The organism is Streptomyces sp. NPDC048255, from assembly GCF_040652415.1.
Lineage (GTDB): Bacteria > Actinomycetota > Actinomycetes > Streptomycetales > Streptomycetaceae > Streptomyces.
Map to the genome: position 1 here is coordinate 166,795 of NZ_JBEZMA010000002.1, position 57,203 is coordinate 223,997.

50 protein-coding genes and 3 pseudogenes (2 of these 53 only partly in view) are annotated in these 57,203 nt (G+C 71.4%); 33 read left to right on the top strand and 20 right to left on the bottom strand.

The window, feature by feature from the left end:
• The 4 genes from AB0D94_RS03215 to AB0D94_RS03230 form a co-directional block, all read right to left on the bottom strand.
• Window positions 1–1,289 carry the 5' portion of a molybdopterin-dependent oxidoreductase gene (locus AB0D94_RS03215; RefSeq protein ID WP_362044777.1) on the bottom strand. The gene continues 376 nt to the left of window position 1, outside the view, so 1,289 of the gene's 1,665 nt are visible here — the first part of the coding sequence; its start codon is at window positions 1,287–1,289; the stop codon falls past the left edge of the window.
• A 144-nt stretch (window positions 1,290–1,433) separates the two neighbouring features.
• Window positions 1,434–1,724: a hypothetical protein gene (locus tag AB0D94_RS03220; protein ID WP_362044779.1), complete on the bottom strand. Its 291-nt coding sequence runs from the start codon at window positions 1,722–1,724 to the stop codon at window positions 1,434–1,436.
• Window positions 1,725–1,856: 132 nt separating this feature from the next.
• Complete coding sequence (locus tag AB0D94_RS03225) at window positions 1,857–4,214, bottom strand: alpha-N-acetylglucosaminidase (protein ID WP_362044781.1); 2,358 nt, start codon at window positions 4,212–4,214, stop codon at window positions 1,857–1,859.
• Window positions 4,215–4,304: 90 nt separating this feature from the next.
• On the bottom strand, window positions 4,305–5,996 hold the full coding sequence (locus tag AB0D94_RS03230; protein ID WP_362044783.1) for a ricin-type beta-trefoil lectin domain protein: 1,692 nt from the start codon (window positions 5,994–5,996) through the stop codon (window positions 4,305–4,307).
• Window positions 5,997–6,201: 205 nt separating this feature from the next.
• On the opposite strand from AB0D94_RS03230, the gene AB0D94_RS03235 reads away from it, so the two are divergent.
• Complete coding sequence (locus tag AB0D94_RS03235; RefSeq protein ID WP_362044785.1) at window positions 6,202–6,843, top strand: TetR/AcrR family transcriptional regulator C-terminal domain-containing protein; 642 nt, start codon at window positions 6,202–6,204, stop codon at window positions 6,841–6,843.
• A gap of 14 nt (window positions 6,844–6,857) precedes the next feature.
• Window positions 6,858–7,793, top strand: coding sequence for a serine/threonine dehydratase (locus AB0D94_RS03240; RefSeq protein ID WP_362044787.1), 936 nt, complete (start codon window positions 6,858–6,860; stop codon window positions 7,791–7,793).
• A 14-nt stretch (window positions 7,794–7,807) separates the two neighbouring features.
• Here AB0D94_RS03240 and AB0D94_RS03245 read toward each other — a convergent pair whose 3' ends face one another.
• Window positions 7,808–8,278, bottom strand: a complete 471-nt coding sequence (locus tag AB0D94_RS03245) for a universal stress protein (protein WP_362044789.1) — start codon at window positions 8,276–8,278, stop codon at window positions 7,808–7,810.
• A 189-nt stretch (window positions 8,279–8,467) separates the two neighbouring features.
• Here AB0D94_RS03245 and AB0D94_RS03250 point away from each other — a divergent pair, with 189 nt between their 5' ends.
• On the top strand, window positions 8,468–8,833 hold the full coding sequence (locus tag AB0D94_RS03250) for a hypothetical protein (RefSeq protein ID WP_362044791.1): 366 nt from the start codon (window positions 8,468–8,470) through the stop codon (window positions 8,831–8,833).
• Between the two features lie 249 nt (window positions 8,834–9,082).
• Here AB0D94_RS03250 and AB0D94_RS03255 read toward each other — a convergent pair whose 3' ends face one another.
• Window positions 9,083–9,478: an SRPBCC domain-containing protein gene (locus tag AB0D94_RS03255; protein ID WP_362044793.1), complete on the bottom strand. Its 396-nt coding sequence runs from the start codon at window positions 9,476–9,478 to the stop codon at window positions 9,083–9,085.
• A 5-nt stretch (window positions 9,479–9,483) separates the two neighbouring features.
• On the bottom strand, window positions 9,484–10,086 hold the full coding sequence (locus AB0D94_RS03260; RefSeq protein WP_362044795.1) for a CGNR zinc finger domain-containing protein: 603 nt from the start codon (window positions 10,084–10,086) through the stop codon (window positions 9,484–9,486).
• Window positions 10,087–10,107: 21 nt separating this feature from the next.
• Here AB0D94_RS03260 and AB0D94_RS03265 point away from each other — a divergent pair, with 21 nt between their 5' ends.
• The 6 genes and pseudogenes from AB0D94_RS03265 to AB0D94_RS03290 form a co-directional block, all read left to right on the top strand.
• Window positions 10,108–10,560, top strand: coding sequence for a VOC family protein (locus tag AB0D94_RS03265; protein WP_362044797.1), 453 nt, complete (start codon window positions 10,108–10,110; stop codon window positions 10,558–10,560).
• Window positions 10,561–10,794: 234 nt separating this feature from the next.
• Entirely contained in the window at window positions 10,795–12,486 is a 1,692-nt protein-coding gene (locus tag AB0D94_RS03270; RefSeq protein ID WP_362044799.1) for an ISL3 family transposase, read from the top strand.
• 353 nt (window positions 12,487–12,839) lie between these two features.
• Window positions 12,840–15,599 carry an IPT/TIG domain-containing protein gene (locus tag AB0D94_RS03275; protein WP_362044801.1) on the top strand — a complete coding sequence of 920 codons (2,760 nt, stop codon included), beginning with the start codon at window positions 12,840–12,842 and terminating at the stop codon, window positions 15,597–15,599.
• A gap of 1,166 nt (window positions 15,600–16,765) precedes the next feature.
• Window positions 16,766–17,668, top strand: a complete 903-nt coding sequence (locus AB0D94_RS03280; protein WP_362045041.1) for a hypothetical protein — start codon at window positions 16,766–16,768, stop codon at window positions 17,666–17,668.
• A gap of 268 nt (window positions 17,669–17,936) precedes the next feature.
• Window positions 17,937–18,302: a hypothetical protein gene (locus tag AB0D94_RS03285; RefSeq protein WP_362044803.1), complete on the top strand. Its 366-nt coding sequence runs from the start codon at window positions 17,937–17,939 to the stop codon at window positions 18,300–18,302.
• A pseudogene (locus tag AB0D94_RS03290) lies at window positions 18,299–18,604 on the top strand (hypothetical protein); the annotation flags it as partial. The gene AB0D94_RS03285 and the pseudogene AB0D94_RS03290, both read left to right, overlap by 4 nt.
• Before the next feature lie 16 nt (window positions 18,605–18,620).
• On the opposite strand, the gene AB0D94_RS03295 reads toward AB0D94_RS03290, so the two are convergent.
• Window positions 18,621–19,817, bottom strand: coding sequence for an IS110 family transposase (locus AB0D94_RS03295; protein WP_362044805.1), 1,197 nt, complete (start codon window positions 19,815–19,817; stop codon window positions 18,621–18,623).
• A gap of 229 nt (window positions 19,818–20,046) precedes the next feature.
• Between AB0D94_RS03295 and AB0D94_RS03300 the strand changes: the two are divergent.
• Window positions 20,047–20,397: pseudogene (locus AB0D94_RS03300) on the top strand (nucleotidyl transferase AbiEii/AbiGii toxin family protein); the annotation flags it as partial.
• A gap of 249 nt (window positions 20,398–20,646) precedes the next feature.
• On the opposite strand, the gene AB0D94_RS03305 reads toward AB0D94_RS03300, so the two are convergent.
• From AB0D94_RS03305 to AB0D94_RS03320, 4 genes and pseudogenes are all read right to left on the bottom strand, one after another.
• Entirely contained in the window at window positions 20,647–20,862 is a 216-nt protein-coding gene (locus tag AB0D94_RS03305) for a hypothetical protein (protein ID WP_362044807.1), read from the bottom strand.
• Between the two features lie 92 nt (window positions 20,863–20,954).
• Complete coding sequence (locus tag AB0D94_RS03310) at window positions 20,955–21,101, bottom strand: hypothetical protein (protein WP_362044809.1); 147 nt, start codon at window positions 21,099–21,101, stop codon at window positions 20,955–20,957.
• Between the two features lie 54 nt (window positions 21,102–21,155).
• The gene (locus AB0D94_RS03315; protein WP_362044811.1) at window positions 21,156–21,560 is read right to left on the bottom strand and encodes an SgcJ/EcaC family oxidoreductase; all 405 of its coding nucleotides are present in this window, start codon (window positions 21,558–21,560) and stop codon (window positions 21,156–21,158) included.
• A 468-nt stretch (window positions 21,561–22,028) separates the two neighbouring features.
• Window positions 22,029–23,359, bottom strand: a pseudogene (locus AB0D94_RS03320) (serine hydrolase domain-containing protein).
• A 118-nt stretch (window positions 23,360–23,477) separates the two neighbouring features.
• On the opposite strand from AB0D94_RS03320, the gene AB0D94_RS03325 reads away from it, so the two are divergent.
• The gene (locus AB0D94_RS03325; protein WP_362044813.1) at window positions 23,478–24,128 is read left to right on the top strand and encodes an HAD family hydrolase; all 651 of its coding nucleotides are present in this window, start codon (window positions 23,478–23,480) and stop codon (window positions 24,126–24,128) included.
• Window positions 24,129–24,422: 294 nt separating this feature from the next.
• On the opposite strand, the gene AB0D94_RS03330 is transcribed toward AB0D94_RS03325, so the two are convergent.
• A complete protein-coding gene (locus AB0D94_RS03330) occupies window positions 24,423–24,629 on the bottom strand; it encodes a hypothetical protein (RefSeq protein WP_362044815.1) in 207 nt (68 codons plus the stop codon).
• Window positions 24,630–24,759: 130 nt separating this feature from the next.
• Window positions 24,760–25,323, bottom strand: a complete 564-nt coding sequence (locus AB0D94_RS03335) for a YrhB domain-containing protein (protein WP_362044817.1) — start codon at window positions 25,321–25,323, stop codon at window positions 24,760–24,762.
• 265 nt (window positions 25,324–25,588) lie between these two features.
• Here AB0D94_RS03335 and AB0D94_RS03340 point away from each other — a divergent pair, with 265 nt between their 5' ends.
• The gene (locus tag AB0D94_RS03340; RefSeq protein WP_362044819.1) at window positions 25,589–25,903 is read left to right on the top strand and encodes a hypothetical protein; all 315 of its coding nucleotides are present in this window, start codon (window positions 25,589–25,591) and stop codon (window positions 25,901–25,903) included.
• 81 nt (window positions 25,904–25,984) lie between these two features.
• Window positions 25,985–27,580 (top strand): ISL3 family transposase, encoded by a 1,596-nt coding sequence (locus AB0D94_RS03345; RefSeq protein ID WP_362044821.1) that lies wholly within the window; start codon window positions 25,985–25,987, stop codon window positions 27,578–27,580.
• 9 nt (window positions 27,581–27,589) lie between these two features.
• Here AB0D94_RS03345 and AB0D94_RS03350 read toward each other — a convergent pair whose 3' ends face one another.
• The gene (locus tag AB0D94_RS03350; RefSeq protein WP_362044823.1) at window positions 27,590–27,868 is read right to left on the bottom strand and encodes a hypothetical protein; all 279 of its coding nucleotides are present in this window, start codon (window positions 27,866–27,868) and stop codon (window positions 27,590–27,592) included.
• Between the two features lie 335 nt (window positions 27,869–28,203).
• Complete coding sequence (locus AB0D94_RS03355; RefSeq protein ID WP_362044825.1) at window positions 28,204–28,386, bottom strand: hypothetical protein; 183 nt, start codon at window positions 28,384–28,386, stop codon at window positions 28,204–28,206.
• 238 nt (window positions 28,387–28,624) lie between these two features.
• Here AB0D94_RS03355 and AB0D94_RS03360 point away from each other — a divergent pair, with 238 nt between their 5' ends.
• The 3 genes from AB0D94_RS03360 (at window position 28,625) to AB0D94_RS03370 (ending at window position 30,349) form a co-directional block, all read left to right on the top strand.
• Window positions 28,625–29,695, top strand: a complete 1,071-nt coding sequence (locus AB0D94_RS03360; RefSeq protein WP_362044827.1) for a hypothetical protein — start codon at window positions 28,625–28,627, stop codon at window positions 29,693–29,695.
• Between the two features lie 178 nt (window positions 29,696–29,873).
• Window positions 29,874–30,215: a Tn3 family transposase gene (locus AB0D94_RS03365; RefSeq protein WP_362044829.1), complete on the top strand. Its 342-nt coding sequence runs from the start codon at window positions 29,874–29,876 to the stop codon at window positions 30,213–30,215.
• Window positions 30,212–30,349 carry a hypothetical protein gene (locus tag AB0D94_RS03370; RefSeq protein ID WP_362044831.1) on the top strand — a complete coding sequence of 46 codons (138 nt, stop codon included), beginning with the start codon at window positions 30,212–30,214 and terminating at the stop codon, window positions 30,347–30,349. The genes AB0D94_RS03365 and AB0D94_RS03370 overlap by 4 nt, the downstream gene beginning before the upstream one ends.
• Before the next feature lie 342 nt (window positions 30,350–30,691).
• Here AB0D94_RS03370 and secD read toward each other — a convergent pair whose 3' ends face one another.
• Both secD and AB0D94_RS03380 read right to left on the bottom strand, forming a co-directional pair.
• Window positions 30,692–33,055, bottom strand: a complete 2,364-nt coding sequence (gene secD / locus AB0D94_RS03375; RefSeq protein ID WP_362044833.1) for a protein translocase subunit SecD — start codon at window positions 33,053–33,055, stop codon at window positions 30,692–30,694.
• 99 nt (window positions 33,056–33,154) lie between these two features.
• The gene (locus tag AB0D94_RS03380) at window positions 33,155–33,532 is read right to left on the bottom strand and encodes a hypothetical protein (protein ID WP_362044835.1); all 378 of its coding nucleotides are present in this window, start codon (window positions 33,530–33,532) and stop codon (window positions 33,155–33,157) included.
• 757 nt (window positions 33,533–34,289) lie between these two features.
• On the opposite strand from AB0D94_RS03380, the gene AB0D94_RS03385 reads away from it, so the two are divergent.
• From AB0D94_RS03385 to AB0D94_RS03420, 8 genes are all read left to right on the top strand, one after another.
• A complete protein-coding gene (locus AB0D94_RS03385; protein ID WP_362044837.1) occupies window positions 34,290–35,624 on the top strand; it encodes a sugar ABC transporter substrate-binding protein in 1,335 nt (444 codons plus the stop codon).
• Between the two features lie 200 nt (window positions 35,625–35,824).
• The gene (locus tag AB0D94_RS03390; protein ID WP_362045043.1) at window positions 35,825–36,646 is read left to right on the top strand and encodes a sugar ABC transporter permease; all 822 of its coding nucleotides are present in this window, start codon (window positions 35,825–35,827) and stop codon (window positions 36,644–36,646) included.
• Window positions 36,643–37,572 carry a carbohydrate ABC transporter permease gene (locus AB0D94_RS03395; RefSeq protein ID WP_362044839.1) on the top strand — a complete coding sequence of 310 codons (930 nt, stop codon included), beginning with the start codon at window positions 36,643–36,645 and terminating at the stop codon, window positions 37,570–37,572. Before AB0D94_RS03390 ends, AB0D94_RS03395 begins: the two co-directional genes overlap by 4 nt.
• A gap of 67 nt (window positions 37,573–37,639) precedes the next feature.
• Window positions 37,640–40,663 carry a glycoside hydrolase family 38 C-terminal domain-containing protein gene (locus AB0D94_RS03400; RefSeq protein WP_362044841.1) on the top strand — a complete coding sequence of 1,008 codons (3,024 nt, stop codon included), beginning with the start codon at window positions 37,640–37,642 and terminating at the stop codon, window positions 40,661–40,663.
• Window positions 40,664–40,946: 283 nt separating this feature from the next.
• The gene (locus AB0D94_RS03405; RefSeq protein ID WP_362044843.1) at window positions 40,947–42,971 is read left to right on the top strand and encodes an NADPH-dependent 2,4-dienoyl-CoA reductase; all 2,025 of its coding nucleotides are present in this window, start codon (window positions 40,947–40,949) and stop codon (window positions 42,969–42,971) included.
• Window positions 42,972–43,051: 80 nt separating this feature from the next.
• Window positions 43,052–43,465: a PaaI family thioesterase gene (locus AB0D94_RS03410; RefSeq protein ID WP_362044845.1), complete on the top strand. Its 414-nt coding sequence runs from the start codon at window positions 43,052–43,054 to the stop codon at window positions 43,463–43,465.
• A 66-nt stretch (window positions 43,466–43,531) separates the two neighbouring features.
• Complete coding sequence (locus AB0D94_RS03415) at window positions 43,532–44,893, top strand: MFS transporter (protein ID WP_362044847.1); 1,362 nt, start codon at window positions 43,532–43,534, stop codon at window positions 44,891–44,893.
• Between the two features lie 49 nt (window positions 44,894–44,942).
• Window positions 44,943–45,404, top strand: a complete 462-nt coding sequence (locus AB0D94_RS03420; protein ID WP_362044849.1) for an SRPBCC family protein — start codon at window positions 44,943–44,945, stop codon at window positions 45,402–45,404.
• A 130-nt stretch (window positions 45,405–45,534) separates the two neighbouring features.
• Here AB0D94_RS03420 and AB0D94_RS03425 read toward each other — a convergent pair whose 3' ends face one another.
• Entirely contained in the window at window positions 45,535–47,136 is a 1,602-nt protein-coding gene (locus tag AB0D94_RS03425; RefSeq protein ID WP_362045045.1) for an alpha/beta hydrolase, read from the bottom strand.
• Window positions 47,137–47,318: 182 nt separating this feature from the next.
• Window positions 47,319–48,242, bottom strand: coding sequence for a hypothetical protein (locus tag AB0D94_RS03430; protein ID WP_362044851.1), 924 nt, complete (start codon window positions 48,240–48,242; stop codon window positions 47,319–47,321).
• Between the two features lie 118 nt (window positions 48,243–48,360).
• Here AB0D94_RS03430 and AB0D94_RS03435 point away from each other — a divergent pair, with 118 nt between their 5' ends.
• The 9 genes in view from AB0D94_RS03435 to AB0D94_RS03475 are tightly spaced (at most 25 nt apart) and all read left to right on the top strand, a layout consistent with a single transcriptional unit that may run on beyond the window.
• On the top strand, window positions 48,361–48,954 hold the full coding sequence (locus tag AB0D94_RS03435; RefSeq protein WP_362044853.1) for a Pvc16 family protein: 594 nt from the start codon (window positions 48,361–48,363) through the stop codon (window positions 48,952–48,954).
• Entirely contained in the window at window positions 48,951–49,823 is an 873-nt protein-coding gene (locus tag AB0D94_RS03440; protein ID WP_362044855.1) for a hypothetical protein, read from the top strand. Before AB0D94_RS03435 ends, AB0D94_RS03440 begins: the two co-directional genes overlap by 4 nt.
• A gap of 25 nt (window positions 49,824–49,848) precedes the next feature.
• Entirely contained in the window at window positions 49,849–51,729 is a 1,881-nt protein-coding gene (locus AB0D94_RS03445) for a phage tail sheath subtilisin-like domain-containing protein (RefSeq protein ID WP_362044857.1), read from the top strand.
• 20 nt (window positions 51,730–51,749) lie between these two features.
• The gene (locus tag AB0D94_RS03450) at window positions 51,750–52,205 is read left to right on the top strand and encodes a phage tail protein (protein ID WP_266939643.1); all 456 of its coding nucleotides are present in this window, start codon (window positions 51,750–51,752) and stop codon (window positions 52,203–52,205) included.
• The gene (locus AB0D94_RS03455) at window positions 52,202–54,202 is read left to right on the top strand and encodes a hypothetical protein (protein ID WP_362044860.1); all 2,001 of its coding nucleotides are present in this window, start codon (window positions 52,202–52,204) and stop codon (window positions 54,200–54,202) included. The genes AB0D94_RS03450 and AB0D94_RS03455 overlap by 4 nt, the downstream gene beginning before the upstream one ends.
• A gap of 3 nt (window positions 54,203–54,205) precedes the next feature.
• Window positions 54,206–54,778, top strand: coding sequence for a phage tail protein (locus AB0D94_RS03460; protein WP_362044862.1), 573 nt, complete (start codon window positions 54,206–54,208; stop codon window positions 54,776–54,778).
• Window positions 54,775–56,196 carry a hypothetical protein gene (locus AB0D94_RS03465; protein WP_362044864.1) on the top strand — a complete coding sequence of 474 codons (1,422 nt, stop codon included), beginning with the start codon at window positions 54,775–54,777 and terminating at the stop codon, window positions 56,194–56,196. Before AB0D94_RS03460 ends, AB0D94_RS03465 begins: the two co-directional genes overlap by 4 nt.
• The gene (locus AB0D94_RS03470; protein ID WP_362044866.1) at window positions 56,193–56,369 is read left to right on the top strand and encodes a hypothetical protein; all 177 of its coding nucleotides are present in this window, start codon (window positions 56,193–56,195) and stop codon (window positions 56,367–56,369) included. Before AB0D94_RS03465 ends, AB0D94_RS03470 begins: the two co-directional genes overlap by 4 nt.
• Window positions 56,362–57,203 carry the 5' portion of a contractile injection system protein, VgrG/Pvc8 family gene (locus AB0D94_RS03475; protein ID WP_362044868.1) on the top strand. The gene runs 262 nt beyond the window's last position, so 842 of the gene's 1,104 nt are visible here — the first part of the coding sequence; it begins with the start codon at window positions 56,362–56,364; the stop codon falls past the right edge of the window. The genes AB0D94_RS03470 and AB0D94_RS03475 overlap by 8 nt, the downstream gene beginning before the upstream one ends.

Here is a 57,203-nt window from a genome sequence, read left to right on the forward strand (position 1 = left end):
GGGCGCGGGGTGTCGATCCGCGACTGCGTCTTGACGGGAGCCCGCGCCGCCCACGACCGGCGCACCCAGTAGGCGTCGTACGCGTCGAAGGTGGTCAGCCGCAGCTCGCTCAGCCACTTGCACGCCGAAACGTACCCGTACAGGCCCGGCACGACCATCCGGACCGGGAAGCCGTGCGCGAAGGGGAGCGGCTCGCCGTTCATCCCGAACGCCAGCAGCGCTTCCCGGCCGTCCATGACCGCCTCGACGGGGGTGCCGAGCGTCATCCCGTCCACCGAGCGCGCCACCAGCTGGTCGGCCGGACCGCCCTGCGAGGGAGGCCGCACCCCCGCCTCGCGCAGCAGGTCCGCGAGGCGTACGCCGAGCCAGCGGGCGTTGCCCGCGTACGGACCCCCGACCTCGTTCGACACGCAGGTGAGGGTGATGTCGTGCTCGACGACGGGGCGGGCGAGCAGTTCCCGCAGATCCAGGGTGAGGGGCCGGGCCACGCCCTCCCCGTGGATGCGCAGCCGCCAGGTGTCGGCGTCCACGCGAGGGACGACCAGGGCGGTGTCCACGCGGTAGAAGTCCCGGTTCGGGGTGAGGAAGGGAGCCACCCCGGGCACCCGCAGGTCCGCCCCGGCCGGCACCGGGGGCGCGGACACGTCGGGCCGGGGAAGGAGGAACCGGGCCCGGGAGTCCGTGGCCCCCGCGGAGCCGAAGGCACCGAGGCGCCGCCCCGCGAGACCCGCCCCGGCCGAGACCGCCAGCGCGGCGGCCACCAGCCGGCCGAAGCCGCGCCGGTCCATCGCCCAGGCCCCGCCGGGCGGCGCCCCGGCCGGCCGGGGCCGGGTCGCGGCCCTGACCAGCAGGGAGAGCACGGCGACCGCGGCCAGCCCGCCGAGCAGCGAAGGGAGCGCGTCGCGCCAGGAGGCCTCGGGACGGCTGAGCGCGGCCGCCGCCCCGGTCAGCGCGAACACACCGGTGAGGGCGATCCCGGCGGGAAGGCGGCGGACGGCGAGCATCCCGGCCGCCACCGCGACGGCGGTCAGCACGGCCACGATGCCGAGGGTCAGCACCAGCTTGTCGGTGGCGCCGAACTGCCGGATCGCCCACTCCCTGACGGCCACCGGCGTGCGGTCGACCGCGGCCCCGCCGACGGCGGTGACCGGGGAGGCCTCGGGGCGCACGGCGGCCGCGGCCAGCTCGGCGACGGCCAGTCCGGCAGCCGCGGCGACCACCCCGCTGACGGCGCCGAGCAGGTACGGCCGCCGGGGGGATTCTGACGCCACAGGCGCCGCACGAGTCATCCGGAGTCACCTTCCGCCCTGGCCGGTCGGGGCCGGTTCCGGTTCCAGTGTCCCCCCGGACAGGCCGCGCGGGGGAGTGTCGTCGAAGTGGCGTCGGCCGCCCGTAGCCAACCAGACGCGACTTTGACGACACGAACCTAGGCGTTACGCGCGCGGGCGGTCGGCCTTGTCGGCCGCCCGGCGGGCCAGCACCTCCAGCCACCCCGAAGGGTCGAACGCCGTGCTCCAGGTGCCCGGCCCCCGGCGCTTGCGCAGTTCCACCACCCCGTCGGCGAACGGCGACCCGGCGGCGCACCGGCACGGGGCGGGACCGACGTCGTGTCCGCTGCCCAGGTCGTGCCCGCTCCCTAACCGGCCGGGGACCGGGGGCTCCGCCGCCGCCGGGGGCTGCCGCGCGGACTCGGGCTCGGGCCGCTCCTGTTCGCTCTCGGACATGCCCCGATGATTTCCGGGCCCGTCCAGCCGGTCGGCCCGCCGGGTGCGCTCTCCCCCGCACGGGCACCGAGATTCCCACGGGAGGGTGACGGCCACCCCATCAGGTGATCGTCACCGCTCCGAGTGGTGTAATCAGCCTGCCGCCGGGGCCGCCGGTGGGAGGGCTTCGGCGATCCGGGTGGCCAGGGCGTACGGATCCCCGCTCGGCTCGCTCGGGTGCCGGGTGGTCCGCCGGGCCCAGTCCTCCTCGAAGGCGTGCCAGTCGATCTCCCGCGGTGCGGCCTGCCGCACCAGCGCGTCCTCCAGCGAGTCGAAGTAGACCTGCCACCGCCGGGCGTACAACTCGGTGATCAGGCCGCTCCATTCACGGTTGGCGTAGTCGTGGAGGAAGCCGCCTTCGCTGGTGCTCCGGCGGCCCCACACGCTCAGCACCGACCGGGCGTCGTACTCGTACCGGTCCTGCTCGGCCTGGTCGGCGCCCCCGGAGCGGGCCGCGGTCAGCCAGCGGCCGAGCAGGAAGTTCGGATCGGATCCGGTGATCGCGTCCAACTTCCGTTCACCGTCGTGCCATTGGGCCGTCAGCTCGCGGAAGCGGGCCAGGTCCTTGGCCTCGTAGGCCGCCTTGATCTTCGGCAGCAGCACCCGCGAGTGGTTCGCCAGGGCCTGCCGGGCGGTGTCCACCAGGTCGAAGCGGTAGGCGCTCGAACCGCGCAGCCCCGGAGCCACCTTGAGCAGGTGGTCCAGGGCCCGGCGCACCGAATCGGCCGGGTAGCGCATGGACTTGGGGCTCCAGTACGCCGCCCCCGCCGCGGTCAGGCTCGGCCGGGCCGTGAAGAGGCTGTCCTGGGACTCCGACCACAGCCCCGAGGAGGTGCTGTACGGACCCTTGCGCAGTTCCTCCCAGGCCGCCGCGGCCTGGGCGTCGGGCCTGCCGTACCGGCGGGCCGCGTAGCCGGCGAACCACGCCCGCTGGTCGATCGTCCCGGACTCCCAGGCCAGATCGGTGAAGAGGTCGAAGGCGGCGGGGTTGGTCCCCGTGGCCTCCGGCAGGTAGGCGATACCGGTGAGCGCGCTGTTGCTCTTCGCCCGCCAGGGGCCGAAGCGCTCCATCCACACGGAGCTGTTCGCGCCGATCGTGGTGTGCCCGCCGAAGTTGTAGATGGTGCCCATGGCGTACGGGGCTCCGCCCCAACGGGCCTCGCGGTCCAGGCGGTTGTACCGGTCCGACAGCCCGTCCAGGATCAGCAGCTTCGAGGTGTCCACCCCGGCCAGCAGTTCCGCGGTCGGGTCGTCCTGCCAGCCCAGCACCGCCCACAGCGCGCCCGGGTGGGCGGCGTGCAGGGCGTCCTGGATGGCCCCGGCCGCGGACTTCACGTCCACCGACCCGGTCTGGCCGCCCTCGTGCAGCGGGCTCATCCGGTACATGGAGCTGTCCCCGAACACGGCCCGCTGCTCCGCGTAGTAGGCCGCGGCCAGCTTCCCGAACGCCGGGGAGGCCGGATCCAGCCAGTCCGGGCGGTCGAACCCCGCCCAGTCGCCCTGCGGCACCGTGGCCGAGCCCGGGTTGCGCGCGGCGAAGCCGGGCGGGACGGTGCCGAAGTAGCCCGGCAGCACCGGGGTCATGCCGAGGCCGCGCAGCTGCTCGGCGATCCGCCCGCCCAGCTCGGCGCGTTCGCGCATCAGCCGCTCCGAGACCGGGCCGCCGAAGCCGCTCAGGTTCTGCAGCAGCCACCAGCTCTGGTGGGCGGGTCCGGGGATCCACTCCCGCAGCTCCTCGGCGGAGTAGCCGAAGCCCTGGAGCGCCCGGTAGTACGGGTACTCGGCGCCGACCTGCACGAACACCTCGTTGATGCCGTGCAGGGCGAGCAGGTCGATCTGCCGCTGGTGCTCCTCGAAGGAGCGGTACGGGCCCGAGTACCCGTCGTCGGTGTCGTTGAGCGCGTACCGGTGCGGGACCAGCGCGCTGCGGGTGACCGGCGCCGGGACGCCCGGCAGGGTGGCGGGCAGCATCCCGATGCTGTCGCCCGGCCAGCCGATGTCCGCCCCGGCGACGTGCTGGAGGTACCAGCCGACCCCGGTGAGCAGCGTGGCGCCGGTGCTCCCGCGCACCGTGACCGCCCCCGGGGTGCCGGAGACGGTGAAGGTGTCGGCCGCGGCGGTCGTGTCGGGCACGAGCGTGAACTGCCCGGCGTGCCGGGGCAGCAGCCGGCCGAGGGCGGCCCGTGCCGGCGCGGTGTCGAAGGTGCGCGGGCGGGGCGCGGCCGGCCTGGCCCCGGCCCGGGCCGCGGCCGGGGCCCGTACATGCCCGCGTACATGCCCGCGTACGTCCTCGCGTACGTGTCCGCCTACCTCCTCGCGTACGCCGGCCCGTGCGGGCGAGGGCGCGCCCGGGGCGGTGGCCCCGGGCGCCGGGCCCGCGCAGACGAGGCTGAGCAGCACCGCGGGTAGCGCGGCGAAGGCGACCGGGCGGGTGCGCGGCCTGGGGGTCATGGGGTTCCTCATCCGTTCGCCGTTCGCCGTTCGCCGTTCGTGGCCGGTGCTGTCCGCTGCCCGCCCCGCCTGCCGTTCGTGGTCGCGCCGTCAGACCGGCAGGGACCAGGCCTGGTCGACCCGGTGGTCGCCGCAGGCCGTCAACCGCAGCCGCTCGGCGGGGGCGTCCGGGGTCGCGGCCGCGGCGGGAGCCGTCAGGCACAGCCCGCTGGCCTCCTCGACCAGGGCCCCGTCCCGGCGGTGCCGCCAGCTCTGGCCGGGCTGCTCGTCCTCCCGGGAGGCGCAGTTCGCCAGCTCCACCAGGCCGTCCTCGCCCGCCGACAGGCAGTCGCCGGCGAGCCGCAGGCGCGCGTCCTCGCCCAGGATCCAGCGCTGGTCGGGAGCCCCGGTGCAGGCCGCCATTACGACCGCGCCGACGCCCGTGGTGTTGGCCCCGTCGGCGCACCTGGCGCCGTCACCGGCGATCTGCCCGGTGGGCACGGCCTCGGCGCAGCCGTTCGGGGTGAGGCGCCAGACCCCGGTGTCGTGCGCGGCCACCTTCCCGGTCAACGTGTCGGAGATCTCCCGGCGTTCCCCGGTCCACAGGTTCTTGGCCTCGGCGGACGTGCACCCGTGCAGCCCCAACTCCTCGAGGGGTACGGCGATGTCGCGGTCGCGGGCCGAGCGGTTGAGCACGGCCACCGCACGGTCGCCGTTCGCGAGCGGCCGGACCAGGATCTCGAAGGTGGCGTTGGAGGAGACCACCGCGCCCTGACGGCCCATCGGGTCCTGGTCCAGCGCGATCAGATCGGTGTTGCCGAGGGCCGCGAGACCCTGCGGGGTGAGCGCGGAGACGTCGGAGGACAGGATGAAGGGGGCCGCCATCATGGCCCAGAGGGCGACCTGGCTGCGGCTCTCGGCCGCGGTCAGACCGGGCGCGCCCGCGATCAGGAAGTCGGGATCGTTCCAGTTGCCGGGCGACGCGTACCGGCCGAGCCAGCGGTTGTACCCGTAGTTGCCCATCACCGAGCTCCAGCGCGAGGTGGCGGGCGCGGCCGGGTTGTACACCTTGATGTCCCGGCCCTCGCGCCACAGCTGGCCGGTCTCGCCGACCCAGCCGAGCACCTTGTGCCAGTCAGGGCTGCCCCATTCGCCCTGCTGGAAGTAGGCGGGCGCGGACGCGGAGAGCACCATGTCGCGTCCGCTGGCGCGCAGCGCCGCGGCGACGGCGTTGTAGGCGTCGCGGTAGGCCTGCTCCTTGGTCTTGCCCTCCGGCACCCACAGGTTGCAGCCGTCCATCTTGACGTAGTCCACCTTCCAGGAGGCGAACTGCCGGGCGTCCTGCGCGTAGTGGTCAGCGCCGCCGCCCTGGGGCGCACCACTGCCCGGGTACTTCTCGCAGGTCAGGGAGCCGGCGTCCTCGTAGATGCCGAACTTCAGGCCCTTGGCGTGGAGGTACTCGCCGAGCCAGGCCATGCCGCGCGGGAACTTCTGCGTGTCGACGACCAGGTTGCCCTGAGCGTCCCGGCTCTTCGTCATCCAGCAGTCGTCGACGGTCACCGTGTCGTAGCCCTTGGCGGCGAGCCCGGTGGACACGAGCGCGTCGGCGTTGGCGATCACCTTGGCCTCGTCGATGTCGCACATGTAGTGCGCCCAGTTGTTCCATCCCATGGGCGGGGTGAGCGCGAGCGGGGTGTCCGAGGTCGCGGTGGGCTCGGCCGCCGCCGGGGCGGGGGCGAGCGCGAGGGCGAGCAGGGCGGCCGCGGTCAGGCAGGGGAGCGACGCACGCAGGCGAGGCGGCACGGAGTCTCCTTGACGTGGGGCGGGCGTACCGAGGGCAGTGACGCCCTAGTGCAGCGGTGCGATTACTCACTGTCAACACAAGTCGATGATTATGAGTCAATGACCAGCAATATGGCCGTAGTCGACGTCACACGAAAGGGGTGGGCCGTCGTGCGGCCCCTTGATCGCCGCACCGTGAGATACACCGGCTGATACGCTGTATCTCATGCCTAGGAGATCAGCCGCCCTCGACCGCGCGACACCCGGGGTGATCGCGCTCGCAGCCCTGCGGATCCTCGACGAGGAAGGACCGCAGAGCCTGAGCTTCCGCGCCCTCGCCGACCGGCTCGACGTCTCCCACGCCACCGTCCAGCGCCGCTGCACCGACCTCGCCGGACTGCTGGACCTGTGCACCGAACACCTCGCCGCACAGCTGCCCGAGGTCCCCGCCGGGACGGACTGGGCCGAGGCCACCGAGCTGCGCTTCACCGCCCTCTACCGGCTCCTCACCGCCCACCCCGGGCTGCTGGTGCTGCGCGGCGGCCGGCCCTGGCTGGGGCGGCAGCTGCTCGCCCGGCTCGTGGAGCCCGCCCTCGCCGACAGCGTGGCCGCCGGTATGACCGCCGCCGAGGCGATGACCGTCTACCGCCGCATGTACCTGCTCACCCTGGGCAGCGCGGCCTTCGTGGACCACCGGGACCCGGCCGCGGCCACCGAGGCCTCCCGGGCGGCCCTCGCCGCGCTGGACCCGCAGCGGTTCCCCGTGCTCTCGGGCGGGCTGGCCGACGTACTGCCCCCGCTGACCGACCACGAGGTGTACTACGGCGCGCTGCGCCAGCTCATCGAGGCCGCCCGGCCCGCCGTCTGAAAGGCAGTCCGACCATGGAACAGCAGCTCGACTACGCCGCCGTACGCGCCGCCGCCGACCGGATCGCCGGAGGGATACGGCCCGTGACCGTGGCCCCCGCAGCGGAAGGGGTCTGGTACGCGCTGGAGCACCTCCAGCACACCGGGTCCTTCAAGGCGCGCGGCGCCCTCAACTTCCTCGCCGCCCACCACCGCGCCGGCACCCTCCCCGCCGCCGGCGTCACCATCGCCTCCGGCGGCAACGCGGGCCTCGCCTGCGCCTGGGCGGCCCGCGCGCGGTCCGTGCCCGCGACCGTGTTCCTGCCCGCCAACGCCCCGCGCGTGAAGGTGGAGCGCCTGCGGCGGTACGGGGCCCAGGTGCGCCTGGTCGGTGACCGCTACGCCGAAGCACTGGCCGCCTGCCAGGAGTTCGCGGCCGGCACCGGAGCCCTCAGCAGCCACGCGTACGACCACCCGCTCATCGCGGCGGGCGCCGGGACCCTGCTCGACGAGATCCGGGCCGCCCTGCCCGGCCTGGACACCGTGGTCGTCGCCGTCGGCGGCGGGGGACTCTTCGCCGGGGTCGCCACCGCCGCGCGCGAGCACGGCGTACGGGTGATCGCCGCCGAACCGGAGAACTGCCGGGCCCTGAACGCGGCCCTCGCCGCGGGGCGGCCCGTGGACGTCGCCGTGGACTCGGTGGCCGCGGACTCCCTGGGAGCCACCCGGGTCTCGGCGGACGCGCTGGCGGCCGCGCGGGAGGCGGACGTGGAGTCGGTGCTCGTCCCCGACACCGCGATCAGCGCCGCCCGGCGCGCCCTGTGGGAGGAGCACCGGCTCGTGGTCGAAACCGGAGCCGCCACCGCCCTGGCGGCCCTGCGCGGTGCGCCGCGGCCGCCCGGCGAGCGGGTCGCCGTCATCCTCTGCGGGGCCAACACGGACCCCGGGGACCTGGTGACGCCGGGGTCGTAGGCCGCCCGGGCGCCTCAGTCGTCTGCGTCCGCGCCCTCCCGGACGACCACGACGGTGCTGGCGGAGTACTGCACCACCTGCTGGCTGACCGACCCCAGCAGAGCGCCCCTGAAACCGCCGTACCCGCGGGTGCCGACCACCATCAGGTCGGCCTCCTTGGAGGCGTCGACCAGGACCTGGGCGGGGGAGCCCTGTTCGACGCGGCGGAACACCGGCACGCCGGGCGAGGTGCCCACGGACGAGGCCACGGTGTCCGCCAGCTTCCGCCGGGCCGCCTCCTCGGCCGTGACCACCTCTTCCTCGGCGGTGTGCGCGGCGGCCGTACCGATCGCGAAGGGATTGCGGTTCCACTCCCAGGCCATGACGGCGTGCACCCGGCCGCCCACCATCCGGGCCTGCTCGACTCCCCAGCGCAGGGCCTCCTTGGAATGCTTCGAACCGTCCACGCCGACGACGATCAGAGGCTCGACGGGCTGCTCAGTCATGGTGGTTCCTCTCGCTTCGCCCGAATAGTCGATCTTCTCCATGTATACCCGGAAGGGCAGCCCGACCTCGAACGACGATCGTCGCGACGGCCGAAGACTTTGGAGGGCAGCCCCGCACCCCCGGCTCCGGCGAAGGTAGGGGTGTCACGGTGAACGGCGCCGGACACGGCACGACACGGAGGAACGGGCGTGGCACAGCGCAAGGGTTGTCTGATCGGCTGCGGCGTGGCGCTGGTGGTGGGCGTCGGGCTCCTCGTCGCCCTGGTCTTCGGCATGGGGAAGGTCCTCGACATAGCGGACAAGACCCTCGTGGACCCCAAGGTCTACGAGGCCGTGCGGACCGGCGACCCGGAGGACGAGGTCCGCGGGAAGCTCCCCTCGGGCGACACCTTCGTCAAGAGCGTCCTCAAGGAGGGCGGCCCGGCCGAGCCCGAGGGCAGCACGTGCTCCTGGTACGTCTCCGGCGGCGAGACCAAGGCCGGCAAGGAGACCATGTTCCGCTTCTGCTTCAAGGACGGCAGGCTCGCGCAGAAGGCCGAGTATCCGATGCGGTAACCCTTGCCGGGCGGTGCGGCGCCGTTGCTGGGGCTCTGCCCTTGCCCCGGCCGGGTGCGGCGCCGTTGCTGGAGCTCTGCCCCAGGCCCCGCCCCTCAATCGCCGGCGGGGCTGGGTTTGCCCGAGCAGCGCGAGGAGCTGCCCCTGCTGCTGCTGGAGAACAACCAGGGGAGCTGGCAGCCACCACACCGACTTTTGTCCGCGGACATACATGGGCACCGGTCTCCGGTCAGATATTGCGCGCTGCCGTCACTGCCGGTCGAGGGCGGTAGCAACCTGGTCCATGACGCGCTGCCAGTGCGCCCGTTGCCGTTCGCGCTCTTCGGCACTCGCCAGGTGTTCCTGGTGGAAGCGGAGTGTCGTGCGGGCTCCGTCGGCGGCGGGGGCAAGGGCGACCTGGACTGTGGTGGTGCCGTGGGTGACGCGGATGCGGTCTGCGGGGCGGTAGCCGCGGACCTCGCCCGCCACTCCTTCGGTCGTCCGGTAAGAGGTGCCGCGTTCCGGGGTGAGGACCGCGCCGGTGCCGAGCCAGAGGGCGATGCCTTCGGGGCTGCTGATGAAGTCCCAGACGATGGGCGCGGGGTGGGGCAGGGTGCGGGACACGCCGATCTGCCAGCCGGCGTCCTTGGTGAGTCCTGTGGGCATGACGGTCATCCTTCCTCGGAGTGGCGGGCGCGCAGCGCCCTGACCTTGTGGCGGTTGCCGCAGTGCTCCATGGAGCACCAGCGGCGGCGGCCGGGGCGCGAGGTGTCGACGTAGACGAGGTGGCAGTCCTCGGCGGCGCAGGTGCGGATGCGGTGTGCGAAGGGTCCCGTCAGCAGCTCGACGGCGTCCCGGGCGACGGTGGCCGCCAGGTTCGTGCCGGTGGGTGTTCCGGCCCACTGGCGCTTTCCGGCCGGCGTGATGGCGGGTGCCAGGGACGGTCGCGCGGATGCCTCGTTGATGACCTCCAGGTCGCCAGGCGGGTGCGGCTCGCCGCGTGTGTGGGCGGTGATCACCCGGAACAGTGCGTCGCGCAGCCTTCGCATACCGACCACCTCTGCTTCGGAGATCTCCAGCACGGGCGTCGGCGTCAGCCGCGACCGCTCCGCCCAGGCGGCCAGGTCGGCGGGCTCGTGCAGGACCTCGTACCGGCGGTAGGGGCCGGGGCCGCCGGTGACCAGCAGTTCCAGGCACAGCGCGCCGGGGTCGAACCGGTAGGCGACGCCGGTATGGGAGCGCAGCGTCAGCCCCTTGGTTGCGAAGGACTCCATGTAACCAATATAACTGGTTACATGGCACTGAGTTGGAAGCTGGTCATCGACAGCACGAACGCGTCCGTCCTCGCGGACTTCTGGGCCGCTGCCCTGGAGTACGAGGTGGAAGACCCCAGCGCTCTCATCGAGCAACTGCTGGCCGCCGGCCACATCGGTGACGACGCGGTCGTCGAGCATCACGGCCGCAAGTCCTTCCGCGGCTACGCCGCGATCCGCCACCCCGAGGACCCGTTCGATCAGACCAGCGGCGTCGGCCGCGGCCGGCGGCTGCTCTTCCAGGACGTGCCCGAGGGCAAGTCCGGCAAGAACCGCCTGCACCTCGACGTCCACAGCGAGCCCGGTGGCCTCGACAAGCTGGTGGCCCGACTGGAAGACCTGGGGGCAACCCGCGTCCGCGAGGTCGACAAGGGACCGGCCGGGCACTGGTGGGTCATGCAGGACCCGGAAGGCAACGAGTTCTGCGCGGCGTAGGTCGGTCCGCGACCACTCGTGACATCCCCGTGCTGCGAGCACGGTGTCCCAGCTCCGCCGGACGGCCACCCGGAAGACCCCGCACACAGGTGTCGCGCGCAGAGTAGATGGGCTCTGGCCCACATTCGATGAAGCGGTGACTGATCGTGCGTTTCTGTTGCCTCGGCGCCGGAAGCAGGTAGGACCCGGATGGTCGCGATTGCGTAACCAGCCGGGTGTGAGACCCGCCGCTCCGTGACGATCTGGGTCGACCGGATCTTTGATCGTCACCGAACGGCCTCGGGGTTCTTCGTGCTGAATGCTCCGCTTGCGGGCAACGATGTCTGCTGTGCTCGCGTGTTCCTCCCGGATTTGAAGGACGTACTGATTCAGGGCGTCGACGACTTGGGCGACGTGGTCGTGGTCACCGCCCGGACCGCTGGCAAGGAGGCGGGGTGTCCTTCGTGCGGAGAGTTCTCCGCCCGCGTCCACAGCCGATACCGTCGTGTTTTGGACGGCTTGGCCGCGGGCGGACGGCCGGTCTCGATCAGTCTCTTTGTCCGTCGGTTCTTCTGCGAGGAAACGGCATGCTCGCAGCGGATCTTCGCCGAGCAGGTCGTCGGGTTAACGAACCGGTACGCCCGCCGGACGACAGCATTGCGCGAGTTACTGACCAGCGTGGCCATCGCTCTGGCCGGGCGGGCCGGGGCACGACTCGCCGCAGTGGCCGGTGTCGTGACCGGGCGCTCGTCATTGCTGCGGATTCTCCGGTCGTTACCCGATCCCGAAGTCGGCGAGATCCGTCTGCTCGGCGTCGATGACTTTGCCAAACGCCGTGGGAACTCCTACGCCACGATCCTGATCGATCTGGAGAGCCGCCGACCCGTCGACATCCTCGACGGACGAACCTCCGCTCACCTCGCGCAGTGGCTCAAGGCGCATCCCGGCATCGAGGTCATCTGCCGCGACCGTGCCGGCGCCTACGCCGACGGAGCCCGCGAAGGCGCGCCGGATGCGATCCAGTGCGCGGATCGCTGGCACCTGTGGAGCAACCTCGGTGACGCCCTGGAGCAAACCGTCCGCGCCCATCGTGCGCGCTTGGACGAGACCGCGGAAGCCGACCAGGATCATCCATTCCAGAGAGATTCGGAGCCTCCCGCCGAGCGTCCCAAGACGCTCGATTCCGGCGGCAACGAGCGGCCCTTCGTGGAACGGACACGTACCCGCTACACCCGAATACAGCAGCTGAGGGATCGCGGTGCATCGTTGAACTCGATCTCCCGCGACCTCGGCCTGGCCTTCCGCACCGTTCAAAGGTTCGCCAACGCCGCCAGCGCGGACGAACTGCTTGCCCCTGTCCTCCACCGAGCCGGCAAGCTCGACAGGTTCAAGCCCTACCTGATCAACCGTTGGAACGAGGGCTGCACCAACGCTGTTCAACTTCACCAGGAACTCGCGGCCCAGGGTTGGACCGGCAGCATTCGCACTGTTCAGGGCTATCTACGGCCGCTTCGAGGGCACTCCACAGCAGCCGTTCCACCGTCCCTGCCGCCATCACCTCGGCGCGTCACCGGCTGGATGATGTCACACCCCGACCGCTTGGACGCCAACGCCCGAATCCGTTTGAAGGAGGTCCTTGCCCGCTGCCCCGAACTCGACATCGCAGCCGGCTTCGTCCGTGGCTTCGCCACCATGATGACCAACCGCGAGGGACACCTGCTCGACCAGTGGATCACCACCGTGACCGCCACTGATTCCCTGCCGCACCTGGCCAACTTCGCGAGCGGCCTACGCCGCGATCTCGCCGCGGTCACCACCGGACTCACGTTGCCCCACAGCAGCGGCCCCGTCGAAGGCACCGTCAACAAGATCAAATTCCTCAAGAGGCAGATGTTCGGCCGCGCCAACCTCGACCTACTCCGCATCCGGGTACTCCACCACCGGTGACTACACGCGACCACTCATCGTCACCGCTTCATCGAATGTGGGCCAGAGCCAGTAGATATCAGTGCGGCGCAGGGTTATGTCAGTGCTGTGCCGTAGCGCGCGAAGTGCGACATGGGCGCGAAGCGGCTGATCTCCTGCCTGTCCGCCGCCCGGCCCGGCATGGTCCGTGAGGGGGACGCGTCGGCACGCCGCACTACAAGCGGAAGCCGCGCCGTGGGTAGTTGCGCTAGACACGCACCCGTGATCATCGGCTACTGCAGGACAACGATCGCCCGCTGTCGATCCATGGGCGGGACCGGACTTCCGAAGAGGGCTGAAGGGGGGAGCCTGTGTCGTCGAGACGGCCTCCCGGAGTGAACGGGCGAGTGCTCCTCGCGGCGCGCGGCTGGCCGCGCGCACTTCTCCTCGCGCTCGCCGTGACGCTCACGGTGGTCGCGCCGGCCGCCGGGGCGGCCGCCGAGCCGCGTCCCGGCGTACCGCCCACGGCCGCCGGCCCGTCGCGGGCGGACGGCGAGGGGAAGCTGACGCGGGTCAAGCTGAAGCGGCGCGTGGACGTACGATCGCTGCCACGGCCCCGTCGCACCGCCGAGCCGCAGGTGCAGCCCTATCTCGCCCCACCGAAGCGCAAGGCGCCCGAGGGACCCAAGCGAGAGGCGAGCCTGCCGGTCACCCCCGTGGCCCTGACCCCGAAGGCCACAAAGGCATCCCCGAAGGCGGCGCCGTCCACGGCCGTCATCGAGCGACTGAAGACCTTCCCCACGCTTGGGAACGCGGACAACGCCGCTGCCGCCCAAACCACTCCCTCCGACACGCAGCTCGCGGTCGGCCCCACCCACATCGTCCAGTTCGTGAACCGGTCGGGTCAGGTCTACGACAAGGCCGGCAACGCCGTCGGCGCCACCTTCGACCTGGGTACGCTCTTCGGCTTCACGGCCAACACGGGCGGTGATCCGCGGGTGCACTACGACGCGGGTTCCGGTCGTTTCTTCGCCGCGTACGAGGGACTCCTGGCCGGCGGGGACGAGGTCGACGTCGCGGTCAGCGACACCTCCGACCCCCGCGGAAACTGGTCTGTCTACATCGCCGGAAGCAACACCGGCAACGTCCAGCACGACCGGCCAAAGCTCGGCTACAGCAACGACAAGGTCACGCTGAGCTGGAACAACTACGACATGCTCACGAACCCCCGGACATTCCTGGGCGTGGTGACCGTGGTCGCCAACAAGGCTGACCTCCTGGCCGGAGGCACGGTCAGCCTCACGACGTTCGGCCAGGACAACACCAAGTTCGAGGTCGTCCCGGCCACCTCGCTGTCGGGGATCAACGACCAGCTCGCGATGGAGCACGACGGCACCGACGTGGTGGTGACCACGATCACCGGCGTGCCCGGCGTCAGCGCGGTCAACCAGACCGAGAACACCATCGCCATCGGAACCGCCAACGCGCCGCCGGACGCCGCCCAGCCGGCCGGGGGTGACACCTTCATCGAGACCAACGAGGACCGGATGCTGTCGGTCGCCTGGCAGAACAACCGCCTGTGGGGCCTCTTCAACGTCGGCTGCACACCCATCGGCGACACCGCGGTCCACGCCTGCCAGCGGTACATCCAGGTCTCGACCGGCGGCACGCAGACCCTGGCGACCAACCTCGATCTCGGCCTGGTGGGCGGAGACCTCTACTACGGGTCGCTGGCCCTGAACGACGAGGACGACCTGTTCTCCGGATTCACGGCCTCCTCGTCCACCATGTTCCCCACCGCGGTCGCGATCGCTGTGCCGGGCGGCAACTTCCCGGCGACGACGTTCGGCGACTTCTATGCCGCGGGTACGCAAGCCTACGCGTGCAACTGCGCCCCCAATCGGGTGCGCTGGGGCGACTACTCGGGCACCGCCCGCGACCCGAGCAATCCCAAGGACGTCTGGACCGTCCAGCAGATCGGCGCCGTCGCCAACACCGGGATCTTCGGCGGTGACTGGGGCACCGCGATGGACCGCGTCACGCTGTCCCCGCCGACCGTCACGAGCGTCACCCCGAACCACGCACCCGAACTGGCCCAGTGCGTGAACACCGTGACCGTGCGCGGTACGGAATTCCCCACGAGCGGCGCCACCGTCAGGTTCGGCTCCGTGACCGCGACGAACGTGAACGTCATCGGGCCGGAGGAACTGACCGCGCAGGTGCCCCCGCAGGCACGGGGCACGGTGGACGTCACGGTGACCAACGCCAACGGCACCAGCCCGGTCACCGCCGCCGGCAGGTTCACATACGACGCGGACACGTCCGCGCCGACCGCCTCGGCGAGCGTCTCGCCATCGCCGAACGCCGCCGGCTGGAACAACAGCAGCCCCGCAACGGTCAACATCAGCGCCGGTGACGGGTCCTGCGGCTCCGGCATCCAGAAGATCACCTACAGCGCGAGCGGTGCCCATCCGATCGGATCCACCGACGTGCCCGGCGCGAGCGCCGCCGTGCCGATCACGACGGACGGCGTGACGACGGTGTCCTTCACCGCCACCGACAACGCCGGCAACACCTCCGCGCCGCAGACGATCACCGTGCGCCTCGACACCGTGGCACCGGCGATCACCATCGTGCGCCCGACGGCCGGCACCTACTTGCTCAATGAGTCGGTCACGGCGTCCTATTCGTGCGCGGACGCCACCTCCGGTGTGGCGAGCTGCGCCGGCACGGTCCCGAATGGCAGCCCGATCGACACCTCGACCTTCGGCTCGCACACCTTCACCGTGAACGCCACGGACGTCGCCGCCAACCCGGCCACCAAGGGCGTCACGTACACCGTGGCGTACCGGATCTGCCTGCTCTACGACCCGAGCCGGCCGATCCGCGGCGGGAACAGCACGGTCCCGATCAGGCTCCGGATCTGCGACGTCAACGGCGTCAACCTGTCCAGCCCCGGCATCACCCTCACACCCAGCCAGGTCGTCGGTCCCACCACCAGGCCGTTCACGACCCCGTTCCGGTACGACGCGGGACTCCGCGGCTACGTCGTCAACCTCCCCACCAGGGGGCTGGCGGACGGCAGCTACAACCTGGAGTTCACCATCAGCGGAGCGGACACCACGACCCACGTAGCACCGTTCATCCTGCGCTGACACCCACAGCTCCCGTCGGAGCGCACCGGCCCGGCCCCAGTCTCTCGGGGCCGGGCCGGTGCGCGTCAGGGCAGCTTGCGAGCCACCGTTGACGACGGTTTCGCACCCTCACCTGTGATCAGAGATGGGCACGCCCGCGCACAGCCCGAAATCGGCGGCGCCTTCGCCGCTGAGGCGTACGAAGTCCTCGCGCGCGCCGGAGCCTGGACCGACCGGGCGGGAGAGGAAGCGCAACGCCATGCGGCCGCAGAGCGGCACGCCGCGTCGGTGCGCCAGATCCTCGAACGGATCGAGCAGTCCGCGCAGAAGAGCCGCATGGCCCTCCGCCTGGCCGGCACCAGCCGGAGGGAAACCCTCGCCGTCAGCGCGCAGTACCAGCAGCAGTACGCGGCTGCGCTCGCCGAGGCCGAGCGCGCCTCACGAGCGTCGGCCCAAGCCCTGCGCGAGGGCTGGGGCATCCTCACCGGCTACCAGCACATCTCCCTGCTCGCGCAGGGCGGGGCGGCGACGCCGCCCGGGGACGTGCAGGCGATGGAGGCTGTCTCGGTGTCGCTGCGGCAGCGCGTCCCCGTGCTGGCAGATCGCCTCGACGCCCGCGTCGCCGACGACGTACAGCAGCTTCGCAGCTGTGCAGCTGTGCAGCTGCGCAGCGGACAGCGGCCGCGCGGCACGGCGCCGGCGCGGAGGAGATCCGACGCGAGGCCACCCTCCGCGAGGGGATGCGGTCCACGGCCCCCGTCCGGCACGCGCGCGAGGTCGACGAGCGCACAGCCGCGCTACGGACGGCCCCCTCGTCCCCTTCCAAGACTCCGCAGGCTTCTTCGCGGGACCAGCAGCCCCACGTGCTTGCGCGACCGGTGGGCGAGACGGGCCACGGCGGCTGGTTGCCGCGACCGTGACGGTCGGCTTTCGGCTTTGGGCCTTCGGCCTACGGGAGGGTTCGCCCCCAGGACGGACGGAGGGACAGACGGACGAGCAGTGTGATCAGCGATCAGGGGGCGCTTGGACCGGCAGCTCACCGACAGCACCGGCACCTACGATGCCTCTGAGCTTGAGTTTTGACTCGCGAGTTGATACTTGCGCGATACCCATGCGGAGCAGGGCGAGGGCCCCTGCGATGATGAGGCGCTGTATTCCTTCGCCCGCGAGGTGGTTTTTTGAAGAAGGTGGCACTGCGTCCCTACGCACTGTTGCCTCGGCAGTACGACGACCGGAAGGTCCTGGCTTCCACGGTGGATGCGTGGGGAAGGGCCCTGTGGTTGATCTGCCCCGATGCCGTTTTCTCGTCGAACTCCTACGGGAGGGCCCGGCCTGAGCCCCTGAGTCTGCCCTTCGACGCTCTTGTCGTCATCAATGACGCGGGAGCGGTGCAGGAGCGGACCTTGCGCCGCGTGACGGTGATCCCGTACAGGGTTGACGCTCTGCCCAATGGCCGAATTGTTCTGGAGGGCAGGAGTTCCGTCGGGGACCGCAACGCTCAGATATTCGGTCGTGACGGCCGTTCCCGACGCTGCTTCGCCATGGGAGCCTGCGTGGCGTTCATGATGGCGGACCGCCGCAACAACCTCTGGACCGCCTACGGGGATGAAGGGATCTACAGCGATCCGATCAGCTCCGCCGGCCTGGCCCGATGGGACAGCGGGGGCAGCCACCTGTGGGGGTACTGGCCACCCCAGGGCATCGACCACATCACAGACATCGAGGCCCTCAACGTCACCGATGGCGCCGCCTGGGCTGTCTACTGGCCCACGTCCCCGCTCCTTGAAGCGCGGACCAGCGGGCAGCTCCGGGTGTGGGAGCAGCCTGTGACATCTCCACGCGGACTGGCGGTCCACGACGACCGCGTACTCCTACTCGGCGGCCGCCGCCGTGGTTGCGCACGGCAGGACGGCCTCACCACCGCTCACTACTGCCACATGACCGACGGCGAGGCGGTCGTCGTCGAGGAGGCGGCGCTCACGATGCCCAACGGAGACCCGGTCCGAAGCTATGCGCGTCCCGTCGGTCGAGGCCGGAACCTTTACCTGCATGGCCGATCCACAAAGCAGTGGTACGTGCTGGGTCTGTAGCCAGGGTGGTGACCGCCGGGAAGCACACCCGGCAGCCGGGCGGTGTGGCAGATCCTCTGTGCGATGGCGTGAGGCATTCCCAGACCCGGAACTGATGGGGGGCGCTGCCGGACGTACGTGTCTCGGATTGTTCGGCGTAGAACTGGCAGGCGGTGCGTACAGGTGCCTCCCCGGGGGCAGGGCCTCGGCCGGCAAGCAGGCGTAGCCCCACGGTGGCGTGTCGCATCTGCGCTACCCGAGACGGACGGGACACGGGATAATCAGGTCAATGGTCACGCTCTCCTCCACCGGCCCTGAGCCCTCCGCGGCTGAGGTACTGCATGCCAGGTACGCGAGCCGGCTGCCCGCCTCGCTCGAGAAGCTCGCGGGCCCCGCCCACGGAGTGGTGCACCTTCCGCTGCACGTCGCGTGGTCCGGCCTGCGGGCGTACGACCTGGACCGCCCGCGTCTGCGGATGGGCATGTACCGGACCGTCCTGGCGGAAGGCCAGCACGAGGACCTCGTGAACCTCCTCAACCGCGACCTGCTCCTCGCCCAGTGGCCCACCCTGCGCACGCTGGTTCCCCGGCACCTGCGGCAGGCCTGGGAGGACGCCTTCCCCGAGCTCGCCGCCACGGGATCCGCCGCCGCGTGAAGCTCACTGACCTGCACCGTCGGCTCCTGAGCGCCGTGATCGACATCGGCACCCCGTACCCCTTGGTCATTACCGGCGGGTACGCCGTGCAGGCCCACGGCCTGGTCGACCGCCTCAGCCAGGACCTCGACGTCGCCACCGAGAACCCCGCCCCCATGCCCGAGATCGTCGCCAGCCTCGAGCTCGGGCTGAACGAGCGCGGCTGGCGCGTACGGGTGATCGACGTGGACACGCTCTCCGCCCGTCTCATGGTCACCGACCCGGACACCGATGAGGACTGCGAGGTCGACGTCCTCAAGGAGCTTCCCAATGCTGATGTCAAGCCGCTGCGATGACGGCTGGCGTGGCCTGGTAGCAGGCTCCGTCGCGAATCATGGCCCACAAGACGTTGAGGCGGCGGCGCGCGAGCGCCAGCAGTGCCTGTTTGTGTCCCTTCCCTTCGGCGCGCTTGCGCGCGTAGAACGCCTTGGAAGCCGGGCAGGTCTTCAGGCTGGAGAGTGCGGAGAGGTACATCGCGTTGAGAAGGCCCCGGTGGAAGCGGCGTGGTCTGCGGAGATTGCCGCTGACGCGGCCGGAGTCACGCGGGGCAGGCGCCAGTCCGGCGAAGCCCGCGAGCCGGTCGGCGCTGCTGAAGGCATTCATGTTGCCACCGGTGGCCGCGATGAACACGGCGCCCATCGTCTTGCCCATGCCGGGCAGGCTGAGGATCACCTCGGCGTGCGGGTGCTCGCGAAACCGGGCCTCGATAAGAGCATCGACTTCCGCGATCTCCTCATCGAGAGCCATCACCCCCTTCGCGAGGCGGACCACCATGACGCCGGCCAGCTTCTCTCCAGGAAGGGACGTGTGCTGGGCCTCGGCCGCCTCCATCGCCGTCCCGGCCAGCGTGGCGGCGCCTCGGACCTTGCGGTTGCGCAACCACGTTTCAATCCGCTTGGCCCCGGTGCGGCGGATCGCGGCCGGTGTCTGGTAGCCCGTAAGCAGGACGACAGGGCCCTTGTTGGTCAGGTCCAGCGACCGTTCCAACGCGGGGAAGATCTCCAGAAGTTGCGAACGAAGCCGGTTGATCTGGCGAGTGCGGTCGGCTACGAGGTCGGTGCGGCGGGCGGTCAGAGTGCGCAGATCGACGGCGACCTCGTCGCCAGGCCTCAGCGGGCCGAGGTCGCGCCTCATGCGGGCTTGGTCGGCGATGATGAACGCGTCCTTGGCGTCCGTTTTGCCCTCGCCGCGGTAGGAGGCCGAGGCACGGTGGAGGGTCAGGCCGGTGATGTAGACCATCGGCTGGCCGTGGCTCAGCAGCAGGCCGATCAGCAGGGCGGCACCGCCGCCGTTGAGGTCAACAGCCCACAAGACGTCAGAGTCGAGGGCGCGGACGTCGCCGATCAGTTCCAGCAGGGCCGATTCATCGTTCAGGACCCGGCGGGACAGCAGCCGTTTGCCGTCCTGGTCGATCACCACGCAGTGATGGTGTTCCTTACCGATGTCCACTCCGGCCCATGTACGGGGCACGGTCACCTCCGCCAGCTCGTCTCGTGTTCACAGCCCAGCAGACGACCTCGCCGACGTTGCCCTACGCAGCGATCGAGTCGCATCTCCCAATTGGCGGTCGAGTCGTCGCGGGGCTCCGGGTGGCCAAGCTCCTTGAGCCATCTGACGGTCTCACTTTTGTCAGCCATGCCCGGAGCCCCTGGGTCCCGCTGATCTTACGAATGACCATTTCGAACCCTCTAGAAAGGTAGGGCACTTTTGGACCCCGCCTGCTCAGACCGAGTACGGCCCGGTCCTGGCCTTCGACTCCGTCGTCGGCACGAAGGTCCGCGCGCTGGCCGACCGCGGCGCCGTCCGCGACCTCATCGACGTCCATGCCGCTTCCGGGCATCGTGATACGGGCGAGCTGGAGCGGCTAGGCGAACGCCACGGCCGCGGCGAGTTCCGTCTCGAGGACCTCCGCGACCGCCTGGTCGGCGCGGACTGGGCCGACGACGAGGAGTTCGCCGCCTATGGCCTCACCGGGGACGAGACGGCCGAGCTCCGCGCCTGGGCGCAGCGGTGGGCGAGCGACCTCGACCAGCGTCTCTACGCCGACGACGAGTGACACGCACAAGCGCGTCGGTGCGGGCGGCCCGGTGGTACAGCCCCAGGGCGTAGGTGAGAGCACTCAGCAACGAGCCAGGCAGCCGCGCCGAATGTCGCGGGCATCCGCGGGCGCGGCTCGGCCACGGGCGAACGGTACTCCGTGGCAGGCTTTCGTCGGCTGATCGAGGAACGCGCGCAGCGCGCACGAGACCTCTCGGATTTCGGTGCCAGATGGTTGTCCGGCGCCTAGCGAGGCCCGGTTCGTTCCTCACACGGACGGATCCCACTCCTCGGGGCCGGCGCCTCTCCACTCCACGAAGCCGGGGTCGGTCAGGTCGACGTCCTCGGCGTTCTCCAGTCCGGCCGCGGCGAGGAAGACGCGGATGTCGGCCGGGCGGTGGGCGACCCCGATGGCGGTGCCGTCGTAGCGGACCCGGCGCCAGCCCTGTGCGTCCGGCGGGTAGACGATCAGCATGGCGGCCATGCGCCCAGCCTCCGCTCCGTCTGCTCCAGGAGCACCCGCCAGCGCCCGAACGGGTGACGGCCAGGTCGTCCGCTCCCCCGGTCAGCCAGCGGTCACAGGATGGTCCCGTGCAGGGCGTGGCGGTCGCCTGACATCGCGTAGCGGCGGGCGGCGAGGCCGTGCTCGAGGTCCTCGCTGATCTGGTCGCACGGCAGCGCGAGGACGTCGGCGGCTTCGGTCTCGGAGAGGTAGGGGGCCATTTGTGAGAGATAAGGCCAAGATCCTTCTTGCACCAACCGCCCCCACTCACAGCACTAGTCGGCGACGACCCCCGTGTTCTGGCAGGCGGTCAGCAGCCAGCGGCCGTCGGCTTGCTTCGAGATCACGTACAGCGGGGCACCCTCGCTCTCCTCGCCCGGAGCCAGGTAACGCTGACGGACCTTGACCGCCGCGACGTCGGGGCGGATGAAGAGCACGTGGACCATCTCGTAGGTGACCTTGCCGTCCCAGCTCGCCGCGGGGAGGACCTTGCGGGTGAACTCCGAGATCGCGTCGAGGCCGATGAGGACCTTGCCGTGGGCAGTCGTCCAGATCGCGTCCGGGTGGAAGAGGCCGAGGAACTCCTCGGGGTCCTTGTTCTGCTGCGAGTGCTCGACGGTGGCGACGAGCTGCCTGATCGCCTCTACGTCTGCCGCGTGGGATGTGGATTCCGTGGTCATGTGGATCATCGTCACACCTCAAGCGTGATTGAGGTCAAGGCGTGATCACATGGAGATGTGAGGATGACCGGACATCCGGCGCGTTCCGGCACAAGCTGCCCGGGCAGTCTGAGCCCAGGATAACGAGCCGGGCACGAGACGTCACATGATCGGCCGGACGACCCCTAGGGGGTCCGCTTCGCTCCCACCCCAGGTCCCTTTCGGCTTCGCCTCCGGGATCAGCCCGCTCCGCGGCCATCCAGCAGCAGGGCCGGCTTGTTTTGCTCTTCGTGTCGAGGAAGTCAATCGGCCCAGGTTGTCCAGCGCGCGTGGGACGGCTCGCACTGCCCCGACTCGATTGCCCGTTGATGTGCCTCGTTCGGACTCTGCGTCTTCCCAGGAGGGCCACTGGAGAAGAAGACACAGTCCGGGTAGACCGGCTGGAGCCCATACCAGCAGGTGGTTATCGGCGACGGTCAGTGTGATGGGTCAACGCCGTGGAAGGCCGCGTTGGCGATGTTCACTAGGTAGTTGGTGTATTGGCTTCCAGCGTCGCTGTCGCTGTCGCTGTCGCTGTCGTTGGGGTTGAGGGAGTAGAGCAGGCGGCGTTCGAGGTCGCGGGTGGCGAAGATTCCGTTGTCCCAACCGGGGCGGGAGCCGGTCTTGCCCCACACGGTGACGCCGCTCTTGAGGGTGAGTCGCATCAGGCCGCCGGGGCTGAAGCAGGCCGTTCCGGTTGCGGCAGTTCTTGTTGCCCGGCGCGTTGGGCACGTGTGGGACCGAGAAGGCCACCTTCTGCTGGGCCGGCGGGAGGAGGCGACCGCGGAACAGGGCCGTCATGAAGCGGTCGAGATCGCTGGTGGTGGAGATCATTCCGCCCTCCGCCCAAGGGTAGGCGCTCTGTTCGGTCACGTCATTGCCGCCGACGGACACGCGCGCGTGCGGACCGGGAATGGTGATGTCATCGGCGGCGGGGAGGCTGGTGTCCCGTAGGTGGAGAGGGCGAAGGATCCGCCGGTCGAGTTCCTGCCGGAGGGTGTTGCCGGTGACCTTCTCCACGAGCAGGCCGACGATCACCGTGTTGATCCCGTTGTACTGCTGAACCGTGCCGGGGCCGGGGCGGTGTTCCTGCCAGGCCTGATCCTGCAAGGCCAGCGCGAACGTCTCGCGGACCCCGTCCACCGGGGTCACGCCCTTCAGCCACCATCCCTGCTCGCCGCCAGGGCCAGGGGTCGGGGCGGGCTTGGGCAGCCCGCTGGTGTGATCCAGGAGCTGTCGCACCGTGACCGTGCTGTAGTCGGCCGGTATCAGGTCCGGCAAATGGCGCTGCACCGGGTCGTCCAGACGATGCGGCGCTCCGCGATCAGCTGCAGGGCCACCGTGTGGGTGAAGACCTTTGTGACGCTGCCGATGCGGAAGTGGTCATCGGCGGTGACCGGTCCGGCGGCGCCGATCAACAGCGGGCCGCGGCCCGGGCCGGCGACTCTGACCAGTGCACCAGTCTCGAAACTCGGCAGGGGGGTGATCAGTTTCCGCAAGGGTTCGGGGTCGAAGGTGGACACGGAAGACCGCGCAGGCGGCTGCGCTGACGTGACCGCCGTCGCGGCGGGAACGCAGGCACCGATCGTGACGACGGAGGTGGCAAGACCGGCCACGAGAAGGCGCCGGAGTACGGTCGTGCGGGATCCCACGGACTGCTCCTTCGTGCTGTTGCTGTGGGGCTCTCTGCGCCCCTGAACAAGCACCAACTCTGCTGTTCCCACTGCTCCGTGCCCATCGGTGATCACCCCGAGCAGTCCCGGACTCCCGAGGACCGCCACCCTGATGCATGGGCCTGACTACCCGTAAGGGACCACTCGAGACGACGCGCCCCGCGAGGCGTCCGGATCGGCCGATACGCGCTGCCGAGGAGGGCTGACGAGCGCCTATGCTGCCGGGATGATCAAGCCGATTGAACTCGTCATATTCGACTGCGACGGTGTGCTGGTCGACAGCGAACACATCGCAGCCCGCGTCCAGGTCGCCCTGGGAGCGGAGCTGGGCTGGCCTCTTACCACGGACGAGGTCGTCGAGCGGTTCATCGGCCGCTCGCATGCCTCCATTCGCGAGCAGGTTGCCGCCCGGCTCGGCGAGGAGACGGCCGCGATCTGGTCGGAGCGGTTCGAGCAGCTCCACCGCGAAGCTGTGGATACCGACCTCGCCCCTGTCGAGGGACTACCCGAGGCACTCGACGCGATCGCCTTGCCGACTTGTGTGGCCTCCAGCGGATCCCACGACAAGATGAGCCACACCCTGGGCCGCACCGGCCTGTACGAACGCTTCGCAGGCCGCATCTACAGCGCCACCGAAGTCGCCCGCGGTAAGCCCGCTCCAGATTTGTTCCTGCACGCCGCCCGCCACATGGGGGTTGATCCCGCAGCCTGTGTGGTGGTTGAGGACAGCCGGCCCGGCGTCCAAGCCGCCCGTGCAGCCGGCATGCGCGCCTTCGGCTACGCCGGCGGTCTTACCCCGGCCGAACGACTCGAGGGCCCTGGCACCACCGTCTTCCATGACATGCGCAAGCTCCCCTCCCTCATCACCGAGCAGTAACCAACTGAGGGTCGTCGTCGCTGGGCCACCCACAGGAACTGACGACCCTCGGAGCATTACGGTCGCGGCTGATCCCAGTTGACGGGTCACCTCGACGGCATAACAGAAGGGGGACAGGTCCCCGCCCCGTGCGCTCTGGGAGCAGGCTCCCGGACTACACCACAACGCGTTCTCGGAACTCGAAGACACCGCTCTCTCGTATCGTCTCGGACGATCTCACGACGGAGCGGCAAGCTGGGCCAGAGCTGTGCGCCCTGGCCCGGCTTGCCGCTTGCCGGTGTGGTGTGGGTGGGGTTATCCGATGGTCAGGAAGTCGGTCCAGCCGTCGTCGTCGGAGCCGGAGGGCGTGCCGGGCATCGTGGTGGGTGCGCCGGGGAAGAGGTACTGGATTCCGTGCGGGCCGACGGTCCAGACGTCGGGGACGCCGTCGCCGTTGGTGTCGGGGGTGCCGAGGACCATGGGGAGTTCGGCGCGGCTCCAGTAGACTCCCCGCGTCGCCACATCGCGGCCGACGGCGCCCCGCTCCCCACGGCTGTCGACCTGACTGGTGGGGGCGGGGCGGGCGACTCCGATGGCGACGCCGTCGTATCGCGCCCCGCGAGCGAGTACTGCTCGCTTGGTGATCCGTCAGCTACTGCTGAGGTCTCGGGACGCGGATCGTCAATACGGACGAAACCGGGTCGGTCGGCGGCACCAACTCTCCAGTGGCGACTTCTACAAGGTGTGCCGGAGCATCCCCGTGCTGCAAGGCGGTCACGTATTCGATGATCTGAGCGTGGGAGAGCGCTGGCACCCTTTGGCGCAGGGCGTGCATGGCATGAACCCTCCCGCGAGCGTCGGCCACCGCCCGGATCTCATCGTGCAGATCATCCACTGCGGTCCGTGTGACCTGGCTTCGAATACGGGCTCGATAGTCCGACTCCCAGGAGCCGGTTACTGCGGAGACGACACCGATCTGGTGCAGGCTTCCGTCGAAACAGTCGACAAGATACGGCCCGTTCCCGACCAGCATGAAGCCCGGGTTCCGGGTGCGCAGATGCTCCTCAGATGTCCAGTCAACGATCCATGCCAGCTCGTGCTGCTCTACGTGCGACACAGCCATGCGCATCGGGTCCAGACCAGCCGACAGCTCTCGCTGGTAGCGACGTTCCAGCTCCTCCTCAACGATCCGAACCGCGGCATCTCGCTCGATCACTCGGCCAGCATCCCGTACGGACTCGGATGGTGACCACCAGGTTTCCTGTTCGCTACACGGCTGCGCAGACACCAGCAGACCCTGGTGACGGGGGCCAGTACGTGCTGCTGATTCTCCAAGGGCTGGAGCAAAGGCGGCCGTGGCCTGCACCGGCGTCACCGCTACCGACTACCGCGCCCGTCGGCATCTCAAGCCTCACTGAAAGAGTCGATCGCCGGGTTCGCCTTCGCCGACACCGGAGGACAAGGACACGGAGCACATCCGCGTGGACCGGACACGCCCGGTGATGGACTACAAGGCCGGCGTGATCCGTGCCGCATGCACAGCCCTGGACATCGAGCTAACGCTCTCCGCGGAACACGCCGCGGCCCGCTGGGAGGCGGTCGCGCTCGACTACCACGCGGGCCAGATGCGGTACACCGACGGCAACGTCCCGCGTGATGTGGTCATCGAGCCGGCCTCCGGAACGGTGGCGCTGGGCAGGACTCAGTCGGTGCGGGTGCGAGGGTCCTTCGTGGGCCTGGCTCTGTTGGTTGGTTTCGGCTCTGGTCCACTTCTTGTGGTTGCGTACGCAGCGTGACTGTTGCTCGTCGTTAAATGGCTGACGAGGTCGCCCGAAAATCGTCCTGCCGGGGAGGAGCGGGGTCGACAGTTCTGCCTCGTGAGCGAAGTACGGCCGCAGCTGGATGAGCTGCTGTTCTGGTCCGTGGAGAACGTGTCGGTGGAGTTGGTCGAGGTGGCCGACACCCTAGTGCGAGTGGAGGCCCAAGCCACGGCCCTTGGGGCGGCGTGTCCGGGCTGCGGGTGTTGGTCAGGGCGAATACACGGCTCCTACCTGCGATTTCCCCGTGACCTGCCAACCGCTGGCAAGCGGGTCGTGGTGTCGCTACGAGTGCGCCGGTTCCTCTGCGCCGAGGTGTCCTGTCCGCGCAAGACCTTTGTCGAACAGGTGCCGGGGCTCACCCGTCGATTCGGCCGGCGGACGGAGCGGCTGCGTTCGACGCTGGTCTCTGTCGGGCTCGCGCTTGCGGGACGTGCCGGTGCCCGGATGTCGGACGCCTTCGGGGTGCGAGTCAGCCGGAACACCCTGCTGAGGCTGATCACCTCGCTGCCGGATCCGTCCGTCTCCACGCCCCGCGTGGTCGGAGTCGACGAATACGCCCAACGCAAAGGCCGGATCTACGGAACCGTGCTCGTCGACGTCGAGACCCGCCGCCCCGTGGACCTCTTGCCGAACCGCGAGGCGGACACCCTCGCAGCCTGGCCGTCCGAGAGGCCCGGGATCGAGATCATCTGCCGGGACCGCGCCCGCTTCTACGCCGAAGGAGCCACCCGCGGCGCCCCGCAAGCTCTGCAGGTCGCTGACAGGTGGCACCTCTGGCACAACCTCGGCGAAGCCGCCGAGAAGTGCGTCTTCCGGCACCGCGCCTGCCTGCGACCGGCAACGGCGCCGCTCGAAGAGCTTGAGCAGACATCGGAACCGCCCGACTCATCGCCGTGGCCGACCGGGCACCGGTTCGCTGAGAGGACCCGCGCCAAGCACGCCACCGTCCACGCGCTCCTCGCTGCTGGCCACAGCAAGCGATCCATCGCCCGGCAACTCGGCATGGGCTTCAGCACCGTCCTCCGCTTTGCCCATGTTGCGGAGCCGGAGCAGTTGTTCACCGGCCAGTGGCAAAGCCGCCCCACCAAGCTCGACGCATTCAAGCCCTACCTCGACGAGCGGTGGCAAGAGGGCTGCACCAACGCCTGGAAGCTATGGGAGGAGATCAAGGAACAGGGCTACCCGGACGGCTACGGCAACGTTCGCGCCTACGTCAGCCGGAACCTACGCGGCAAGCCTCAGCCGGTCGGCTCCCGGCCGCCGTCCGCCCGCGCCGTGACCCGCTGGATCCTCACCCGTCCCGAAGCATTGATCGAGAGAGACCGGATCCAGCTCAAGGACGTACTGGCCAACTGCCCCGAACTGGACGCACTCGCCGGACATGTCCGCTCCTTCGCCAACATGCTCACCCAGTTGCAGGGCCACCAGCTGCTGGCATGGATCGAAGCCGCGACCACCACCGACCTGCCGAGCCTCCAGCGATTCGCCCGGCAACTGGAGCGCGACCTCGACGCCGTCACCGCCGGACTCTCGCAACCTTGGAACTCTGGAGTCGTCGAGGGCCATGTCAACCGGATCAAGATGCTGAAGCGCCAGATGTTCGGCCGCGCCGGCTTCGAACTCCTCCGCAAGCGCGTCCTGCTCTACTCCTGAAAAGGCTACTCAGGACACATCGCCGATCAGCCCGAAGCCCTCCGGGAACGCTTCCAGGAACTCGCGGCGAGCGGGGTTGTTCTCGGCGGCTGCCATCTCCCCGACCAGCTCGATCAGCTCCTGCCGCTGATCACTCGGCAGCGTGCTGACCACGTGGCCCATACCCTCCATGACCTTGACCGCGTCGTCCTGATCCATCTGCTCGTCCTCGCTACCGTCGATGAACCACAGGACATCGACCAAAGCCTCGGCCAAGGCACGAGTCAGGGACGGGTACGAGGACGTCACGATGGCCTCCCAGCGGATCAACGGCAGAGTCCGGCCATCCCACCACACACCACTGACATCACTGTCCGTGAGCCCCCACAAGAAGTGGACCAGAGCCTCTCGGCGAGGAACGTTTGTCGTCGACTTTCGGGAGCGTTCGCGCTCACAGCCGTTCGCGATGTCGGCGAGAAGTAGGAACGCATGCTGTTGATGACGCCCTTTCAAACCCCAAACCTTGCTTGAGGGTGGGACCAACCTGCTCGCTGAGAGACCCCACCCATCGGTGGCCCTCACGCCCCCTCCATGCCCCCGGATCGGGTGGGGGTCTGCGTGGGGGAACCCCCACCCGATCCCGTTTACGCCATGAGCTGGTGCAGGGCCAGGACCGTGGCCCCAGCGGCCCCGAGGGCGGCCAGCATGCCGCCGAGGGTGAAGACGGCGGCGCCGGCCACGAATCCGGCGATGAGGATGACGGCCCATCGCTGGGGCAGGGGCTCCGGCCGGCTCGCGGCGGTGTTCTCGTTGGTGTTGGTTTCCACTACGCTCCTGGTCAGTACGTGAACTGAGACGGCCCCGGGTTGCCCCCGGGGCCGTTCGCGTTTGGTGCGAACGGCTGGCCGTTGCACCCCTCTTCTCCGGGGCGCAGAACCAAGTCTGAGGAACGTCTAAGGGTCCATCAGCGGGCAAAGGCAACGCTTTGATCCGCACCAGAGCCTTAAGGTTCTTTGTTATCTGCGGATCAAAACGTTGAGGCCGAACTCGTGGTCGGGGGGATTCATGCCCAAGGGGCTGACGGCTGTGGACCGTCGCCACCGGCGTCTGAAGGAGCTGCAGGACACCGGGCAGTTCGAACCTGTGAACAAGGCGCTGCAGAGGGTCTGGGAGGACGGGCGGCGGCCCGACCGCGTCCATCTGCGCCTTCCGCTGTTGCTCTCGCGGCCAGAAGATCCGGCGCCGCCTCTTACCCAGTTGCTCAACCCGCGCGGCATCGCGCTGCGGTTCTACCTGCTCGCTGTCTTCGAGGCACACTGCCGCCTTGAGCCAGGCGAGGCGTGGACGTCCCGGCGGGCGCTCACCGGTCGCCTGGGCTGGTCTGACTTCGTGGCGGTCGACGCGGCATACAGCAGCCAGAAGGGCTACCTGCACGATGAAGTCCTGCAGGAGCGGGACGGGCAGTCCTGTCGAGTGCGCCAAGTACAAGGGGCCCTGCGCACGCTGGAGGGTGTCGGAGGCGGTGGGCAGGCGCTCGTCCAGGTGCCGCGCAACAAGAACGGTGCTCGGGACTACGCGGCCTTCTCGCTGATGCCGGAGGGAGGCCGCGGCGGGACGCTCACACCGGACCGCTACGTCCTGCCGGAGCCCGGCACTACCCGGGCGTTCTCGATCCCAGTCGACTTCTTCCTGCAGGGCTGGGTGCAGGTTCTCACGCCGGCCGAGGTTGCCACCTGGCTCGTCCTGCAGCTGCTGAGCCAGGCATTCCCCGGCAAGCACGCGAAGTGGGGGGTCTACCTCTACGCGAACAAGCGCGAAGGGTACTTCCGCCTGAAGCGTGACTCGTACGAGGACTCCTGCAACGCGCTGCGCAGCTTCGGTCTGATCCGGGAACCCCGTCTGCCTGAGTCCGTCGTCGCCGCCGCGCAATCACTGGAGTCGGCGTCGGAGGGCTTCAGTGCGAAGGACTTCCTGAAGACGATCCCACTCAAGGAGGCCCCCTTGGGCGCGCCGCCCAAGTACGAGGCCAACCGCCACCACATGTCGGACGAGGGCCTTCGCAAGCCCGCCCTGAAGGCGTGCATGCAGGGGCTCACCTTCCGGCGGCAGCGGCAGCGGCAGCGGCTGATGGGTTGAGGAGTGGTGTCCCCGCGGCCGCCGCTCGGCTGGTCGTGGCCGACACACTCATTGAGGTGTCGGCCCTTCCACTTCCCGGCACTGCCGGCGTGCGCAGGCCTGCGAGACCACTTGCGGGCTCGGGGCGACCGTCGAGTCCGGACGGCGGGTCCTAGTGCTCGAGGGCATGGTGGCCGAAGTGCCCGTTCACCTGCGGCGCTTCACCCACGGCGGGCCCAAGCACCCCACCTACCGGGCGGTCGAGGAACTCGGACGGGCCGTGCGTACGGCGTTCATCTGCGACTACCTCGCCGACGCCCACCTGCGCCGTGAGATCAACGACGGCCTCCAGGTCGTGGAGAACTGGAACTCCGCCAACCATGATCTGTTCTACGGCAAGGACGGCGACCTGACCGGCTCCGACAAGGAGTCCCAGGAGGTCTCGATGCTCGCCCTGCACCTGCTCGCGAGGAGAAGTGGCAGAAGCGGCTCACCGACGCCGACCGGCGGGCCCTGTCCCCGCTGTTCTGGACCCACGTGAACCCCTACGGCCGGTTCGAGCTGGACATGAACTCCCACCTCGACCTCGCGCCGGCCGCGTCCATGGTGCCCGGTCCTCGTACCGCACCCGATGCGCCGGATGTCGCCCAGGAGGCCGCTGTCACCTCTCCCTGACCGGAGCCGTTCCCACTGCCAGACCCGCGCGCTCGACGGCGGCGGACACGGATTCCATCAGGTTGTCCGACCGGCCCGCGGCGGCGTTCGGCGACAGCCCCAGGTCGTCGCCCGCGAAGATGAGGACGCAGCTCAGCTTCTGGGCCGGCCGGCGCCATCCGGGCGGCAGCGTCGGACGCAGCGGGTACAGGAACGGCGCGCTCAGACGGGGTGAGTGCGCGCTCAGCAGACCCTCTCCCGACCGGGCCTCCACGGAGCGTGGCCGCGGTTGTCGGAGCTCCGTGGAGGCCCGGTCGGCGTGTGATGGAGGCTGCCCTCGGCCTCAGGACCGTCCTTGCGGGCTCAGACGACCGCCCCCGTCCCCCTCTCCTTCTTCCTCTGCGCCTCCAACGGGCTGTACTCGTCAGGGACTTCCTTCGCGGCGCGGCGGTCCCGTGCCGGTGGGGGTGGCGGGTTGCGGTGTTCCAGGGCGATCGCGATCGGGACCGCGGTGAAGATGGTCGAGGCGATGCCGACCAGGACGCCCGCGATCAGCGCCACGGAGAAGTCCGCCAGCGAGTCGCCGCCCAGTACCGCCAGTGCGGTCAGGATGAACAGGGCTCCCATGCCCGTGTTCACCGTGCGCGGGAGTGTCTGGACCACCGCGTGGTTGGCCGTTTTCTCCAGGTTGCCTCGTGGGTCTCGGCGGCGCGCTTCGCGGACGCGGTCGAAGACGACCACCGTGTCGTTCACGGAGTAGCCGATCACCGTGAGCAGCGCGGCCAGGAAGACGCTGTCCACCGGCCTGCCCAGCCAGGCGAACAGGCCCACCACGAGGAGGACGTCGTGGACCATCGCGGAGACTGCCGCTGCCGCCAGGGTCCAGCGGAACCGCACGCTGAGGTAGATCAGTTGGGCGGCCACCGCGATGCCCAGGGCCACGAGCGCCTTCTGGCGCAGTTCGCTGCCGAGGCTCGGGCCGATCTGTTCGTCACGCTCCACCGTGACGGTTCCGCCGGGCTTCTCCAAGGCCGCCTTGACGCGCTGCTGTTCGTCGTCGGTGAGCTTCTCCGTGCGTACGGTGATGTCGCCGTCGCCGGACTCCTGCACCACCGCGCGCGGGAACCCCGCGTCGGACACGGCGTTCCGGGCCGTGTCCGCGTCGACGGACCTGCTGGTGCTGTACTCGACGAGGCGGCCGCCGGTGAACTCCACGCCGAAGTCCAGGCCGCGGATGAAGATTCCTGCGACGGCCACCGCCACCAGGAGTGCGCTCGCGCCGAGCCAGCGGCGACGGTGGCGGACCAGGTTCGGGTTGCGGCGGGACAGCCATGTGCGGACTCGGCCCGTCGAGGCGATGCCCGTCAGACCGGGGCGCTTGCGTACGAAGCTGCGGGCGACGGCGAAGTCCGCGAGCGCGCGGGTGATCACGAGCGCCGTGAGCATCGATGCCAGGACGCCGATGCACAGGGTGACCCCGAAGCCCTTGACCGGGCCCGTGGCGAAGAAGAACAGCAATCCCGCGGCGAGCAGCGTCGTCACGTTCGAGTCGATCACCGCGCTCCATGCCTTCGCGAAGCCGGTCTTCACCGGCTTCGCCAAGTCCTTGGAACGGAGGCCCAGGTACTCCTCCCTGGCCCGTTCGAAGACCAGGACGTTCGCGTCCACCGCCATGCCGATCGCCAGGACGAACCCGGCGAGCCCCGGCAGTGTGAGCGTCGCGCCGAGCGCCACCAGAGCGGCGTACGAGATGAGGCCGTACAGCGCGAGGGCCAAGGCGGCGAGCGCGCCAAGGAGCCGGTAGACGACGGTGATGAACAGTGCGGTCAGGGCGATGCCGATGAGCGCGGCCTTGGTGCTCGCCTCGATTGCGTCGGCGCCGAGCGTCGGGCCGACCGTGCGCTGCTCCACGACGTCGAGGGGCACCGGCAGCGCGCCGCCCTTCACGAGCGCCGCCAGGTCGCGCGCCTCGGCCCGGCCGAAGTTGCCGCTGATCTGCGTGGAGCCGCCGATGATACCGGTCCCGCACACCACGTCCGCGTTGACGCCGGGCGCCGAGATGATCTTGTTGTCGAGGGTGATGGCGACGCGGCGTTCCGGAGCGCCCTGAGGGGCGCAGGCCGCGTCCGAGGTGATCTTCGCCCAGGTGTCGCCCGCACCCTTGCGGAAGTCGAGGGAGATCATCCAGCCGTTGAGCGACTGCTGGTCCAGGACCGCCTCGGCGTCCTGGACCCCCTCGCCGGTGAGGGCGGTGGGGCCCAGCTTCAGGTGGTTGCCCGGCTGGTCCGGGTCGGGCAGGGTGCGCGATCCGTCGGCCTCGGGCTCCGCGGAGCCCTTGTCGGCCGTCGCCCCCGTCACCGGGTGGACCGTGAGCTGTGCGGTGCGGCCGATGACCTCGGCGGCCTTGCGTGGGTCCTGCACTCCGGGCAGTTCGACGATGATCCGTTTCTCGCCGGAGCGGGCGATGCCGGGTTCGGAGACGCCGAGGGCGTCGACGCGCTGCCTGAGGACCTCCAGAGCGCGCTCGGTGGATGCGGCGTCGGCCTTGACGGTGGGTGAGTCCCGGGTCTCCAGGACGATCTGGGTGCCGCCGCGCAGATCGAGGCCGAGGCGGGCGGATTGGGTGAGGGCGATGTAGAGGGACAGCGCGACGGCCGCCAGCGCGACGATCGCCCTCCACAAGGGTGGGCGGGACAAGGATGGGCGGGACAAGGGTGCGCGAGACATGCGTACTCCACGATGAGGGCAGGACGGAGGGACGCGTGACCGGACCCGCGCGGTGTGCGCCGGGTCAGAAGGGGCAGGCGTCGATGACGGTCTGCGTGCTCATCGGTGGGGCGGGCCGCGCGGGGCGGCGGACTCGGCCGGCCCGCGCGGCGGCGCGAGTGCGGTGGCGGGGCCCGTGTCGGGCCCGCCCAGGGGGCGGCGCGGGGCCGTGTCGACGGCCGTACGCGCGGGGCCCGCAGGCTGCGGGCCCGGGATGTGGGCGTCAGGTCGGTGCGTGACCGCGACAAGCAGCGCCGGGACGTCGTCCGGTCCTGCCCCTTCTCCGGCGTGCCCCGCCACCGTGTGGTGGGCGAGCGACCTGTCGGCGGGCATGGGCATGCCCTGCGCCCCGGACACCGGGACGAACAGCGCGAGGACGGTGACGACGAAGGTCAGCGCGGACGCGGCCAGGCGCGCGGAGCGGCTCCGTTGCGGCAAGCGTCCCCCCATCCCTTCGGTGCTCGTCGGGTGCGCACGGCGCGGCCCCGCCCTGCTCAACGTATGGGGCGCCCCGGTTCGTTCCGTGTTCCTCGGCAGTTCTTCGGAAGCCGAAGAACTTCAGCAACAGCGCGAAACCCAGCCGGTTCGCCGCCCCCGACTTGCTCCGATCCCGCTCCTGGTCCTCCTCCAACAGCGTCCAGACCTCGATCAAGTCCTCCGGCTCCCACTCCTGCCGCACTCCGCGCTCCCTCCGGTCCTCGTGACCGGACCGACGTCGCCGAGCGGCTCCTCAAGAATCCGGAAAGATCGAAAACCCGGACAAGCCCACCCCGGATTTGCTACAGAGAGCTACTTGTCACTTCGTGGCAGCTTCGGGAGGACAGGGCCGCGACCGGCGCCCTCGGCGCGAACCTCGGGTCGCACACGCGCGAGGTAAAGGGGTTTCGGGGGGTGTGGGGTAAAGCGCATTAGTGTGCGTCGCCGGGGACGGTCGACAAGGAGTCAATTCCTGACGGACGGCCAGGTTCGTTATCGAATCGATACCATCCTCAACTGGCTTTGTACTAAAGCGCATTAGCGCAGATCAATGGGTTGCCGACGAGTTCATTCGCGGGGCGTTCCGGACTCTCGTGGCATTCGGTACCCGCCGGTCACCGGCCACCGGTGTCTTCGCCTCATTGACGTCATCTCGGTTTCGGACGAGCGTGGGCACCGCCTCCGGCAATGAGGCCGGACTTCTGCGAAGGCGGCGAGGATGACTCGTTCGAACCTGACCCGTATCGCTGGTGCCGGGCTCGTGGCCGGCGTCCTGTTAGGGGTCTCCGCGTGCGGCGTGAGCGGCGGCGCCGGGGACATGAAGGCGGCGGAGCGGACCGGCAGAGTGGCCGGTGAGATCACCTTCAGAACCCTCCAGCTCAAGCCCGTGTACACCGCGTACGTCCAGGGCGTGATCGACGCCTTCGAGGAGAAGTACCCCGAGGCGAAGGTCAAGTGGGAGGACGTGCCGGGCGACGGCTACAACGAGAAGCTGGTCGCGGACGCCCAGGCCGGAGCCCTCCCCGACGTCGTCAACCTCTCCACCGACTCCTTCCAGCTCCTCGGTGACCGGGGCATGCTCGCCGACGTGGCCGCACTCGACGGCGGGGCGGCGAAGGACTACGTGCCCGGTGCCTGGGAGCAGTTCAAGCTGCCGGGCAAGGGAGACGGCGTGTTCGCCTACCCCTGGTACGTGACCCCGGAGATCCTCACGTACAACCGGGAGCTGTTCCAGAAGGCCGGGCTGGATCCGGAGGCGCCGCCGACCAGCGTCGAGCAGTTCTTCGACTACGCCGAGCGGATAGCGGCCAACTCCGGCGGCCAGTACTCCGCCTTCATGGCCGACCCCAAGGGCCGGCTGCCGGGGGACTGGCAGAAGATGGGCATCCCGATCCTGAACGAGAAGCAGGACCGCTTCACCTTCGACACCGACAAGGCGGTCGAATGGGCCGAGCGGATGAAGGACCTCTACGCCAAGGGCGCCATGCCCAAGGAGTCCCTCCTCAAGTCCGACGACGTCAACCAGCTGTACGGCGGCGGCAAACTCGTCTTCGGGCCGGGCTCCCCGGGCTTCGTCAAGGACATCAAGCGCAACGCGCCGCAGATCTACGCGAACACCAAGGTCGCGGGCGCCGTCACCGGCACGCTCGGCCACATCGGCATCTACGCCCAGTCGCTCGGCATCAAGAAGGACACCAAACACCTCGACGCGGCAGCCGAGTTCGCCAAGTGGGTGACCAACGGTCCCAACCAGGTGGAGTTCTCCAAGAAGGCCACCATCTACCCGTCCAACGCGCAGGGCCTCGCCGACCCCTACTTCTCGGACCGGGGCGACGGCACGGACGCGGAGACCGTGGCCCGCGCGGTCGGATCCGAGCAGCTCAAGACGGCTGCCCTCGACGCCAACACGCCCGTCCAGTGGACCAACCAGGTCGGCGACGCCGTCGTACGCGAGATGCAGAAGGCCATCAAGGGCGAGCAGGACGCCCGTACGGCGGTCCGCAAGGCCCAGGAAGCCGCCAACAAGCTGCTCGCCGACGCGGCCGCGAAGTGACGCAGGCACTTCGGGCGGAGGAGACCCGGCAGGCGGAGGAGGCGCGGCGCCGCGGGAAGGCGGCGCGGCGGGGGAAGGAAGCGCGGCGGGGGAAGGGTGCGCGCCGCGGGAAGGCGGCGCGGCGGGCGGTGGAGGACGGGGGCGGGCTGCCCCACCGCACCTGGTGGACCCCGTACCTCTTCCTCGCCCCCGGGCTGGCGATGGTCGCGGTGTTCAGCATCTGGCCGTTCGTCAACACCGTCATCCTCTCCCTCACCGACGCCCAGATCCTCCGGGGCGGCTCCTTCGTCGGCTTCGACAACTACCGCCGCGCCCTCGACGACCCGGACTTCTGGGTCGCGACGGGCAACAGCGTCCTGTACCTCGTGGTCGTCGTCCCCTGCCTGGTCCTGCTGCCGCTGGCCCTCGCCGTCCTCGTCCAGACGAAGGTCCCCGGCATCGGGTTCTTCCGCTCGGCCTTCTACACCCCGGTGATCGCCTCGGCCGTGGTCGTCGGCCTGATCTGGCAGTGGGTGCTGCGCAGCGACGGCCTGGTCAACACGGTCTTCCAGAAGCTGCGCATCGTCTCCGAGCCGGTCCCGTTCCTCACCGACAGCACGATGCTCCTGGTCTCCGCGATGATCGTGACCGTGTGGAAGGGCCTGGGCTACTACATGGTCTTCTACCTGGCGGCCCTCGGGAACGTCCCCGCCTCCCTCCACGAGGCGGCCGCCATCGACGGCGCGGGCGCCGTGCGCCGCTTCTTCAGCATCACCGTCCCCCAGGTGAAGCCGATGATGCTGCTGGTCGGCACGCTCTCGGCCATCTCCGCCCTGCGCGTCTTCACCGAGATCTACATCCTCGGCGGCGAGAGCGGCGGCCCGGGCGGCGGAGCCCGCACCCTGCCCTTCCTCATCCGGCAGGTCGGCCTCGGCTTCTCCGGCGAGACCGGTTACGCCTCGGCCATCTCCATCCTGCTGTTCCTCCTGACGCTGGTCTTCAGCCTGCTCGGCCGCCGTCTGTCGAAGGGAGACGAGAGTTGAGCGCCCCCGCACCCGTCCCCGCTTCCGCGCCCGCGCCCGCCCCCGCTCCCGCGCCCGCCCCCGCCCCGGAGAAGGGGACGGGGCCCCGCCGCGGCGGCGCCGCCCGCGGGCCCCGCTGGACCGCCCTGGCCTGGCGGTACACGGCGCTGGTGCTGATGCTGGTGGTGATGCTGGGCCCGATCGTCTGGCAGTTCATGACCTCGATCCGGGGCCGCACCGAGAACGTGTACGACGGCGTGCTGCCCTCGCAGCCCACCTTCGACAACTACGTCCGGGTCGCCGAGTCGTTCCCGCTGGTGCAGTACGTGGGCAACACCCTCACGGTCGCCGTCCTCGCCGTCACCTCGAACCTGCTCTTCGCCGCCATGGGCGGGTACGCCCTCTCCCGGGCGGGCTGGAAGGGCCGCAGGAGCGTCTTCACCGTGCTGGTGGCCACCCTGATGTTCCCGTTCGAGTCCGTGATGATCTCCATGTTCCTGACGGTCCGCGAGATGGGCCTGGTCGACACCCTCATCGGGGTCTGGCTCCCCGGAGCGGTCTCCGTCCTCAACATCATGATCATGCGGGCGGCCTTCCTCGCCGTGCCCCGGGAGGTGGAGGAGGCCGCGGTCCTGGACGGCGCGGGCGAGTGGACCCGCTTCACCCGCGTCTTCCTCCCCGCCGCCAAGGGGGCCCTGGCCGTCGTCTGCATCACCAGCTTCATGGGCGCCTGGGACGACTTCCTCTGGCCCCTGCTCGTCCTCACCGACAGCGACCACTACACCCTCCAGCTCGGCCTGAAATCCCTGGCCGGCGCCACCACGGTCAACGACCAGCGGCTCGTCGCCGCGGGTGCGATGGCCGCGCTCGTCCCGATGATGCTCCTCTTCTTCGCCCTCCAGCGTTTCTTCTTCAAGGGCGTGGGAGAGGGAGCCGTCAAGATCTGAGCCACACCCCCCGCCGCACCTCCCGAACCGCCCGCCCCCCGACGCCACGACTCCTGGAGCCGCCGTCATGCACGACGACCGCAGCATCACCGAACACCGCCTCCGCCGGGTCCTCAGGGAGCGCATCAAACCCGCGGTCCACTCCCACCCCGTCCCGCTGACCGTCGAGCGCTGGGACGCCCCGGGCGAGCCCGTGCCGGCCGCCGAGGGACTCGCCGCCGCCTACGGGCCCTGCGCGGTAGGCGATCCGTGGGGCCCGGCCTGGGGGACCACCTGGTTCAAGGTCACGGGCGCCGTCCCGGCCGAGTGGGCCGGCCGTACGGTGGAGGCCGTCCTCGACCTCGGCTTCGACCGGATGATGCCCGGTTTCCAGTGCGAGGGCCTGGTCCACCGGGCCGACGGCGGCGAGGTCAAGGCCCTGAACCCGTACAACGACTGGGTGCGCGTCAGCGACCGGGCCGAGGGCGGCGAGCGCGTCGAGTGGTACGTCGAGGCCGCCTCCAACCCGGTCCTGGTGGACCACGCGGTCACGTACGAGGGGGACCGGCAGACCAGCGGCGACCAACCCCTCTACCGGCTCGCCCGGATGGACCTCACCGTCTTCGAGGGCGAGGTCTGGGAACTGGTCCAGGACCTCGAAGTCCTCCACGACCTGATGACGCAGCTCGACGTGCAGGACGCCCGGCGGTACGCGGTCCTGCGCGCCGTCGACGCGGCGCTGGACGCGGTGGACCTCGCGGACGTCCCCGGCACGGCGTCCGCCGCCCGCGCGCGGCTGGCCGGCGTACTCGCCTCCCCGGCCCACGCCTCCGCGCACCGGATCAGCGCGGTCGGCCACGCCCACATCGACTCGGCATGGCTGTGGCCGCTGCGCGAGACCGTGCGCAAGGTCTCCCGTACCGCGTCCAACATGGTCCATCTCATGGACGGGCACCCCGAGTTCGTCTTCGCCATGTCGCAGGCTCAGCAGCTCGACTGGATCAAGACCCACCGGCCCGAGCTCTTCGAGCGGATCAAGAAGAAGATCGCGGACGGGCAGTTCGTACCCGTCGGCGGCATGTGGGTGGAGTCCGACACCAACATGGTCGGCGGCGAGGCCATGGCCCGCCAGTTCCTCTACGGCAAGAAGTTCCTGCTCGACGAGTTCGGCATCGAGACCCACAACGTCTGGCTGCCCGACTCCTTCGGCTACACCGCCGCGATGCCGCAGATCGTCAAGCTCGCCGGGGCCAAGTGGTTCCTGACCCAGAAGATCTCCTGGTCCCAGGTCAACAAGTTCCCCCACCACACGTTCTGGTGGGAGGGCATCGACGGCACCCGCGTCTTCACCCACTTCCCGCCCGTCGACACCTACAACTCCGACCTCGGCGGCGCCCAGCTCGCGCACGCCGCCCGCAACTACCAGGAGAAGGGCCGGGGTTCGCGCTCCCTGGTCCCCTTCGGCTGGGGCGACGGCGGTGGCGGCCCCACCCGGGAGCACCTCGCCCGCGCGGCCCGCCAGCGCGACCTCGAAGGCTCCCCGCGGGTCGAGATCGAGCGCCCGGACGCCTTCTTCGAGAAGGCACACGCCGAGTACGAGGACGCGCCCGTCTGGGCCGGCGAGCTCTACCTGGAGCTGCACCGCGGGACCTACACCTCCCAGGCCAAGACCAAGCAGGGCAACCGGCGCGGCGAATCGCTGCTGCGCGAGGCCGAGCTGTGGGCGGCCACCGCCGCGGTGCGGGTCGCCGGGTACGCGTACCCGTACGAGGACCTGGAGCGGATCTGGAAGACGGTGCTGCTCCACCAGTTCCACGACATCCTGCCCGGCTCCTCCATCGCCTGGGTGCACCGGGAGGCGCGCGAGACGTACCGGGCCGTACGGGAGGAGCTGACGGCGATCAGCCTCGCCGCGCAGACCGCCCTGGCCGGGGAAGGCGCCGTGGAACTGGTCTTCAACTGCGCCCCGCACACCCGGAACGGGGTTCCGGCCGGCGGCGCGGACCGACCGGCGGCAGCCGGAGAGCCGGTCACGGTGGAGGAGCGGCACGGCGGCGGATACGTCCTGGCCAACGGCCGGCTGCTGGTGGAGGTCGACGGCCGCGGGCTGATCGTCTCCGCCTACGACCTGGAGGCCGACCGCGAGTCCCTCGCACCGGGCACCGCGGCGAACCTGCTCCAGATCCACCCCGACTTCCCGAACATGTGGGACGCCTGGGACATCGACGCCTTCTACCGCAACAACGTCACCGATCTGGTGGCCCTGGACGCGATGGAGGTCGCCGGGGGCGGGCCGGAGGCCGTGACCGTACGCGTCGCCCGCTCCTTCGGTAACTCCACGGCGGTCCAGTCCGTCACCCTGCGCGCCGGGGCCAAGACGGTCGACATCGTCACGGACGTGGAGTGGCACGAGACGGAGAAGTTCCTCAAGGCCGCCTTCCCGCTGGACGTGAAGGCCGAACGCACCGCCTCCGAGACCCAGTTCGGGCACGTCTACCGGGCCACCCACACCAACACCTCCTGGGAGGCGGCCAAGTTCGAGATCTGCGCCCACCGCTGGATCCATGCGGAGGAGCCCGGCTGGGGCGTGGCGCTGCTCAACGACTCCACGTACGGGCACGACGTGACCCGGGACGTACGGGCGGACGGCGGTCAGACCACCACGGTGCGCCTCTCCCTCCTGCGGGCCCCGCGCTACCCCGACCCGGAGACCGACCAGGGCTCCCACACCCTGCGGTTCTCCCTCGCGCCCGGCGCCGGGATCGGGGACGCGGTCCGCGAGGGCCACTGGCTCAACCTGCCGGAGCGGACGCTGACCGGCGCGGGCCCGGTCGCCCCGCTGGTGACGGTGGACGACGACGCGGTGGTCGTCGAGGCCGTCAAGCTCGCCGAGGACCGCGGCGGCGACGTGATCGTGCGCCTGTACGAGTCCCGGGGCGGGCGGGCCACGGCCACCCTCGCGGCGGGCTTCGAGCTCACCGGGGCCGTGGAGAGCGACCTGCTGGAGCGGCCCCTGGCGGGCACGGCCGTGGGCGACCCGGGGGCGGACGGCAGGGTCCCGCTGACCCTGCGCCCCTTCCAGATCGTCACGCTCCGCCTCCGCCGGGCCTGACCCCGGATTCAGCGTTCCTCGTTCCGCCCGCCCGGGGTCCGGGCGGGCGGTTCGGCGTCCGGCCCGGTGCCGTGGCCGATCCCGGTGACGCCGTCCTCGGCGAGCGAGCGCCGGGCGGAGCGGGCCGGAGGCCGTGAACTGCGCCACAGGCGTCGGCCGACCGGTCCACCCAGGCCCGGGATTCGGGGCTTCCGGCGGCCCCACCTGGTTTTGCACCTAGTTGCAAAACCGCTCTCCCCTCGCTAGAACAGGTTCATCACCCCCGCGCGAGGAGGCGCCCCTCATGAGTTCCCAGAGCCGGTACCCGCACCTGCTGAGCCCCCTGGACCTCGGCTTCACCACCCTGCCGAACCGCGTGATCATGGGCTCGATGCACACCGGCCTCGAAGAGCACCAGGGCGGCTTCGAGCGGCTCGCCGCCTTCTACGCCGAGCGCGCCCGCGGCGGCGCCGGCCTGATCGTCACCGGCGGCATCGCCCCCAACGACGCCGGGCGCCCCTTCGAGGGCGGCTCCCGCCTGACCACCGAGGACGAGGCCGCCGAGCACCGGGTGATCACCGAGGCGGTGCACGCCGAGGGCGGGAAGATCGCCATGCAGATCCTCCACTTCGGCCGCTACGCCTACCACAAGGACCTGGTCGCCCCCAGCGCCCTCCAGGCCCCCATCAGCCCCTTCGTCCCGAACGAGCTCACCGACGTCGAGGTCGAGCGCACCGTGGAGGACTTCGTCCGGGCCGCCCGCCTGGCCAAGCTCGCGGGCTACGACGGCGTCGAGATCATGGGCTCCGAGGGCTACCTGATCAACGAGTTCATCGCCGCCGCCACCAACAAGCGCACCGACCGCTGGGGCGGCGCGTACGAGAACCGCGTCCGCTTCCCGCTGGAGATCGTCCGCCGCACCCGCGCGGCCGTCGGCGAGGACTTCATCCTGATCTACCGGCTGTCCATGCTGGACCTGATCCCGGGCGGCTCCACCCTGGACGAGGTCGTCCACCTCGCCAAGGAGGTCGAGGCGGCCGGCGCCACCATCATCAACACCGGCATCGGCTGGCACGAGGCCCGCATCCCCACCATCGCCACCTCCGTCCCGCGCGGCGCCTACACCTGGGTCACCAAGCGGCTGATGGGCGCCGTCTCCGTCCCGCTCGTCACCAGCAACCGCATCAACACCCCCGAGATCGCTGAGGAGTTGCTCGCCGACGGGCGCGCCGACCTGGTCTCGCTCGCCCGCCCCTTCCTGGCCGACGCCGACTTCGTCGCCAAGGCCGCCGCGGGCCGCCCCGAGACCATCAACACCTGCATCGGCTGCAACCAGGCCTGCCTCGACCACACCTTCAGCGGCAAGATCACCAGCTGCCTGGTCAACCCGCGCGCCTGCCACGAGACCGAACTGGTCCTGTCGCCCACCCAGTTGAAGAAGCGCGTCGCCGTCGTCGGCGCCGGCCCGGCGGGCCTCGCCTGCGCAGTCTCCGCCGCCGGACGCGGCCACGCCGTCACCCTCTTCGAGGCCTCCGGCCACATCGGCGGCCAGCTCGACATCGCCCGCCGCATCCCGGGCAAGGAGGAGTTCGAGGAGACCATCCGCTACTACGGCACCCAGCTCGCCGAGAGCGGCGTCGAGGTCCGCCTGAACACCCGCGCGGACGTGCAGACCCTCCAGGGCTACGACGAGGTCGTCGTCGCCACCGGGGTCACCCCCCGCACCCCCGCCATCGAGGGCGTGGACCACGCCAACGTCGTCAGCTACCTCGACGTGCTGCGCGACGGCGCCCCCGTCGGCGAGCGCGTGGCCGTCGTCGGCGCCGGCGGCATCGGCTTCGACGTGGCCGAGTACCTCACCGACAGCGGCGAGGGCGCCTCGCAGGACCCCGCCGTTTACTTCCGCCACTGGGGCGTGGACACCGAGTACGCCGGCCCCGGCGGCCTCACCGCCCCCGCCCGCCCCGCGCCCCCGCGCCAGGTCCACCTGCTCCAGCGCAAGACGACCAAGGTCGGCGCGGGCCTCGGCACCACCACCGGCTGGATCCACCGCGCGGAGCTCAAGCACCGCGGCGTGGTCTCCGTCGCCGGGGCCACGTACGAGCGCATCGACGACGAGGGCCTGCACATCACCGTCGACGGCGAGGAGCGCCTCGTACCCGCCGACACGGTGGTGCTCTGCACCGGCCAGGAGCCGCGCCGCGACCTGTACGAGGCGCTGCGCGCGGCCGGGGTCGAGGCGCACCTCATCGGCGGCGCCGACGTGGCCGCCGAGCTCGACGCCAAGCGGGCGATCCGGCAGGGCACGGAGCTGGCCGCCACGCTCTGACCGCGGGAGATCCTCCAGGAAATCAACCTCTTCGCTCCAGGGTGTTGTGGCGGCCCGGCCCGGGCCGCCACAATCTCCCGGTGACGCTGACACCGGCAGACGCCGACAAGATCCTCGCCGACCACTTCGCCCCCTGGGTGCAGGCCCTCGGCCTGACCGTCCAGGAGACCGGCGACCGGCACGCCGTCCTGCGGCTGCCCTGGTCCGACTCCCTGGCCCGGGACGGCGGCGGCCTGTCGGGGCAGGCCATGATGGCGGCCGCCGACACCGCCACCGTCGTCGCGATCTCCGCCGCGCGCGGGGAGTACGGGCCGATGACCACCGTCCAGCAGTCGACGAGCTTCCAGCGGCCGGTGGTCGGCGCGGACGTACTGGTCCACGTACGGGTGACCAAGCTCGGCCGGCGGATGGCCTTCGCCGACGTCACCCTGACCCCCGAGGGCGCCCAGGAGCCCGCCGCCACGGCCTCCACCGTGTACGCCCTGCTCGGCTGACGGACCCCGCGGCCGCGAAAAAAGCGCGCGACACCCCGGGACGCTCTCACCTACCGTCCCGGGGTGATGAGCCGAAGAGCACGAGGGCGACCGGGGCACGGCGAGCGGGCCGACGAGGACCACGGGCGGCCCGGGCGCGGCCCGCTGGGGCGGAACAAGGACTTCAACGTCTTCTGGCTCGGCCAGGCGCTGTCCGTCATCGGCGGCTCCGTCTCGCTGCTCGCGCTCCCGCTGCTCGTCCTCCACGCCACCGGATCCCTCGTCCAGATGGGCCTGGTCACCGTCGTCTCCGCGGCCACCGGCATCGTCACGGGGGTGTTCGCCGGATACGTGGTCGACCGCGTCGACCGCCGCCGGCTCATGATCGTCTGCGATCTGGCCCGCGGACTGCTGCTCGGCGCGGTGCCGTTGCTCTGGCTGGCCGGGCCGCGGATCTGGCTGCTGTACGTACTGACCGCGCTGGTCGGCGTGTTGAAGACGCTCTTCGACGTTGCCTACGTGACGGCGGTGCCGAACCTCGTACGCCCGCAGGACCTCACCGCCGCCAACGGCCGGCTGATGAGCACCTTCGCCGTCGGAACCCTGCTCGGCCCGGTGGCCGCCGGCTTCCTCACGGCCGCGGTGGGAGCGGACTGGGCCCTGGCCGTGGACGGGGCCACCTTCCTCGTCTCCGCCGCCAGCCTGGGATGGGTCAGGTTCGACCGCCCGGCCGGCGGCCCCGACGCGGACGCGGCGCGGGCCGGGGCACGCGGGGGAATGCTCCGCGAGGTGTTCGTCGTCGGCTTCCGCTTCCTGTGGGCCCATCCGCTGCTGCGCCCGCTGACGGTACTGCTCACCCTGCTGACCTTCGTCACCATGGGCGCCACCGACCTGCTGATCTACCGGGTCCAGCACGACCTCGGCCAGGACGCCGCGACCCTGGGCTACGTGATCGCCGCGGGCGGGGCCGGAGCCCTCCTCGCCGCCTTCGCCGCCGGCACGCTGCGCCGGGTCTTCGGCTTCGGCGCCTGCTGGCTGGCCTCGGTCGCGATGTTCGGCCTGGCGGTGGCCGGCACCGGCGTCAGCCGCAGCGTGCCGCTGATCGCCGTACTGACCGCCGTGTCCATGTTCGGCCTGACCCTCGCCGGGGTGTGCAGCATGACGCTGCGCCAGGAGGTGACCCCGGACCACCTGCTCGGTCGAGTGACCTCCGCCTTCTGGACCGTGCACAACGCCTCGGGCCCGGTGGGCGCGGCCGTGCTCACGCTGCTGGCCGCCCGGCACGGGGTTCCGGTGGTCAGCCTGGCCGGCGGGGCGTTCTGTCTGCTGATCCTCGTCGGCGGGCTGCTCAGCCCGCTGCGCGGCAGCCGGATCGGGGCGGCCGCGCCGCCCGCCGGGGCGGAGTCCGCCCAGCGCGGTGCGCGGGCGGGGCGGTCGACGCACGCATAGGGTGCTGGTCTGCCATCGTGGATCGCGAGAACCGCACGGAGGAGCCGACATGTCCGGACAGTTCGAGGCCAGCGTCGACATCGACCGGCCCGTCGACGAGGTCTTCGCCTACCTCGCCGACGGGCGCAACGACCCCGAATTCAGCCCGCGCGTCCAGCAGATCACCAAGACCCCGGACGGGCCGACCGCGCTGGGCACGGTCTTCCGCAGCACCGTCAAGGACGCCGGGATGAAGACCGGCCGCGAGTTCCGCATCGTCGGCTTCGAACCGCCGGGCCTGATCCGCTGGACGGAGCAGAGCAAGAACCTGGTGACGGCCGAGGGCGGCTACGACCTCGAGCCCCTGCCCGGCGGCCGCACCCGGGTCCGCATCTTCAACACCCTCGAAGGCCACGGCCTCGGCCGGCTCCTGGTCGGGCTCGCGCTGAGCGCGGCCCGCAAGGACGCCCCCGACTTCGGCCGCCGCATCAAGGCGGCCGTGGAGGCGTCCTCGTCCTCTTCCCCGTCCTGAGCCGGCTGCCCGCGGCGGCCGGACCGGACGGGACCGCGGGGTCGGAACGGCGGGCTCAGGACCGCGGGGTCAGGACCGCGGGGTCAGGACCGCGGGGTCAGGACCGCGGGATCAGAAGAGCACCGCGGGGTCAGAACCGCCCGGGCCCGGCAGGGATCGGGAGCGGCTTCTGCGGGGTCAGCGACTCCCGCTGCTGCGGGGCGGCCGGCGGGTTCTGGCAGGTCACGTTCCCGGCGGGCAGCCGTCCCGTGGTCAGGTAGTCGTTGACGGGCGCGTTGGCGCAGGAGTTGGGGTCGGCGAGGTACACGCCGTGGCCCTCACCGCCCGCCACCAGCACCATCCGGGAGCCCTTCAGCGCACGGTGCAGGCCCACACCGCTGGCCAGCGGGGTCTGAGAGTCCCACTCGTTCTGCACGGTCAGCACGTTCGCCTTGGTCCGCATCGGCGTGGCCGCCTCGACCGGGCGCTGCCAGAAGGCGCACGGCATGACGTTGGAGACGAAGTCCCCGTACAGCGGGTACCTGGCCTTGTCCTTCGCCGCGTCGCGCTCGTACTGCTCGGTGTAGCGGGGCCAGTTGCCCGTGTCCCCGCACACCACGGACAGGAAGACGGCCGTGCCGTTGTCGGCGGGCGGTTCCGGGGTCCGGCCGGTGGCCGGCTTCGGGGCCGGTCCGGCGGCGGAACCCGTGGTGATCAGCCTCTTCACGTCCGCCACGGAGGAGGGATCGGGCTGCGGCGTACCCTCGGCGGCCGCCTTGAGGGCCACGACGACGGGGGTGGCCTGCGCCGGGTAGAAGAACAGCGCCCGGGCGCCGCGGATGTCGTCGCCCGTGAGCTTGAGCCCCTCGAACTCGATCGGCTCCCGGTCGGCGCGCGCCACCAGCCCCCAGAAGGTGTCGGAGACAGCCTTCGGGGTGTCGCCGAGCCGGTACTCGCCCGAGCGCTCGGCCGCCCACCCGGTCCAGCGGGTGAAGGCGGGCTCGGCCTCGGACGCCCATATCTGGAGCATCCCGCGCCAGATGCGCTGCGGGTCCACACCGCTGTCGAGCACGAAGCGGTCGGTCCGGTCCGGGAACATCTGCGTGTACACCGAGCCCAGGTAGGTCCCGTACGAGTAGCCCACGTACGAGATCTTCCGCTCGCCCAGCACCGTACGGATCGCGTCCATGTCGCGCGCCGTGTTGCGGGTGGTGATGTGGGGCAGCACCGCCCCGGCCTTCTCCTGGCACTTGTCGGCGACGGTGCGTGCCCAGTCCACGTCGGAGGGGAAGCTCTCCGGCCGGTACGGCCGCAGGAAGTTCTGCTCCTCCTCCGTCAGCCCGCAGCTGACCGGGCTGCTGGCGCCGACCCCGCGCGGGTCGAAGCCGATGAGGTCGTACTGGTCGCGGACGTCCTTGGGCATCGCCTCGTTCATCATCAGGGGCATGTCGAGCCCCGAACCGCCGGGACCGCCGGGGTTGGACAGCATCACGCCGTGCCGCTTGGCCGGGTTCTCGCTCTTCATCCGGGACAGGGCGAGGTCGATGGTGGGCCCGGTGGGACGCCGGTAGTCGAGCGGGACCTTGATGGTGGCGCATTCGTACGAGGCCGGCAGGTCCGGGCTGCAACGCTGCCACGAGGGCTTCTGCTTGAGGTACTCGGCCGGGGCGGCGGAGGCCTGCGTCGCGGCCAGCAGGGGCACGGTGGTTGCCATGAGTCCGGCGGTGGCGAGCAGCGGTGCGAGGCGTTTCATGCGCACGTTGCCGTTTCCTTTCGCTGAAGTCGCTTACGCGCTCACCCTGTTGCATGCGGCGGCCCCGGCGAATCATCCCGGAGGTCGGCCTTCATGCGTCTCACGAACGAGGCGATAACAGGACAAGTGGCCGACGCGCCGTCCGGGTTCGGTCCCTGCCGGGCCCGCCGGCTCCCTCCCCCTCAGGCGGCTGCCGGGTCCTCCTCCTCCGCGTCCCCGTCCCGGGCCTCGGCGGGGTGCTTCGGCGGGCAGGGCGGGCACTCCCGGACGTAGACCGCCAGGACCTCCTCCAGCGTCTGGGTCTGCTTGCGTGCGCAGGCGGCCTTGCGGGCCTCCTCCTTGCAGATGAGTTCCGCCTTGGCGCCTTCGAGGGCGGCGATGGCCTTCGAGCCCTTCAGGACGCAGAGCAGCAGCTCGCACAGGCACGCGACGTAGGCAGAGACGGTGGGGAAGCCCCGCCACACCTCCTCCGCGCGCCGGCGCAGGATCAGCAGCCGGGCGTAGAGGCGCACGACGTCCTTCCCGGTCACCGGATCGGAGGCGTCGGCCAGCAGCCGGGCCGCGTCAGCCTTGATCTGCGCGGCGCGCGCGGGCAGTTCCGTACGCTCCTCGTCCAGCCGCTCGAAGCAGGCGGCGGCCGCTTCCACCTCGGCGGCGTAGCGGGCGATCCGGGCGGACAGGGAGGCGATGGTGTCGTCCTCCCCGACCTCGTCGTCGAAGGAGCAGTCGCAGTCCCCGACGCAGCAGCCCCAGCCGCCCGCACACTCCCTGATCTCGTCGAACACCTCGTCGACGGCCTGCGCCAGGCACTCCTTCTGGTCCCGGGGGATCCGGCAGCGGATCTGCTCCAGCACCGTGTCCAGCGTGGCGTCCGCCGCGTCGAGATCACCCTGCGCGGCATCCCTGGCCTTGCCGTACTCGCTCCGGGCGCTGTCGAACTTCTCCTTGAACTCCTTCAGCCGGGGCAGGCGTTCCTCGGTGACCTCGGCCCGCCGGCTGATCCCCTTCGAGCTGCACGTGAGGTCGTCGATGGCGCCGAGGTCGCAGGTGCCGCCGGTGCCGCCGGTGCCGGAACGGTCCGACGTGTTCTGGTGGGTGCTGCTCATGATGGCTCTCCTGGTCGAGGGGGCAGGCGCACCGAGTGTGGGACCGGCGGTGTCACCGGCCCGTCGCCCGGCCGTCCCCGCAACGCTGGCGTGACGGGGCGGGCCGCAGCATCGGCCCATGGCTGGATACCGGGCACTCGCCGCAGTGGGGCGCAGCGTCGTCGACCTGCTCAACCGGCGCTTCCTCGACGAGATCCCCGCGGGCCCGCGGCCGGAGGCGGTCCTGGCCGGGCCCGTGGACTTCGACAAGGTGGACACCCCGGGCGCCGTGATCCGCCATCCCGCCGTGTCCGTGTACTGCTACCGGCTCAGCATCGACCGCGAGACCCGCCCGTCCTGGGCGGCCATGGCCGCCCAGGACGGCATGGCCCGGCTGCCGCTGAGGATGCACCTGCTGATCGCCGCCTGGGACCGGTTCGTCGAGGCGGAACTGGAATGGCTCGGCCTCGCCGCCCTCGCGCTGGAGAGCGAGGGCCCGCTCACCGGCCCCCTCCTGCACCCCAGCGGCGACTGGGGAGCCGGGGACGCGGTGCAGATCGTCCCCGACGACCTGGCGATGGACTCGATGAGCGAGGCCTTCCAGGCGATGACCACCGACTACCGGCTCTGCCTGCCCTATCTCGCCCGGGTCATCCGCATCGACGGACGGCCCGGCCGGACGGCGGACGAGGTCACCGTCGTCGCCTCCGGGACCTCGGGGACGGGCCGATGACGCGGGAGGGCGGCCGCCGGATCACCGCCCAGGCGGGTGAGGTGGAGGTACTGCACCGGCTCGCGCTGGCCGTCCGCCCGCTCGACGCCCGCAACCGGGGCCCGGCCGGACCGGGTCTGCGGGTGGGCCGGGAGGCCGGGCGGGTGCCCGGCCGCCGGGAGCGCCCCGCTGCCCCCGTCCGGCCGCTGGAGAACCACGGAGCCACCGGCTTCGTCCTGCGGCACGGCACCACCGGCGCCCTCGGCGCGAGCGTGACCGTACGCGTGGACGACCCGGCCCGCCGCTGGGTCCCGCGGCGGTTCTCCGTACCGCTGTGGACCCTCGCCGAACTCACCGGCGCCGACGCCCGGCCGCCGACCGCCGCTCCCGTCCGCGCCGCGGCCCGGCTGCTGGCCCCCTGGCTGCTGCCCGGCCCCGCCTACCCGGTGCCGCAGGGCGTGACCGGCATGCGCCTGCGGGTCACCCGCGGCGGCGAACCGGTGCGCTGGCCCCGGGTGGAGGCGTTCGGCGAGGGCGGCCTCCGGATCGGCTGGGCCCACGGTGACGAGCACGGGCAGGTGCTGCTGCTGATCGACGGGGGCGGCGCCCTCACGTACCCGATGCCCTCGCCCTACGCCGTCGCGCTGCGCACGCACGCCCCGGACCCGGCGACGGCCCCGCCCCCCGACCCGCTCGACCCGCTGGCCGACCTGGTGGCCGAGCCGGTCACCCGCAGCGCCTCCCCGCCCCGGCCGCAGGACCTCGACAACGGGCTGCTGCGCGGCACCGACGTGCCGGCCGGATACCGCACCGCCACCGCGGACACCGTCCGCCAGCTCACCGTCGGTCAGGTGGTGCACGCCGACGACCTGCCCCACACCACCGCCTGACCCCCGTGACCGAGGAGATCCGCCCATGCCCGAATACCTGACACCCGGCGTCTACGTCGAGGAGACCAGCTTCCGCTCGCGGTCCGTCGAAGGCGTGCCGACCAGCACCTTCGGGATGACCGGACGCACCGAGTACGGGCCCGTCCCGTACAGCCTGCCCGACCCGGCCGACCCCACCGTGCTGCCCGGGGCGACCCTGGTCACGAGCTTCACCGAGTACGAACGTGCCTTCGGCGGCCTCAGGATCGGAGAGACCGAATGCCAACTCGCCCTGGCCGCCCGGGCGTTCTTCGGCAATGGCGGGCGACGGCTGTACGTGGCCCGGGTCTTCGCCTTCACCCGGACCGCCGGCGCGAACCCAGCCATCGACGTCCCGAAGAACTTCGCCTCCCTCGCCTTCCCCGCCTCCGGCAACCCGCTGCTGCGCTGGCGCGCCCGCTGGCCGGGCTCCGCCGGCGCGCGGATCAGCGTCGGGGTCACCTTCCGGCGCGGCAAGAACATCCTCGTCCCCGGCGGTGAGACGGGCGCGCCGCCCCGCCTCACCGGGGTGCGGCCGGGAGCGGCCGTGGAGGTGGCGGGCCTGGCCGCCGACGGACGGGCGCCGGTCCTCGGCGACCAGACGCCGCCGCAGCCGGGCAACGTCCGGTTCGTGGTCCAGCGGGCCGACGGGGTACTGGGGTACGCGAAGCCCGACGGATCCTTCGAGCCCGCGCCCCCCGGGACGGCCGCCTTCCACCTCACCCTCGCCGTCACCGTACGGCTCGGCGACCGCGTCGACGTCTACAACGAGCTCGAACTCGGCCCCGAGCACCCCCGGGCCGTCAGCCGGGTCCTGGACGCGGTGGACCCCGCCGACGAGTTCTCGCTGGTCTGGCTGCAGACCGTACGGCCCGCCGCCGGGCAGCCCCCGGTCGCGGCCGGGGCCCTGCTGGCCGCGCTGCTGGGCGCGGGCCGAGGCGCGTTCCTCACCGGGGGAGGCGACGGGGACCCGCTCACCGCGCAGGACATCCTCGGCCAGGCCGCCAACCCGGACAGCCTCACCGACCCGGCCCGCGGGCTCGGCGCGCTCGGCGAGGTCGACGACATCGCCATCGTCGCCGTCCCGGACACCGTGGACCTGTCCGGCGAGCAGAAGACCGCCGTCGACCACCTCATCGCGCACTGCGAGCGGCTGCGCTACCGGATGGCGGTCGTCGACCCGCCCAGGAACAGCTCCCCTTCCGAAGTGCGCCGGTTCCGGGCCCAGTTCGACACCAAGTACGCGGCCCTCTACTACCCCTGGGTACGCATCACCGACCCGGGCCTGCGGCCCGACCCGGGAGCCCCCGCGCCCCTCCTGGAGGTCCCGCCCTCCGGCTACGTCGCGGGCGTCTACGCCCGCAGCGACCTCGAACGCGGGGTGCACAAGGCCCCCGCCAACGAAGTCCTCCTCGGCATCAACGACTTCAGCACGAACGTCACCTACGACCGGCAGTCGGTGCTCAACCCCGAGGGGATCAACGCCCTGCGCTTCTTCGAGGGCCGCGCCCGGCGCGTCTGGGGCGCCCGGACGATGAGCTCCGACCCCGAGTGGAAGTACGTCAACGTCCGACGGCTGTTCATCTACCTCGAGCACTCCATCGACAAGTCGACCCAGTGGGCGGTGTTCGAGCCGAACAACGAGCGGCTGTGGGCCTCGGTCCGGCAGACCATCGAGGACTTCCTGATCGCGACCTGGCGCACCGGCGCCCTCATGGGCACCAAGCCCGAAGAGGCGTTCTTCGTCCGCTGCGACCGCACCACCATGACCCAGAACGACCTCGACAACGGCCGCCTGATCTGCCTCATCGGCGTGGCGCCCACCTACCCCGCGGAGTTCGTCGTGTTCCGCATCGGACAGTTCACCGCCGACGCGCAGCGCGGCTGAGCGCAGATCAGGAGACGTTCATGGCAACGCGCACCAACCCCTACGGGGCCTTCAACTTCCTCGTCAAGCTCGGCGACACCGGGGGCGAGGACCAGATCGCGGGCGGCTTCTCCGACTTCAGCGGAGCCGGCAACGAGGTGAAGTTCTCCGAATACCGCAACGGCAACGACCCCGAGAACCACGTCCGGAAGATCGCCAACACGAACACCACGAACGACGTCACCCTCAAGCGGGGCATCATCGGCGACCTGCGCCTGTTCCAGTGGATCAAGGCCACCCGGGAGGGCGAGTTCGACCCGCGGACGGTCACGGTGACCCTGCACGACGAGGGCCGCCAGCCGGTCTGCTCCTGGGTGCTGCGCGCCGCCCAGCCCAAGAAGTGGGTCGGCCCCACCCTCACCGGCAAGGGCGGCGGAGAAGTCGCGATGGAGGAGCTCCACCTCGTCGCCGAGCGCATCGACTTCCTGTCCCTGTGACCCCGCCCGGACTGCGCCTCGGAGCGCCGGGAGTCCACCGCGACGGCTCCCGGCCGCAGCCCGGCTTCCGGCCCGTACGGCTCGACGTCGCCGGGTTCGTCGGGGTGGCCCCGCGCGGGCCCGTGGACACCCCGGTCGCCGTCGACCGCTGGCCCGACTACCTGCGCAGGTTCGGCGGCTTCGAGGGCCCCGGCCTGCTGCCCCACGCGGTACGGGCGTTCTTCGCGCAGGGCGGCGTCCGCGCCCACGTCCTGCGGGTGGCGCCGCTCCCGCGTGCCCCCCACCCGGCCGCCGTCGAGGCCTGCGCGCTGCACCGGATCCGGCTGGCCCGCCCGGACGGTCCCGGCGTAGCCCCCGGGTCCGGCCGGCCCTGCGAGGTCCACCTGCGCGCCCGCGACGAGGGCAGCTGGGGCGGACGGCTCTCGGTGCGCTGGGAGTTCACCGGGGCGGACCAGTTCACCGCCACCGCGACCGCACGGGAACTGACTCTCCCCGAGGCGCTGCGTCCCCCCGCCGGCTCCCTGCTGCGGCTCCAGGGCCCCGGACTCGGTCCCGCCGGGAGCTTCTTCCGCGTCCTCGAAGCGGCCGTCCGCCAGGACCCCTCTGGCCCGCGGCGCACCGTAGCCCTGCTCGACCGGGCCCCCGGGGACGGCGCCCGGCCCGTGGACGTGACGGCCGAAACGGTCACCGCCACCGTCACCGTCACCGACACGGACCCCGCCCACACCCGGCAGGAGCGGTTCGCGGGACTCGGGCTGTGCCGCGCCCACCCCCGGTACGCCGCCGCCGTGCTGGCCGCCGAATCCCTGCTCGCCACCCCCGGTGGCAGCTGGCCCGAGGACCTGCTGCCACCGGACGCCTTCCTCACCCCCGCCGGCTCCGCCGTCGTGCCCGGCCGCGAGGGCCGGGACCGCTACGCGGCGATCGGCGCCGACAGCTTCCACGGCCCGGGCTCCGTCGAACTGCTGCCCGTCGGCGGCGCCGAGGACCCCGACGGGCCCGGCGCGGTGGCCGCGTACGGCATGGACCGGATGGCCCTGGTCCCCGAGGTCGCGCTGCTCTGCGTACCCGATCTGCTGTGGCACCGCACCGAGGCCCCCGCGCCCGCCCCCGAGCCGCCCGCGCCGTCCTGCGGTCCCGTCTTCGCACCCTGCCCGCCCCCGGCCGTGCCCCCGGCCCCAGCCCCGTCCCGGGAGCGGGGCACCCTGCTGGACGGCCACGGCCAGCTGCCCGAGATCATCCGGCGCCAGCAGCGGCTCGTCGCACTCGCCGAAGGGCAGCGGCGGTTCGTCGCCCTCCTCGACGTGCCCCCCGGGCTGCCCGTCCGCTCCGTGGCCCGCTGGCGCGCCGCCTTCGACAGCTCCTACGCCGCCGCCTACCACCCCTGGCTCGGCGTGGTCGCCCCTGACGATCCGCGGGGCCGGGCCGTGCTCGTGCCGCCCTCGGCCTTCGCGGCCGGCATCATAGCCGAACGCGAGCGGCGGCTCGGGCTCTCCTGGGGCCCGGCCAACGCACTCGCCGCGCAGGCCGTCACCGCGGCCCAGGACCTCGCCGAAGCCGACCGCGACGCACTGCACCTGCTGGACGTCGACGTCTTCCACCGCGAGCGGGACGGATTCCGCCTCGCCTCCGCGCGCACCCTCTCCCGCGACCCCGACTACCGTCAGCTCAGCGTGCGCCGGCTGATGACCATGCTGCGGCTCGTCCTGGACCGGCAGGCCCAGCCCCTGGCCTTCGAACCCCACTCGCCCCAGCTGCGCGCCGAACTCACCGGCTCCCTCGTGCAGTTGCTGCGCGGCCTGTACCGCTCCGGTGCGCTCGCCGGGGACGGCGAGGACGAGGCCTTCTTCGTCCGCTGCGACGAACGGCTCAACCCCGCCTGGTCGGTGGGCCTCGGCCGGCTGGTCGCCGAGGTCGGAGTGGCACCCGCGCACCCCCTGGAGTACCTCGTCCTGCGGATCGCGCAGGACTCCGACGGCGCCGTCCGGGTGGTGTGACCCGTGACCGAACTCGTACAGACCTTCAACTTCCGGGTACGGATCGTCCGCAGCGCCTCTCCGGGCCGCACGGCCGCGCCCCCGCCCGCCCTGCCGCTCACCGGATCCGCCGGGGCCGGTACGGCCGGGGGCGGCGGGAGCGCCTACCAGGGCGGACCCGAACGGCTCGGTGACGGAGGCTTCCAGGAATGCTCCGGACTGGGGCTGGAGGCCGACCTCCGCGAGTACCTCCAGGGCGGGGCCAACGACGAGGTGGTGCGCCGGGTCGGCCGGGTCAAGCTCCAGCCGCTGGTGCTCAAACGCGGCATGCTCATCGCCGCCGAGGGCGCCGGCGCCGACACCGGCCTGTGGGACTGGCTGCACGGCATGGTCGGCGGCGCGGCCCCGCCGCCCCGGTACGACGGGGACGTGGAGGTCCTCGACCCCACCGGCCAACGGGTGCTCCCCCACTGGAGGTTCACCCGCGGCCTGCCCCTGAAGATCGCCGGACCCACCCTCAACGCCAGGACCGGGGAGATCGCCGTGGAGGAGCTGCACATCGCCCACGAGGGCCTGCGCCTGGAGCGGACCCGGTGACCGCGCTGGCCCAGGCCACGCTCCAGCGCCTCAAGCGGGGCCCGTCCGAGGGCAAGGACAGGCCCGCGCGGGTACTCGACGACGGCCCCGCCGTACCGGTGCAGTTCAACCCGGCCTCCCTGCGCATCAGCCGCAACAACGAAACCGACCGCGGCGGTACGACCACCCGCACCCAGAAGCGCCAGCACCCCGCCCAGGAGGGCTCGACCCTCACCTTCGACCTGGAGTTCGACACGGCGGAGCAGCGCAGCGGCGGACAGTACGTCGACGTGCGGCGCTGGACCGCGCTGGTACGGCAGTTCGTCGAGCCGCCGAAGGACAGCCCGGCGGATCCGCCGCCGGTGGTCCGGTTCGTCTGGGGGACGCTGCGCTACAACGGCATCGTCACCCAGGTCAACGAGGAACTCGACTACTTCGCCCCCGACGGCACCCCGCTGCGCGCCAAGGTCGGGGTGACCGTCGTCGAGCAGAACTTCGCCTACGAGGCCCACGAGGAGGGCCCCGGAGCCCGGGACACCACGGCCGCCACCGAACCGGGCGCCCCCCGGGCGGGGGCCGCACCCGGCACCGCCGGAACGGCCCGCCCGCAGCGGGTCGTCCAGGCACAGGACGGCGAATCGGCCCAGCAGTTGCTCTCCCGCCTCGGGCTCGACCCGGCGGCCTGGCGCGGCGCGATGAGCGGGCTCGACAGCCCCCTGACGCTGGCCGCGGGGGCCTCCGTACGGCTCGGCGCGGAGGTTTCGGCCGGGCTCACCGCCACGGCGGGACTCCAGTTGTCGGCCGGGTTCGCCGGAGCGGTGGCCGCCACCTCGGTCGGCGGCCTGTCCGCGGCGCTCGGCATGCGTGCCGGGATCCCGGGCGACGGGCCCGCCGGTGGCGCCCCGGCGGGCCGGGACGCGGCGGGCCGGGACGCGGCGGGCGCCGGCACCGGCCCCGGCGGCGCGCCGGACCCGGACCTCGCCGGTTTCACGCTCAGTGCCGGAGGCGGCATCGGGGCCTGCGCGGACACGGTGACGGGTGCCGCCGTGGACCGGGCCACCGTACGGGCCCGTCAGTCCTTCGAGACCCCCGCCGGGCCCGCGCCCGGAACCCCGGCGGCCTCCGCCGTCCCCGGCTCCGGGCCCGCCCGCCCGGCGCTGCCACCCGGCCCCGACCGCCGCTCGACCGGCTACGGCCGCGGCGTGCCGCTGCGCGCCCGCGCCGACCCCGGGACCCTCGCCGAAGTCGAGGCCGGCGGCGGCCGCAGCCTCGCCGACCGGGCCCGGCGCGAGGAGACACCGGCCCCCGACGCGGCCGCCGCCCCCTGGGAACGGCTGCCCGCCGCACCGCCCGGCCGGTACGCGGCGGACTGCGAGCAACGCCGCCGTGACGCAGGCCCGGACACCCTGAGGTGGACACCGCGAGGAGGCCCGGCATGAGCGTGCACATCGGAGAGCTGCACACCGAGGTCGTACCCGCCGCCGGCCCGCACCCGCCGGGCGCGGGCCCGACCGGGCCCGGCGCCCACACCGCCGCCGAGCTCCACCGGGAGGCGGCCGAGCGCGCGGCCTGGCTCGCCGCCCGCGTCGCGGCAGAGGGCTTCGATGACTGAGCCCGCGGTGGCCGCCCCGCCCGCCGTGTCGGCGGTCTCCCCGGCCTTCGAGGTCGGCGGCACCCTGGTCAGGGACCTCGCCCGGGACTGCGTACGGCTGGAGGTCGCCGAGGGCGTCGAGGGACTGCGCACCCTGCGGGCCCACTTCCTCGCCGTCGGCGCCGGGGCCACCGGCCCGCAGGACCGGCTGCTGCACCTCAACGGGAGCACCCTCGACCTGGGCAGCCCCCTCAAGGTCGCCCTCGGCCCGCCGTCCGCGCAGCGCTACGTCTTCGAAGGCGTCGTCTCCGCCCTGGAACTCGTCCTCGGCGACGGCGAACCCCCGCTGGTCCTCGTACACGCCGAGGACGCCCTGATGCGGCTGCGCATGACGCGCAGGCACCGTACGTACCGGGACCTCACCGACGCCGGGCTCGCCCGGGAAGTGGCCCGCGAGCACGGACTCGCCGCCGACGCGGACGCCCCCGGCCCCCGCTACGACGTCGTCCAGCAGCTCAACCAGAGCGACCTCGCCTTCCTGCGCGAACGGGCCCGGCTGATCCAGGCCGAACTGTGGGCCAGCGGCCGCACCCTGCACTTCCGCGCCCGCGGCAGCCGGGGCGCCCCCGCGCAGACCCTCGTCCACGGCAGCCAGCTGCTGTCCGTACGGTTCGCCGCCGACCTCGCCCACCAGCGCAGCGAGGTCGTCGTGACCGGCTACGACGCCGACCTGCGGGCCGGCATCGACGAGCGGGCCGGCCCCGAGGTCGTCGAGGCCGAGACGGCGGGCGGCCGCGTCGGAGCCCGGCTGCTGGCCCGCGCCCTCGGACCCGCCACCAGCCTGCGGGTACGGGA

Bases quoted from the DNA above. Each gene is read 5' to 3' on its own strand.
- AB0D94_RS03220 (WP_362044779.1), bottom strand. From the start codon at position 1,724: ATGTCCGAGAGCGAACAGGAGCGGCCCGAGCCCGAGTCCGCGCGGCAG.
- AB0D94_RS03225 (WP_362044781.1), bottom strand. From the start codon at position 4,214: ATGACCCCCAGGCCGCGCACCCGCCCGGTCGCCTTCGCCGCGCTACCC.
- AB0D94_RS03235 (WP_362044785.1), top strand. From the start codon at position 6,202: ATGCCTAGGAGATCAGCCGCCCTCGACCGCGCGACACCCGGGGTGATC.
- AB0D94_RS03240 (WP_362044787.1), top strand. From the start codon at position 6,858: ATGGAACAGCAGCTCGACTACGCCGCCGTACGCGCCGCCGCCGACCGG.
- AB0D94_RS03245 (WP_362044789.1), bottom strand. From the start codon at position 8,278: ATGACTGAGCAGCCCGTCGAGCCTCTGATCGTCGTCGGCGTGGACGGT.
- AB0D94_RS03255 (WP_362044793.1), bottom strand. From the start codon at position 9,478: ATGCCCACAGGACTCACCAAGGACGCCGGCTGGCAGATCGGCGTGTCC.
- AB0D94_RS03260 (WP_362044795.1), bottom strand. From the start codon at position 10,086: ATGGAGTCCTTCGCAACCAAGGGGCTGACGCTGCGCTCCCATACCGGC.
- AB0D94_RS03265 (WP_362044797.1), top strand. From the start codon at position 10,108: ATGGCACTGAGTTGGAAGCTGGTCATCGACAGCACGAACGCGTCCGTC.
- AB0D94_RS03285 (WP_362044803.1), top strand. From the start codon at position 17,937: ATGGTCACGCTCTCCTCCACCGGCCCTGAGCCCTCCGCGGCTGAGGTA.
- AB0D94_RS03305 (WP_362044807.1), bottom strand. From the start codon at position 20,862: ATGGCCGCCATGCTGATCGTCTACCCGCCGGACGCACAGGGCTGGCGC.
- AB0D94_RS03310 (WP_362044809.1), bottom strand. From the start codon at position 21,101: ATGGCCCCCTACCTCTCCGAGACCGAAGCCGCCGACGTCCTCGCGCTG.
- AB0D94_RS03315 (WP_362044811.1), bottom strand. From the start codon at position 21,560: ATGACCACGGAATCCACATCCCACGCGGCAGACGTAGAGGCGATCAGG.
- AB0D94_RS03325 (WP_362044813.1), top strand. From the start codon at position 23,478: ATGATCAAGCCGATTGAACTCGTCATATTCGACTGCGACGGTGTGCTG.
- AB0D94_RS03360 (WP_362044827.1), top strand. From the start codon at position 28,625: ATGCCCAAGGGGCTGACGGCTGTGGACCGTCGCCACCGGCGTCTGAAG.
- secD (WP_362044833.1), bottom strand. From the start codon at position 33,055: ATGTCTCGCGCACCCTTGTCCCGCCCATCCTTGTCCCGCCCACCCTTG.
- AB0D94_RS03385 (WP_362044837.1), top strand. From the start codon at position 34,290: ATGACTCGTTCGAACCTGACCCGTATCGCTGGTGCCGGGCTCGTGGCC.
- AB0D94_RS03390 (WP_362045043.1), top strand. From the start codon at position 35,825: ATGGTCGCGGTGTTCAGCATCTGGCCGTTCGTCAACACCGTCATCCTC.
- AB0D94_RS03400 (WP_362044841.1), top strand. From the start codon at position 37,640: ATGCACGACGACCGCAGCATCACCGAACACCGCCTCCGCCGGGTCCTC.
- AB0D94_RS03405 (WP_362044843.1), top strand. From the start codon at position 40,947: ATGAGTTCCCAGAGCCGGTACCCGCACCTGCTGAGCCCCCTGGACCTC.
- AB0D94_RS03415 (WP_362044847.1), top strand. From the start codon at position 43,532: ATGAGCCGAAGAGCACGAGGGCGACCGGGGCACGGCGAGCGGGCCGAC.
- AB0D94_RS03420 (WP_362044849.1), top strand. From the start codon at position 44,943: ATGTCCGGACAGTTCGAGGCCAGCGTCGACATCGACCGGCCCGTCGAC.
- AB0D94_RS03425 (WP_362045045.1), bottom strand. From the start codon at position 47,136: ATGAAACGCCTCGCACCGCTGCTCGCCACCGCCGGACTCATGGCAACC.
- AB0D94_RS03430 (WP_362044851.1), bottom strand. From the start codon at position 48,242: ATGAGCAGCACCCACCAGAACACGTCGGACCGTTCCGGCACCGGCGGC.
- AB0D94_RS03435 (WP_362044853.1), top strand. From the start codon at position 48,361: ATGGCTGGATACCGGGCACTCGCCGCAGTGGGGCGCAGCGTCGTCGAC.
- AB0D94_RS03440 (WP_362044855.1), top strand. From the start codon at position 48,951: ATGACGCGGGAGGGCGGCCGCCGGATCACCGCCCAGGCGGGTGAGGTG.
- AB0D94_RS03445 (WP_362044857.1), top strand. From the start codon at position 49,849: ATGCCCGAATACCTGACACCCGGCGTCTACGTCGAGGAGACCAGCTTC.
- AB0D94_RS03450 (WP_266939643.1), top strand. From the start codon at position 51,750: ATGGCAACGCGCACCAACCCCTACGGGGCCTTCAACTTCCTCGTCAAG.
- AB0D94_RS03470 (WP_362044866.1), top strand. From the start codon at position 56,193: ATGAGCGTGCACATCGGAGAGCTGCACACCGAGGTCGTACCCGCCGCC.